General features: G+C 71.7%; 44 protein-coding genes and 7 pseudogenes (2 of these 51 cut by a window edge). 34 read left to right on the top strand and 17 right to left on the bottom strand.

All coding sequences use genetic code 11. The features are described from left to right. The 3 genes and pseudogenes from JSY13_RS02960 to JSY13_RS02950 all read left to right on the top strand — a co-directional run. On the top strand, window positions 1–2799 hold the final stretch of the coding sequence (locus tag JSY13_RS02960; protein ID WP_259607540.1) for an SdrD B-like domain-containing protein. 4665 nt of this gene lie to the left of the window's left edge; only the last 2799 of its 7464 coding nucleotides appear in the window; its start codon lies beyond the left edge, outside the window; the stop codon is at window positions 2797–2799. Window positions 2800–3231: 432 nt separating this feature from the next. Continuing rightward, window positions 3232–3735 (top strand): annotated as a pseudogene (locus JSY13_RS02955) (transposase); the annotation flags it as partial. A gap of 392 nt (window positions 3736–4127) precedes the next feature. Next, window positions 4128–4268, top strand: a pseudogene (locus JSY13_RS02950) (IS481 family transposase); the annotation flags it as partial. On the opposite strand, the pseudogene JSY13_RS02945 reads toward JSY13_RS02950, so the two are convergent. Beyond that, window positions 4259–4862 (bottom strand): annotated as a pseudogene (locus JSY13_RS02945) (LD-carboxypeptidase); the annotation flags it as partial. The pseudogenes JSY13_RS02950 and JSY13_RS02945 sit on opposite strands and share 10 nt — an antisense overlap. A 122-nt stretch (window positions 4863–4984) precedes the next feature. Between JSY13_RS02945 and JSY13_RS02940 the strand changes: the two are divergent. Next, the gene (locus tag JSY13_RS02940; protein WP_259607536.1) at window positions 4985–6862 is read left to right on the top strand and encodes an ABC transporter ATP-binding protein; all 1878 of its coding nucleotides are present in this window, start codon (window positions 4985–4987) and stop codon (window positions 6860–6862) included. A gap of 91 nt (window positions 6863–6953) precedes the next feature. Here JSY13_RS02940 and uraD read toward each other — a convergent pair whose 3' ends face one another. The 3 genes from uraD to JSY13_RS02925 all read right to left on the bottom strand — a co-directional run bounded on the left by uraD (window position 6954) and on the right by JSY13_RS02925 (window position 9871). Further along, window positions 6954–7469, bottom strand: coding sequence for a 2-oxo-4-hydroxy-4-carboxy-5-ureidoimidazoline decarboxylase (uraD, locus tag JSY13_RS02935; protein ID WP_259607534.1), 516 nt, complete (start codon window positions 7467–7469; stop codon window positions 6954–6956). Continuing rightward, a complete protein-coding gene (locus tag JSY13_RS12525) occupies window positions 7466–7777 on the bottom strand; it encodes a hypothetical protein (RefSeq protein WP_349773880.1) in 312 nt (103 codons plus the stop codon). The genes uraD and JSY13_RS12525 overlap by 4 nt, the downstream gene beginning before the upstream one ends. A 222-nt stretch (window positions 7778–7999) precedes the next feature. Further along, the gene (locus tag JSY13_RS02925; protein ID WP_432806432.1) at window positions 8000–9871 is read right to left on the bottom strand and encodes a phosphoenolpyruvate carboxykinase (GTP); all 1872 of its coding nucleotides are present in this window, start codon (window positions 9869–9871) and stop codon (window positions 8000–8002) included. Window positions 9872–9986: 115 nt separating this feature from the next. Between JSY13_RS02925 and JSY13_RS02920 the strand changes: the two genes are divergently transcribed. Further along, a complete protein-coding gene (locus JSY13_RS02920) occupies window positions 9987–11429 on the top strand; it encodes an XRE family transcriptional regulator (RefSeq protein ID WP_259607532.1) in 1443 nt (480 codons plus the stop codon). Window positions 11430–11460: 31 nt separating this feature from the next. Here the strand turns inward: JSY13_RS02920 and JSY13_RS02915 are convergent, their stop codons facing one another. Beyond that, entirely contained in the window at window positions 11461–12579 is a 1119-nt protein-coding gene (locus tag JSY13_RS02915) for a winged helix DNA-binding domain-containing protein (RefSeq protein ID WP_259607530.1), read from the bottom strand. Window positions 12580–12736: 157 nt separating this feature from the next. Between JSY13_RS02915 and JSY13_RS02910 the strand changes: the two are divergent. After that, a pseudogene (locus JSY13_RS02910) lies at window positions 12737–13327 on the top strand (HAD-IA family hydrolase); the annotation flags it as partial. A gap of 51 nt (window positions 13328–13378) precedes the next feature. On the opposite strand, the gene JSY13_RS02905 reads toward JSY13_RS02910, so the two are convergent. Next, window positions 13379–13816 (bottom strand): Lrp/AsnC family transcriptional regulator, encoded by a 438-nt coding sequence (locus tag JSY13_RS02905; protein ID WP_259607528.1) that lies wholly within the window; start codon window positions 13814–13816, stop codon window positions 13379–13381. 152 nt (window positions 13817–13968) lie between these two features. Between JSY13_RS02905 and pdhA the strand changes: the two genes are divergently transcribed. Genes pdhA through JSY13_RS02890 form a run of 3 tightly spaced genes read left to right on the top strand, consistent with a single transcriptional unit; the run spans window position 13969 to window position 17653 of the window. Next, window positions 13969–15072 carry a pyruvate dehydrogenase (acetyl-transferring) E1 component subunit alpha gene (pdhA, locus tag JSY13_RS02900; RefSeq protein ID WP_259607526.1) on the top strand — a complete coding sequence of 368 codons (1104 nt, stop codon included), beginning with the start codon at window positions 13969–13971 and terminating at the stop codon, window positions 15070–15072. Beyond that, window positions 15069–16100, top strand: a complete 1032-nt coding sequence (locus tag JSY13_RS02895) for an alpha-ketoacid dehydrogenase subunit beta (RefSeq protein ID WP_259607524.1) — start codon at window positions 15069–15071, stop codon at window positions 16098–16100. Before pdhA ends, JSY13_RS02895 begins: the two co-directional genes overlap by 4 nt. Further along, complete coding sequence (locus JSY13_RS02890) at window positions 16100–17653, top strand: dihydrolipoamide acetyltransferase family protein (protein ID WP_259607522.1); 1554 nt, start codon at window positions 16100–16102, stop codon at window positions 17651–17653. The genes JSY13_RS02895 and JSY13_RS02890 overlap by 1 nt, the downstream gene beginning before the upstream one ends. Before the next feature lie 163 nt (window positions 17654–17816). Here JSY13_RS02890 and JSY13_RS02885 read toward each other — a convergent pair whose 3' ends face one another. Further along, window positions 17817–19154, bottom strand: a complete 1338-nt coding sequence (locus JSY13_RS02885) for an MFS transporter (protein ID WP_259607521.1) — start codon at window positions 19152–19154, stop codon at window positions 17817–17819. A 203-nt stretch (window positions 19155–19357) separates the two neighbouring features. On the opposite strand from JSY13_RS02885, the gene JSY13_RS02880 reads away from it, so the two are divergent. From JSY13_RS02880 to paaK, 5 genes and pseudogenes are all read left to right on the top strand, one after another. Beyond that, complete coding sequence (locus JSY13_RS02880) at window positions 19358–20545, top strand: thiolase family protein (protein WP_259607519.1); 1188 nt, start codon at window positions 19358–19360, stop codon at window positions 20543–20545. Continuing rightward, window positions 20542–21282 (top strand): enoyl-CoA hydratase/isomerase family protein, encoded by a 741-nt coding sequence (locus tag JSY13_RS02875; RefSeq protein ID WP_259607517.1) that lies wholly within the window; start codon window positions 20542–20544, stop codon window positions 21280–21282. The genes JSY13_RS02880 and JSY13_RS02875 overlap by 4 nt, the downstream gene beginning before the upstream one ends. Beyond that, a complete protein-coding gene (locus JSY13_RS02870; RefSeq protein ID WP_259607516.1) occupies window positions 21279–22145 on the top strand; it encodes a 3-hydroxyacyl-CoA dehydrogenase family protein in 867 nt (288 codons plus the stop codon). The genes JSY13_RS02875 and JSY13_RS02870 overlap by 4 nt, the downstream gene beginning before the upstream one ends. Next, window positions 22142–24253, top strand: a complete 2112-nt coding sequence (gene paaZ / locus JSY13_RS02865; protein WP_259607514.1) for a phenylacetic acid degradation bifunctional protein PaaZ — start codon at window positions 22142–22144, stop codon at window positions 24251–24253. Before JSY13_RS02870 ends, paaZ begins: the two co-directional genes overlap by 4 nt. A gap of 51 nt (window positions 24254–24304) precedes the next feature. After that, window positions 24305–25591 (top strand): annotated as a pseudogene (gene paaK, locus JSY13_RS02860) (phenylacetate--CoA ligase PaaK); the annotation flags it as partial. 23 nt (window positions 25592–25614) lie between these two features. Here the strand turns inward: paaK and ptsP are convergent. From ptsP to dhaK, 3 genes are all read right to left on the bottom strand, one after another. After that, complete coding sequence (gene ptsP, locus JSY13_RS02855) at window positions 25615–28161, bottom strand: phosphoenolpyruvate--protein phosphotransferase (RefSeq protein WP_259607512.1); 2547 nt, start codon at window positions 28159–28161, stop codon at window positions 25615–25617. Beyond that, on the bottom strand, window positions 28158–28799 hold the full coding sequence (gene dhaL, locus JSY13_RS02850) for a dihydroxyacetone kinase subunit DhaL (protein ID WP_259607510.1): 642 nt from the start codon (window positions 28797–28799) through the stop codon (window positions 28158–28160). The genes ptsP and dhaL overlap by 4 nt, the downstream gene beginning before the upstream one ends. 64 nt (window positions 28800–28863) lie before the next feature. After that, entirely contained in the window at window positions 28864–29859 is a 996-nt protein-coding gene (dhaK, locus tag JSY13_RS02845) for a dihydroxyacetone kinase subunit DhaK (protein ID WP_259607508.1), read from the bottom strand. A gap of 125 nt (window positions 29860–29984) precedes the next feature. Between dhaK and JSY13_RS02840 the strand changes: the two genes are divergently transcribed. Next, entirely contained in the window at window positions 29985–30404 is a 420-nt protein-coding gene (locus JSY13_RS02840) for a pilus assembly protein CpaE (RefSeq protein WP_259607506.1), read from the top strand. A 33-nt stretch (window positions 30405–30437) separates the two neighbouring features. Here the strand turns inward: JSY13_RS02840 and paaI are convergent, their stop codons facing one another. After that, window positions 30438–30860: a hydroxyphenylacetyl-CoA thioesterase PaaI gene (gene paaI, locus JSY13_RS02835; protein WP_259607504.1), complete on the bottom strand. Its 423-nt coding sequence runs from the start codon at window positions 30858–30860 to the stop codon at window positions 30438–30440. Between the two features lie 142 nt (window positions 30861–31002). Here paaI and paaA point away from each other — a divergent pair, with 142 nt between their 5' ends. From paaA to JSY13_RS02795, 8 genes are all read left to right on the top strand, one after another. Beyond that, window positions 31003–31974: a 1,2-phenylacetyl-CoA epoxidase subunit PaaA gene (gene paaA / locus JSY13_RS02830; protein WP_259607503.1), complete on the top strand. Its 972-nt coding sequence runs from the start codon at window positions 31003–31005 to the stop codon at window positions 31972–31974. Next, window positions 31974–32261, top strand: a complete 288-nt coding sequence (paaB, locus tag JSY13_RS02825) for a 1,2-phenylacetyl-CoA epoxidase subunit PaaB (RefSeq protein WP_259607502.1) — start codon at window positions 31974–31976, stop codon at window positions 32259–32261. Before paaA ends, paaB begins: the two co-directional genes overlap by 1 nt. Further along, window positions 32258–33118: a 1,2-phenylacetyl-CoA epoxidase subunit PaaC gene (gene paaC, locus JSY13_RS02820; RefSeq protein WP_259607501.1), complete on the top strand. Its 861-nt coding sequence runs from the start codon at window positions 32258–32260 to the stop codon at window positions 33116–33118. The genes paaB and paaC overlap by 4 nt, the downstream gene beginning before the upstream one ends. Beyond that, window positions 33112–33636: a 1,2-phenylacetyl-CoA epoxidase subunit PaaD gene (gene paaD / locus JSY13_RS02815; RefSeq protein WP_259607499.1), complete on the top strand. Its 525-nt coding sequence runs from the start codon at window positions 33112–33114 to the stop codon at window positions 33634–33636. The genes paaC and paaD overlap by 7 nt, the downstream gene beginning before the upstream one ends. Next, window positions 33636–34805, top strand: a complete 1170-nt coding sequence (gene paaE, locus JSY13_RS02810; RefSeq protein WP_259607497.1) for a 1,2-phenylacetyl-CoA epoxidase subunit PaaE — start codon at window positions 33636–33638, stop codon at window positions 34803–34805. The genes paaD and paaE overlap by 1 nt, the downstream gene beginning before the upstream one ends. 132 nt (window positions 34806–34937) lie before the next feature. Continuing rightward, on the top strand, window positions 34938–35708 hold the full coding sequence (locus tag JSY13_RS02805; protein WP_259607495.1) for an enoyl-CoA hydratase/isomerase family protein: 771 nt from the start codon (window positions 34938–34940) through the stop codon (window positions 35706–35708). 62 nt (window positions 35709–35770) lie between these two features. Then, window positions 35771–37294 (top strand): ATP-dependent DNA ligase, encoded by a 1524-nt coding sequence (locus JSY13_RS02800; RefSeq protein ID WP_259607493.1) that lies wholly within the window; start codon window positions 35771–35773, stop codon window positions 37292–37294. Between the two features lie 56 nt (window positions 37295–37350). After that, the gene (locus JSY13_RS02795; RefSeq protein WP_259607491.1) at window positions 37351–37686 is read left to right on the top strand and encodes a VOC family protein; all 336 of its coding nucleotides are present in this window, start codon (window positions 37351–37353) and stop codon (window positions 37684–37686) included. Window positions 37687–37716: 30 nt separating this feature from the next. On the opposite strand, the gene JSY13_RS02790 is transcribed toward JSY13_RS02795, so the two are convergent. Then, complete coding sequence (locus tag JSY13_RS02790) at window positions 37717–38226, bottom strand: phosphoribosyltransferase (protein WP_259607489.1); 510 nt, start codon at window positions 38224–38226, stop codon at window positions 37717–37719. A gap of 134 nt (window positions 38227–38360) precedes the next feature. Between JSY13_RS02790 and JSY13_RS02785 the strand changes: the two genes are divergently transcribed. The 3 genes from JSY13_RS02785 (at window position 38361) to JSY13_RS02775 (ending at window position 41423) form a co-directional block, all read left to right on the top strand. Next, window positions 38361–39185 carry a class II glutamine amidotransferase gene (locus JSY13_RS02785; RefSeq protein WP_259607487.1) on the top strand — a complete coding sequence of 275 codons (825 nt, stop codon included), beginning with the start codon at window positions 38361–38363 and terminating at the stop codon, window positions 39183–39185. A gap of 124 nt (window positions 39186–39309) precedes the next feature. Continuing rightward, window positions 39310–41145 carry a thiamine pyrophosphate-binding protein gene (locus JSY13_RS02780; protein WP_259607485.1) on the top strand — a complete coding sequence of 612 codons (1836 nt, stop codon included), beginning with the start codon at window positions 39310–39312 and terminating at the stop codon, window positions 41143–41145. Between the two features lie 80 nt (window positions 41146–41225). Then, on the top strand, window positions 41226–41423 hold the full coding sequence (locus JSY13_RS02775) for a hypothetical protein (protein ID WP_259607484.1): 198 nt from the start codon (window positions 41226–41228) through the stop codon (window positions 41421–41423). Window positions 41424–41558: 135 nt separating this feature from the next. Here the strand turns inward: JSY13_RS02775 and JSY13_RS02770 are convergent. Next, a protein-coding gene (locus JSY13_RS02770) for an IS3 family transposase (protein WP_370428832.1) occupies window positions 41559–42955 on the bottom strand; the annotation gives its coding sequence in 2 pieces (ribosomal slippage) (window positions 41559–42619 and window positions 42619–42955; 1398 coding nt in all). A 527-nt stretch (window positions 42956–43482) separates the two neighbouring features. On the opposite strand from JSY13_RS02770, the gene JSY13_RS02765 reads away from it, so the two are divergent. From JSY13_RS02765 to JSY13_RS02745, 5 genes are all read left to right on the top strand, one after another. Then, the gene (locus JSY13_RS02765) at window positions 43483–45270 is read left to right on the top strand and encodes an L-lactate permease (RefSeq protein WP_259607483.1); all 1788 of its coding nucleotides are present in this window, start codon (window positions 43483–43485) and stop codon (window positions 45268–45270) included. Next, window positions 45267–46040 (top strand): (Fe-S)-binding protein, encoded by a 774-nt coding sequence (locus JSY13_RS02760; protein ID WP_259607482.1) that lies wholly within the window; start codon window positions 45267–45269, stop codon window positions 46038–46040. Before JSY13_RS02765 ends, JSY13_RS02760 begins: the two co-directional genes overlap by 4 nt. Before the next feature lie 131 nt (window positions 46041–46171). Next, window positions 46172–47593, top strand: a complete 1422-nt coding sequence (locus JSY13_RS02755; RefSeq protein ID WP_259608249.1) for a LutB/LldF family L-lactate oxidation iron-sulfur protein — start codon at window positions 46172–46174, stop codon at window positions 47591–47593. Next, window positions 47590–48252, top strand: a complete 663-nt coding sequence (locus JSY13_RS02750; protein ID WP_259607481.1) for a LutC/YkgG family protein — start codon at window positions 47590–47592, stop codon at window positions 48250–48252. Before JSY13_RS02755 ends, JSY13_RS02750 begins: the two co-directional genes overlap by 4 nt. A 403-nt stretch (window positions 48253–48655) precedes the next feature. Beyond that, entirely contained in the window at window positions 48656–49495 is an 840-nt protein-coding gene (locus JSY13_RS02745; RefSeq protein WP_259607480.1) for an IS110 family transposase, read from the top strand. Here JSY13_RS02745 and JSY13_RS02740 read toward each other — a convergent pair. Next, window positions 49485–50540 carry an IS110 family RNA-guided transposase gene (locus JSY13_RS02740; RefSeq protein WP_432806392.1) on the bottom strand — a complete coding sequence of 352 codons (1056 nt, stop codon included), beginning with the start codon at window positions 50538–50540 and terminating at the stop codon, window positions 49485–49487. The genes JSY13_RS02745 and JSY13_RS02740 overlap by 11 nt on opposite strands. A gap of 231 nt (window positions 50541–50771) precedes the next feature. Between JSY13_RS02740 and JSY13_RS02735 the strand changes: the two are divergent. Next, window positions 50772–51026: pseudogene (locus tag JSY13_RS02735) on the top strand (transposase); the annotation flags it as partial. 28 nt (window positions 51027–51054) lie between these two features. On the opposite strand, the gene JSY13_RS02730 reads toward JSY13_RS02735, so the two are convergent. Continuing rightward, window positions 51055–51213 carry an IS3 family transposase gene (locus JSY13_RS02730; RefSeq protein WP_432806459.1) on the bottom strand — a complete coding sequence of 53 codons (159 nt, stop codon included), beginning with the start codon at window positions 51211–51213 and terminating at the stop codon, window positions 51055–51057. Between the two features lie 101 nt (window positions 51214–51314). On the opposite strand from JSY13_RS02730, the gene JSY13_RS02725 reads away from it, so the two are divergent. Continuing rightward, a protein-coding gene (locus tag JSY13_RS02725) for an IS3 family transposase (protein ID WP_370428832.1) occupies window positions 51315–52711 on the top strand; the annotation gives its coding sequence in 2 pieces (ribosomal slippage) (window positions 51315–51651 and window positions 51651–52711; 1398 coding nt in all). A gap of 311 nt (window positions 52712–53022) precedes the next feature. Here JSY13_RS02725 and JSY13_RS02720 read toward each other — a convergent pair. Further along, window positions 53023–54891 carry an FAD-dependent monooxygenase gene (locus JSY13_RS02720; protein WP_259607478.1) on the bottom strand — a complete coding sequence of 623 codons (1869 nt, stop codon included), beginning with the start codon at window positions 54889–54891 and terminating at the stop codon, window positions 53023–53025. Between the two features lie 140 nt (window positions 54892–55031). Here JSY13_RS02720 and JSY13_RS02715 point away from each other — a divergent pair, with 140 nt between their 5' ends. After that, entirely contained in the window at window positions 55032–55733 is a 702-nt protein-coding gene (locus JSY13_RS02715) for an IclR family transcriptional regulator (protein WP_259607476.1), read from the top strand. A 107-nt stretch (window positions 55734–55840) separates the two neighbouring features. Here JSY13_RS02715 and JSY13_RS02710 read toward each other — a convergent pair. Further along, a pseudogene (locus tag JSY13_RS02710) lies at window positions 55841–57039 on the bottom strand (MFS transporter) (it continues 183 nt past the right edge of the window).

Genomic DNA, 57039 nt, shown 5'->3' with positions numbered 1-57039 from the left:
GGTTCGATCGGCGACACGGTGTGGTTCGATCAGAACCGCGACGGCGTGGTCGATGCAGCCGAGCCAGGCATCGCGGGGGCGACCGTGACGGTGACCTGGTACGGCGCCGACGGCGTGCCGGGTGGCGGTGACGATGTCGAGTACGTGACCGAAACCGACGCAGACGGCACGTATCTGGTCGACGGATTGCCCGCGGGCAGCTTCGGCGTCCAGGTGGCGCTTGCCGACGGCTACGAGAGCTACCAGCAGGTCAGCGGGCCGGCAGGCCCGGGCGATCCGCTCAACGGGACATCGACGCTGACGCTCGCCCCGGGTGAGGACGACCTCGACCAGGACTTCGGGTACGCCGGTTCTGGTCTCATCGGCGATCGCGTCTGGCTCGATCAGGACGGAGACGGCGTCCAGGATTCGGGCGAGTCCGGCCTTGAGGGGGTGACCGTGACGCTCGAGTACTCGGGGCCGAACGGTGAGACGGCAAGGTTCACCACGGTCACCGGACCCGACGGCTCGTACGAGTTCACCGGGCTCCCGGCAGGCACCTACACGGTGACCGTAGCGCCACCGTCCGGAGTCGAGAACTCGGGCGATCCCGACGGCGGGAACGACTCCTCGTCGGTCGTCGAACTCGGCGATGGCGAAGAGAACCGCGACCAGGACTTCGGCTATCACGCGGAGACGCTGCTCGGCGACACGGTGTGGTGGGATCGGAACGCCGACGGCGTGCAAGATCTGGGTGAGCCGGGGCTGGCAGGCATCACGGTGACGGCCACCGGCCCGAACGGTGTCGTGCTCACGACGACGACCGACGCCGACGGCAAGTACTCGTTCCCGAACCTGCAGCCGGGCGAGTGGACGGTGACGGTCTCGGGCGTCCCAGGTGGGTTCAGCCAGACGTACGACGCCGACGGCGGCGGGGATCAGACCTCGACCACCGAGTTGACCGCGGTCGATCTGCATCAGGACTTCGGGTTTGTCGGATCCGGCGTCATCGGCGACACTGTGTGGCTCGATCGTGACGGTGACGGCACGGTCGGCGCCGGGGAGCCCCCGCTCGCCGGGGTGACCGTCACGCTCACCTGGTTCGGAGCGGACGGGGTCCCGGGTGGCGGTGACGACATCGTCCTCACCACCACGACGGATGCGAACGGTCAGTACCGGTTCGACGGGCTGCCGGACGGCGCATTCTCGGTGCAGGTCGATCCCGCCACGCTCCCCGAGGGTGTGACGCCGACCTTCGACCGGGATGGCGATCTTGACCACGCGACGGCGGTGAACGTGTCACCCGAGGCGCGCGAGGCGCTGGATGCCGACTTCGGCTACCGGGGTTCGGCGTCCATCGGCGACACGATCTGGCTCGACGTGAACCACGATGGCGCGCAGGACGACGAACCCGGACTGTCGGGCGTGACCGTCGTGCTCACCTGGGCGGGACCCGACGGTGTGCTGGGCACGGCCGATGATCAGAACATGACGACGGTCACGGGGCTCGACGGGACGTACCTGTTCGACGGCCTGCCTGCGGGCGAGTACCGGGTGACGGTCGACGGGTCGACGTTGCCCGGCGGACTGCAAGCCACGTTCGACGAGGACGGCGGGCTCGATTCAACGAGCCTCGTGGAGCTCGCGACGGGCGACGAGCACCGGACCGCCGACTTCGGCTACGTCGGTGCGGGCGTGATCGGCGACACGGTATGGCTTGACCTGAATGGTGACGGCGTGCAGGACCCGACCGAGCCCGGCGTCCCGGCGCAACCCGTCACGCTCGTGTGGGCGGGTCCGGACGGCGTGATCGGAAGCGCCGACGACGTGACCTTCACGACGACGACCGACGAGCACGGTAACTACCGGTTCGACGGGCTGCCGGACGGCAACTACCAGGTGACGGTCAACGGGGGAATCGCCGACGCGGCGACGAACACGGGTGATCCCGATGGTGGCGCAGACGCCACCGGGCTCGTCTCGCTCAACCCGGACACCGGCCGTGAGCGGCTCGACCAGGACTTCGGCTTCCAGGGCCTGAACGGACTGGGAGACTTGGTGTGGTACGACCTGAACGGCGACGGAACGCCGGGAACGGACGAGCCAGGAGTCGGCGGCGTGACGATCGAGGCGACCTGGTACGGCCCGGACGGTGAGCCGGGCGGGGGCGACGATATCGTCCTCACCACGGTGACCGACGACTCGGGAGCGTACTCGTTCACCGGCCTGCCGAACGGCTCGTACTCGGTGGCCGTCGTCTCGGGTCCTCCCGCGGGCCACACGCCCAGCTACGACGCAACCGGTGTCCCGAACGGGTTGTCGACCACGACGCTGCAGAGCGTCGACGGGGTCGGGCAAATCGACGACACGCAGGACTTCGGTTACGTGCCGAATGGTTCGATCGGTGATTTCGTCTGGCACGACGCGGACCGTGACGGCGTGCAGGACTCGGGCGAGTCCGGAATCGCCGGGGTGACGATCGAATTGCTCGACGCGGATGGCGAGGTGATCGCCACGACGGTGACGGACGCAAGCGGCCACTACCTGTTCGAGGACGTCCCGCCGGGGGACTACACCGTGCGGATCGTGCTGTCGACGGTGGCCGCCGGCTACATCCTGACCGCCGGTGCCGCCGAGATCTCGGTCACGGTCGGTCCCGGTGAGGATGTGCTGACGGCGGACTTCCCGCTTGCCCCGCCACCGCCGCTGGCGACAACGGGTCAGGAGCCGCAGCTGATTGCGCTGGCGCTGGCGCTGGCGCTGCTCCTCATTCTGGGTGGTGTGCTGCTGCTGCGTCGACGTCGCGCGCACGAGTCGTAGCAGTTTGGTGCAAACGGATGCCGCTGAGATGAGGGTGTGGAGTGGGTCCGTCTCGGATGAGGGTCGAGGTCTTCCGAAGATGAAGGTGCCGAAGCCTTCCTCTTCGGAAGACCCCGACGTGCTCGACGCTCACCCACCGGCGGGCTGCGGCCGTCCTGACCTCACCGCTTGCCCTGTCTCGACAGTCTCGGTCTGGCTCTGATCTGAATCGGCTGTAAGTCTCTGAAGTGGCTGGCCTGGGGTCAGCTGGCAGGGTGGGTGCTGGTGTCTCACCCCATCCTGACGCACAGGGAACTGCTGCTGCGACACGGGATCGTCTATGACGATGGTGCCGCGTGGACGGCCAAGCACGACCGGTGGCTGCTCCAGCAGCACTTGGTCACCGCCGCGTCGCGGGCGGCGTTCGATGCGGAGTACGAGACGGTGCTGCAGATCAAGGCACGCCGGGATCGGCTCGACCGGGCGATCGAGCAGCTCGCCGCCGACAGCGAGTTCACCCCGGTCGTGCGCAGGCTCGGGTGTCTGCGTGGAGTGAGCACGCTGACGGCGTTTGCTCTGGCCGTGGAGATCGGCGACTGGGACAGGTTCACCGGCAACAGCATCGGATCGTTCGTCGGACTCGTGCCCAGTGAGTTCTCGTCCGGGCAATCCCGGGTGCAGGGACCCATCACCAAGACCGGCAACGGCCATGCCCGTCGGCTGCTCGTCGAATCCGCCTGGCATCATCGTCCGCGCTATCACGTCGGCGCTGTCATGCACGGGCGTTGGGAACAAGCCTCCGCCGTAGCTCGTGCCCGCGGTGACCTCGGGAACAGGCGCCTCCACGACCGGTGGGTCAGGTTCATCGAACGACGCAAACGACCCACGATCGCGAACGTCGCCGTCGCGAGAGAACTCGCCGGCTGGTGCTGGTCCCTGGCAGTGATGAACGACTGATCCCTCGAGCTGCTTCGCGATCTCAACGGCCGGTGGCAGCGCGAGGAGCGACCCGCGAAACACCTATGAGCAGCTCGGCATCATGCGGGCGACGCTCGTTCCTAGACACGCGGTCCCGCTCCTGCCGAAGAACCGTCCTGCGGTAACCAACCCGCGAATATCAGACTGACCGCGCGTCGCAACGACACGCTCACCCGCCAGCCCGACCACGAAGCAAGAGGCGCCGCCCGGGGCAATCCCGGACGGCGCCTCGCCATGCCCTCTTGACAACAAGGCACTACATATCAGATGTACTGCCCAGGGAGGTTGTTTGATCTGGCTTCCCTGATGTGACGAGAACCTCTCGGCAGAGTGGAGCTGCTACCGCATCCGCTCTGAACCAGGAGGTTCTCGTGTCTCACGCTAACGCGGCGCTCACCCCGCGCCAAAGGCTCCGTCTTGCACAGAAGATCGTCGACGAGGAGTGGACGGTCGCCGCGGCGGCGGACTACTTCCGTGTCTCCTGGCCCACCGCCGCGAAATGGACGCGCCGCTCTGGCCCCGCCCACACCCACGGCTCGGTGGGCTCACGCTCCCCGTACGCGGTGAGGGCGGCCGGATCCTGCCAGCGGCGGCCGAAGTCTTCCGATTCGCCCGGCTCCGTGATCTCGAGCTCGCCCCCGTCCAGCAGGGCGGCGCGCAGCGACCTGCGGTGGATCTCGTCCGCGGCCGGGCCCGCCCCCAGGTGCACCTGGGTCGACCCGCCGTGGAATCCGGCCACGCCGTGCCGCCACAGCCAGTTCAGGATGTTGGTGTTGTCGCTGTATCCGAGGAACGGCTTCGGGTCGGCCACCGCGAGCGCCGGATCGAGGTGCGGTGTGACGAGGATCTGGTCGTCGCCGCCGATGGTCGCCAGGATCGCGCGGATGTCGGGGTCGGCGAGGGCGGCGTTCACGTCCGCCGCGCGGGCCCTCCGGGGTCGCATCCAGCCGGCGCGTCGTGGGGTACTCGACCGGGAGCAGCCCCGTGATCTCGGTCAGCCGGCGCATCGCCTGCTCGTGCAGCGCGAGCGAGACGGCGGGCGCGGCGAACGCGGGCGAGAGCACCGCGACGCGGTCGCCGGAGCGGGCCTTGGCGGGAATCAGCATCCGTCCATCCCACCACGTCGGTGGGTCCGGACCGCACGCGAGTGCCGCCGGCAGACCGCGGACAGGCGGCGCATAGGCGGCTCATCGGAAGATGGAACGGTCCCCACGGAACGAGGTCCCTCATGTCGCGCACGGCGTCCCCCCGCCGCCGCGGACGCCGCGTGCAGAGCGACGGTCCGCGCGCCACCTTCCGCCAGCTGCTCCCCTTCCTGTTCGAGCACAAGCGGGTGCTCGCCCTCGTCGCGCTCCTCAGCGTGATCGGCGCGCTCGCCTCCCTCGCGCAGCCGCTGCTGGTCGGCCAGGTCATCGACCGGGTGCAGCGGGGCGAGACGCTCGGCGCGCTGGTGTGGCTGCTGGTCGGCTTCGTGATCGTGGCATCCGTCATCTCCGGCTACCAGCACTACCTGCTGCAGCGCACCGGCACGGCCGTGGTGTACTCCAGCCGGCGGCAGCTGATCCGTCGCATCCTGCATCTGCCGATCAGCGAGTTCGACGCGCGCCGCACCGGCGATCTCGTCTCGCGCGTCGGCACCGACACCACGCTGCTGTACGCGGTGCTCACGCAGGGGCTCGCGGATGCCGTCGGCAGCGCGATCCTGTTCCTCGGCGCGGTGATCGGGATGCTGCTCATCGACCCGCTGCTGCTCCTCCTCATCGCCGTCGTGATCGGCGGGTCGGTGGTCGTCGTGGTGCTGCTCAGCGGCCGCATCCGCACGGCATCCGCCGCGCAGCAGGAGAAGGTGGGCGAACTCGCGGCGGGCGTGGAGCGGGCGGTCGGGTCGATCCGAACCGTGCGCGCCGCGGGCGCGACCGAGCGGGAGACCGCGGCCGTGACCGGGCTGGCGGCGGAGGCCTACGGCCTGGGCGTGCGGATCGCGAAGATCTCGTCCATGGTGGTGCCGATCGCCGGCGTCGCACTGCAGCTGTCCCTGCTCGTCGTGCTCGGCGTCGGCGGGTTCCGGGTCGCGGCGGGTGCGATCTCGATCGCGGCGCTGGTGACCTTCATCATGTTCCTGTTCATGCTGATCCTGCCCCTGGGATCGGCCTTCGGCGCGATCACCTCGGTCAACCAGGCGCTCGGTGCGCTCGGGCGCATCCAGGAGGTCCTGGACCTTCCCGAGGAGACGGCGCGGGACGAGTCGGATGCCGCCGCGGTCGCGGCCCCCGTCGCCGGTGCCGCCGCGCTCGAGTTCCGCGAGGTGCGCTTCCAGTACCCCGACGACGTCGTCGCGGCCCGCGAGGCGGCGGCGCAGGAGGCGCGCACCCTGCTCGCCGACGCGCACCTCGACACGGATGCCGGCATCGAGCCGCCCGCGTCGCGCGAGGTGCTGCGCGGCGTGTCGTTCTCCGTGCCGCGGGGCGCGCGCGTGGCCCTGGTCGGCCCGAGCGGGGCGGGCAAGAGCACGATCCTGAGCCTGATCGAGCGGTTCTACGACCCGACCGGCGGCTCGATCCGCCTCGCCGGGCACGACCTGCGCAGCTACCCGCGCGACGAGCTGCGCGCGCATTTCGGCTACGTCGAGCAGGACGCCCCGACGCTGGCCGGCTCGCTCGCCGACAACCTGCGCCTGGCCTCCCCCGCCGCCTCGGATGCCGATTGCGAACGCGTGCTGCGGGCGGTCAACCTCGGCGACGTGCTCGAGCGCAGCCCGCTCGGGCTGCAGGCGCCCGTGGGCGAGGACGGCGTGATGCTGTCCGGCGGCGAGCGCCAGCGGCTGGCGATCGCCCGCGCCCTGCTCACCGAGGCGCCGATCCTGCTGCTGGACGAGTCGACCTCGTCGCTGGACGGCGTGAACGAGCAGCGGATGCGGGAGGCCATCGACGCGGTCTCCGCGGACCGCACCCTGCTCGTGATCGCGCACCGGCTGTCCACCGTGGTCGACAGCGATCTCATCGTCGTGCTGGAGGACGGGGTCGTCGTCGGCCAGGGCCGTCACGACGAGCTGGTGGAGCGCGTGCCGCTCTACCGGGATCTGGCCCGGCACCAGCTGCTCGCCTGAGAGATCACCTGCCCGCTTGAGGCAGGGGCGCCGCCCTGCTCAGGCGGCCGTGCTCAGGCCGCGGCCGCGGTGCTCGGGCCGCGGCCGCGAATCACACCGCGACCACGCGGTCGAGCCGGCTGCGCGAGATGAGCGCGATCTGCGCGAGCGCCTCCTGCCGCTCGGTCTCGGTGTGTCTGCCGAGGCGGCGCTCGAACTCCGCGAAGATCGACTCCTTCGTGTGCCCGCGCACCGCGATCACGAACGGGAACCCGTGCCGCGCCAGGTAGGCCGCGTTCAGCTCGGCCATCCGCGCGAACTCCTCGGGGCCGAGCGCGTCCAGACCGGCGCTGGACTGCTCCCCGACCGATTCCGGGGTCATCTCCCCCGCCCTGGCCTCCTTCCCTGCCAGGGCGGGGTGGGCGTTCAGGAAGTCGAGCACCTGCTGCCGATCGGCGTCCTCGACGACCGCGAACATCGCACGGTGCAGCTCGCTGACGTCCGCGAACGGGCGTGCGTCCCAGGCGGCGCGCGCGACCCACGGTGAGTTCTCGAACACCCGCCCCAGCGCCGCTACGAAGCGGTCGCGGTCCATGTCGTTGATCTCGTCGAGAGGGATGCCGCTCATGCCTGCACCTCTGGCCCCTTCGCCGCCGCCGGCGCCGGGGCATCCGTCGCGGGCACCGGCGCCTCAGCTACGGCATCCGTGATGCGGACGACCTCGGCCTCGGCCTCGGTCTCGGGCACGGCGATCGTGATCGTCTCCGTCTTCGGCGCCTCGCGGAACTTCGGGACGAGCAGCAGGATCAGCACGCTGACGATGCCCCAGCCCAGGGTGATCCGCATGATGGTCTTCTTCGCACCGATCTTCTGCAGCACGAGGTTGCTCGGCACCTCGAACAGGAAGTAGCCGAGGAAGAAGATGCCGGCACGCACGCGTCAAGGTTTTGGTACACCGGATTTCCTTTTGGGATACCAAAGCCGGGGATCGGACGCGGTCGGATAGCGGATGCGAAAGGCCGCCGCTCCGGAGAGCGACGGCCTTCCGTCGACGGATGCGGAGCACCGAGACCACTCAGCCATGATCGTCTCGGCGCCCCGCATCCGGGTCTGTCACCGCGCGAGGCGGCGCGATGCACCCCTGCGGGAACGCCCGCCTTACCGCGCGGCGTTCAGCCGGTAGCGCAGCGCCTCGAGCTCGCTGCGCAGCGCGGCCGGGAGCCGGTCGCCGAAGATGCCGTAGAACTCCTCGGTGAGGTCGGCCTCGCGCAACCAGGCGTCCCCGTCGATCGCGAACAGCTCGGCGAGATCCTCCTCCCGGATCTCCAGGCCGTCCAGGTTCAGGTCCTCGATGCGGGGCAGGCGCCCGATCGGGCTGTCCACGGCGTCGACCTCGCCGGAGATGCGCCGGATGATCCAGTCGATCACCCGGGCGTTGTCCCCGAAGCCCGGCCACAGGAACCGGCCATCCTCGCCCCGGCGGAACCAGTTGACCTGGAAGATCCGCGGAGCGCGGTCGAAGCGGAGCGTGCGGCCGACCTTGAGCCAGTGCGCGAAATAGTCGCCCATGTTGTACCCGCAGAACGGCAGCATCGCGAACGGGTCGCGGCGCAGCTCGCCCACGGTCCCCTCCGCCGCCGCGGTGCGCTCCGACGAGATGGTCGAGCCCAGGAAGACGCCGTGGGTCCAGTCGGTCGCCTCGACGACGAGCGGCACGTTGGACGCGCGCCGCCCGCCGAACAGGATGACATCCAGCGGCACGCCCTCGGGCGACTCCCAGTCCTCCGCGATCTGCGGGCACTGCGAGGCGGCCACGGTGAAGCGCGAGTTCGGGTGTGCGGCCGGGCGGCCGGAGTCCGGGGTCCACGGGTTGCCCTGCCAGTCGATGAGCTCGGCCGGAGGGGTGTCGGTGAGGCCCTCCCACCAGACGTCGCCGTCCGGGCGGAGCGCGACGTTGGTGAAGATCGTGTTCCCCCACAGCGTCTCGACGGCGGTCACGTTGGTGGACTCGCCGGTGCCCGGGGCGACGCCGAAGAAGCCCGCCTCCGGGTTCATCGCGTACATCCGGCCGTCCTCGCCGGGGCGGATCCAGACGATGTCGTCGCCGAGCGTCTCGACCTTCCAGCCGGGGATGGTCGGGCGCAGCATCGCGAGGTTCGTCTTGCCGCACGCGGACGGGAAGGCCGCGGCGACGTGGTAGGCCCGGCCGTTCGGGTCGGTGACGCGGATGAGCAGCATGTGCTCGGCGAGCCAGCCCTCGTCGCGGGCGATCACCGAGGCGATCCGCAGGGCGAAGCACTTCTTGGCGAGGATGGCGTTGCCGCCGTATCCGGAGCCGAAGGAGTAGACCTCGAGCGTGTCCGGGAAGTGCACGATGTACTTCTCGTCGTTGCACGGCCACTCGACGTCCTGCTGACCCGGCTCGAGCGGGGCGCCGACGGAGTGCACGGTCTTCACCCACGGCGCACCCTCGGCGATCTGCCGCGTGACGGCGTCGCCGACGCGGGTCATGATGCCGATCGAGACGACGGCGTAGGCGCTGTCGGTGACCTGGACGCCGATGTGGGACAGCTTGCCGCCCACCGGGCCCATCGAGAACGGCACGACGTACATCGTGCGTCCGCGCATGGAGCCCTCGAAGAGGCCGTTCAGCGTCGTGCGGATCTCGGCGGGGTCGGCCCAGTTGTTCGTCGGTCCGGCATCCTCCTCCTTCTCGGAGGCGATGAAGGTGCGCGCCTCGGTGCGCGCGACGTCGCTGGGGTGGGAGCGGGCGAGGTACGAACCCGGCCGCCACTCGGGGTTGAGCTTGATGAGCTTGCCCTCGTCCACGAGGCCCCGCAGGAGCGCGTCGTTCTCGGCGCGCGAGCCGTCGACCCAGTGGATGCGATCCGGCTGGGTGAGCGCCGCGATCTCGTCCACCCACGCGCGCAGCTCGGCCATGGCCGGAGTGTCGTACGCCGGTGCCGCTCCGAACTCGCGCGCAGGGGCGACGGAGGGGATGCGGGGGGCGTAGGTCTCGGCGATGGCCATAGCTGCTGCTCCTTTGGGGAAGGCGGATGCTGTACCTCTATCTTCTTCGCACTTCAGGACCACTTTCGTCCCAAATGGTCTGAAAGAAGTCGAGTTCTTTCGATATGATCAAGGAATGGCGAGCACCGGACTGGAACTGACGACCCTGGGCCACCGCATCCGGCACCACCGGACCTCCCGCGGCCTGACCCTGGACGAGCTCGGCGCGCAGGTCGGCATCGCCGGCTCGCAGCTGAGCCTCATCGAGAACGGCAAGCGCGAGCCGAAGCTCTCGCTGCTGCAGGCGATCGCGCAGGTGTGCGGCACCGAGGTGGCGGATCTCATCTCCGGGGAGCCGCCGAATCGCCGCGCCGCACTGGAGATCGAGCTGGAGCGCGCGCAGGCCAGCCCGGTGTTCCGCCAGCTGGGCATCGCGCCGGTGCGGGTCACCAAGAGCATGAGCGACGAGACCATCGAATCGATCCTCGGACTGCACCGCGAGCTGCAGCGCCGCGAGCGCGAGGCGATCGCCACGCCGGAGGAGGCCCGCCGGGCGAACACCGAGCTGCGGCTGAAGATGCGGGAGCAGAACAACTACCTTCCCGAGATCGAGAAGCTCGCCGAGAAGCAGCTCAAGGCGGCCGGCCACACCTCCGGCGCGCTCACCCACCGCACCGTGAGCATCATGGCCGAGAAGCTCGGCTTCGAGCTGCTGTACGTCGACGACCTGCCGCACTCCACCCGGTCGATCACCGACCTCGAGAACGGCCGGATCTACCTGCCGCCCGCGTCGATCCCGGGCGGGCACGGCCTGCGCTCGATGGCGCTGCAGGCGATGGCGCACCGCATCCTCGGGCATACTCGCCCCACGGACTACGCGGACTTCCTGCAGCAGCGGCTGGAGATCAACTACTTCGCCGCCTGCTGCCTGATCCCGGAGACCGCCGGGGTCGCGTTCCTGCAGCAGGCCAAGAAGGACAAGAACCTCGCAGTGGAGGACTTCCGCGACGCGTTCGGCGTCACCCACGAGGCGGCGGCGATGCGCCTGACGAACCTGATGACCCAGCATCTGGACATGCGGCTGCACTTCCTGCGCGTGGACGAGAACGGCGCGATCACGCGGGTGTACGAGAACGACGACCTGCCGCTGCCCATGGACGTGACCGGGTCGGTGGAGGGCCAGCCGGCGTGCCGCCGGTTCTCGGCACGGGCCGCGTTCGCGCAGCGCAACCGCACCACCGAGCACTACCAGTACACGGACACGCCGTCCGGGACGTACTGGTGCTCGACGCAGACCGGGTCCTCCAGCGACGGCGGCTTCTCGATCACGGTCGGGGTGCCCTTCGACGACGCCCGCTGGTGGCGCGGTCGGGAGACCGGCCACCGCGCCCAGTCCACCTGCCCGGACGAGTCGTGCTGCCGCCGCGCCCCTGAGGAGGCCAGCCGCCGCTGGGAGGGCAAGGCGTGGCCGAGTGCCCGGGTGCACACCCACATGTTCTCGCCGCTCCCCCGCGGCGCCTTCCCCGGTGTGGACGACAACGAGGTGTACGCCTTCCTCGACCGCCACGCCCAGGAGTGACGCCCGGGGCGGATGCCGGGGTCGTGGCCGGTCAGCGCGGGGCGGGCTCGCTCCCCACGAAGCTCGCGAAGCGGGCGACGGCGGATGCCGCGCCGCGGTCCGCCGCCTCGGCATCCGCATCCGCGTCGAACAGCTCCGCCCCTCCGGCCGCCGACCACGTGCCGACCACGCGCCCGCCGGCCACCAGCACCGGGCGCACCATCCCGTTCTTCCCCGGGCCGATGTCGTCGAGGCGCTCCGGCGCGCAGACGGCGGTGCGATCGGCGTACGAGATGTAGTACTCGTCGAAGGCCGGAAGGGCGAACGTCGCGGCATCCGGCAGCGAACGCCGTGGACGCGGCCGCGCGAGGAAGACGCCGTCCTCCACCTCGGTCAGGCGCGCACCGGCGCGCTCGGCGGCCTCCCGCGCCGTGCCGAGCGGGAGCCCCGACCACCACGCGAAGTCGGCGGCACCTGCGGGGCCATGCCCCCGGATGTACCGGACGAAGAGCTCCGCGAGCGGATCGTCCGGCGTGTACGGGTCCCGCACCCACTCCTCGACGAGCACGAACCGCTGATCGCGGCTCACTCCCCCGTTCCGCGCGGCCACCGGCCCCTGACAGAGCACGCCGGCGAAGGTGAGCGCGGCGAGCAGGTGCACGCCCCGCTGCGCGCGCGGATCGATGCCCGCCCGCTCCCACAGCGCGAAGATCTCGGCGCGCGCGAGTCCGCCGTCGCCGAGCGCGGGACGGATCGCGCGCTCGGCGACGGCGAGCATCGCCTCGTCGATGCCGAGCTGACGGTGCCGCGCCGCCGCCTGCCTGCGCTGCCGTTCGGCCGTCACCGACAGGATCCAGGCGAGATCGCGGGCCGGCACGATGTGCAGGGTGCCGCGCATGGTCCAGCCGCGCACGAGCTCTCCGCGCGCGAACGCGGCATCCACCGTCGCGAGGGTCGGCTCGCCGCGCGTGCGCACGCCGAGCGCCCATCGGCCGGCGAGGAAGTCCTGGCTCTGCACCGCGAGCATGTGCGCGGCGGCATCCGCCACCGTCGCCGCCGGCGTCGTCAGCCGGTGCGAGCGCAGCCGGTCCGAGCTCGTCCCGGAGGGACTCGGCGACGTGCGCGGCCGGGATGAGCGGAGGCGCTCGGCGGGAAGAGGGGCGGGCGTCATGCCCCCATCCTGCCGAGCGCCTCCGACATCCGCATCCGGCGCCGCGCTCAGGCCTGCAGCGCGACCTCGCGCTCCTCGTGCAGCGTCACCTCGCGCCGCTCGGGCAGCACGACCGGGTGCGACCCGGCCATCACCTCGAGCACGCACCCTAGTCGACTCCACGGCCGCGGTGGAGCGCCTCTGGCTGGAGTGGGCGGAGCCGCACGGGCTCGACCCGGATCGGGTGCTGGAGGTCGTGCACGGCCGGCAGGGCCATCAGAGCATGGCGATCCTGCTGCCCGACCGCGACCACCGGATCAACCTGGCCGAGAACGTGCAGATGCTCGCCCGCGAGAGCCAGGACGTGGACGGCGTCACCGAGATCGCCGGCGCCGCCGCGCTGCTGGAGGCCCTCGCCGACGTGCCGCACGCCATCGTCACCTCCGCCGATGTCGCGCTGATGACCGCCCGCATGGGGGCGGCCGGGCTCTCCCTGCCGGGCCTGACCGTCACGGCCGAGAACGTGTCGGCGTCCAAACCGGATCCGGAGGGCTTCGTCCTGGCCGCGGGGCGGCTGGGCGTGGCACCCGAGGACTGCGTCGTGTTCAAGGACTCCGAGGCGGGGATCGATGCCGCCAAGGCCGCGGGCATGACCGTCATCGGCGTGGGCGCCGGCTCGGCCGCGCACTCCCCCGACCACATGGTCGCCGATCTCACCGGCATCCGTGTCACGCACGTCGAGGACGGCGTGGTGATCGAGCTCCCCTGAGCGACGCTGAGCGGACCCGCGCGGACGGAACCCGGGGCGCGCGGACGCGGGTCAGGCCCGGGAGAAGTCCTCGAAGATGAGCGTCGTCCGGGTCGAGCGCACGGACGGGATCGCCTGGATGTCCTCCAGCACGATCCGCCTCAGGTCTCGGGCGTCGCGCGCGCGGACCAGGAGGATGACGTCGACGTCGCCGCCGACGAGGGCCATATGCTCGACCTCCGGGATCGCCCGCAGCCGGTCCTGCACGTCCTGCCAGGTCGCCTGCTCGATGGCGAGCATGACGTAGGCGGAGGCGTGGTGGCCGAGCAGCACCGGATCGGTGCGGACGGTGTAGCCGGTGATGACACCGGCATCCGTGAGCCTCTTGATACGCGCATGCGCGCCCGCGCGGGAGATGTGCACGGCGTCCGCGATCGCGGTCATCGACGACCGCGCATCCTTGCGCAGCTCCGCCAGGATCGCCTGATCCACCTCGTCGAGCTCTGCCATGCACCCTCCCGTTCCGTCAGCGAATTCTGACACTCTGGCCGGGATCGCCGCAATGCGATGGCAATCGTCCAGATTTCCCAGCCACCCTCTGGACGAGTGCGCGCCCGAGAGTCAAGCTTTCCTCATCAGGTTCGGCGAGGAGGGCGAACACGATGCGATACGAGCACCTGCTCCCGCGCGACGCGCCGGTGCGGCTCATCGACGAGACCGGCGCCGCCGTCGCCGACGACCATTACCGGATGCCGGATGACGACACCCTGCTGCGGGCGTACCGCGGCCTCGTCGAGGGACGGCGGATCAACGACCAGGCCGGCGCCCTCGTGCGCCAGGGCCGCCTGGCGGTGTACCCGTCCTCGCACGGCCAGGAGGCGTGCCAGGTGGGCGCCGCGCTGGTGCTCGGCGACCGCGACTGGCTGTTCCCCACCTACCGCGACGCCGTCGCGATCATCGGGCGCGGGGTGAGCCCGGCCGAGGCGATGACGCTGCTGAAGGGCGACTGGCACTCCGGCTACGATCCGACCGCGCACCGGGTCGCCCCGCAGACGACCCCGCTCGCGACGCAGCTCCTGCACGCGGTCGGCTTCGCGCAGGCGGCGAAGCACCGCGGCGAGGACACCGCCGTGCTGGCCCTGTGCGGCGACGGCGCCACCAGCGAGGGCGACTTCCACGAGGCGATGAACTTCGCCGCCGTGTTCCACGTGCCGGTGGTGTTCTTCGTGCAGAACAACGAGTTCGCCATCTCCGTGCCGCTGTCCCGGCAGACGGCGGCCCCCTCCCTCGCGCACAAGGCGATCGGATACGGGATGCCCGGTGAGCGCGTCGACGGCAACGACGTCGCCGCCGTGCTCGCCGTGCTCGGCGAGGCCGTCGACCGCGCCCGCACCGGAGGGGGCCCCTCCCTCGTCGAGGCGCACACGTACCGGATGCAGGCGCACACCAACGCCGACGACGACACCCGCTACCGCGATCGCACGGACGTGCAGGCCTGGACCGCCCGCGACCCGCTGCTGCGGCTGCGCGCGCATCTCGCCGGCAGACAGCTCCTCGACGACGCGGCCGAGGAGAGGATCGCCGCCGAGGCCGAAGAGGTGGCGGCCGCGCTCCGCACGGCGCTGAACACGGACGCCGATCACGACCCCGAGGACCTGTTCCGGTTCGTCACCGCGACCCGCTCGCCGCAGCTCGAGGAGCAGTGGCGGATGCTGCGCGACGAGATCGACCGGGCTTCCCTCGCCGACGCAGGAGGCCACCGATGACGCTCGCACACGACGACATCCGCCTCGACACGGCCCACGCCGAGCCGGCGGTGCAGACGATGACGATGGCGGCGGCGCTCAACCGCGCCCTCGCGGACGCCCTCGCCGAGGACCCCGACGTCGTCGTCTTCGGCGAGGACGTCGGGGCGCTCGGCGGTGTGTTCCGCATCACAGACGGGCTCACCGCGCGGTTCGGCGAGGACCGCTGCTTCGACACCCCGCTGGCCGAGTCCGGCATCGTGGGCACGGCGGTCGGCATGGCGATGAACGGCATGCGGCCCGTGGTGGAGATGCAGTTCGACGCCTTCGCCTTCCCCGCCTTCGAGCAGATCGTCAGCCACGTCGCCAAGCTCGGCAACCGCACGCGCGGGGCGATGCGGATGCCCATGGTGATCCGCATCCCGTTCGGCGGCGGCATCGGCGGCGTCGAGCACCACTGCGACTCCTCCGAGGCCTACTACGCGCACACGCCGGGCCTCACCGTGGTGTGCCCGTCCACGCCGCAGGACGCGTACTCGCTGCTGCGCGCGGCGATCGCCTCTCCCGACCCGGTGGTCTTCCTCGAGCCGAAGAAGCTCTACTGGTCCAAGGGCGAGGTGGACACCTCGCGGACGGCCGAGATCGGGACCGCGCACATCGTGCGGGACGGCACCGACGTCACCGTGATCGCCTATGGCGCCTGCGTGCCGCTCGCGCTCGAGGCCGCGGAGATCGCGGCCGGCGAGGGGCGTAGCGTGCAGGTCGTCGACGTCCGCAGCCTCACCCCGTTCGACGACGCCATGGTCACGGCCGCGGTGCGCTCCACGGGCCGGGCGGTCGTGGTCGCCGAGGCTCCCGGGTTCGCGAGCGTCGCCTCCGAGATCCAGGCGCGCGTCTTCGAGCGCTGCTTCGAGTTCCTCGAGGCGCCGGTGCGCCGCGTCACCGGGTTCGACACCCCGTACGCGCCGCCGAAGCTCGAGCACTGGTACCTGCCGGATGCCGACCGCATCCTCGACGCGATCGACTCGCTGCACTGGGAGGACGAGTGATGAGCACCCTCACGTCGCACGTGTTCCGTCTGCCCGACCTGGGCGAGGGGCTCACCGAAGCGGGCCTGGTGCAGTGGCTGGTGCAGGTGGGCGACACGATCAGGACCGATCAGGCGATCGCCGAGGTGGAGACCGCGAAGAGCGTGGTCGAACTCCCCTCCCCCTTCTCCGGCGTCGTCACCGCGCTACACGGCGAACCCGGTGACACGATCCCGGTGGGCGCTCCGGTGCTCGAGGTGGCGGATGCCGTCCCCGCCCCTTCCCCGTCGTTGAACGAGCCGGGCTCCCTTCCCCGGCCGTTGAGCGAGCGCGGCGTAGCCGAGCGAGACGAAACGCCCGCGCCTCACGCAGCTTCCGCGCAGGAGACCTACCGCACCGAGGAGCGCGCCGGCTCGGGGAACGTCCTGATCGGCTACGGCACCTCCGAGCGCACCACGAGCGGGCGCCGCCGGCGGCCCCGCGAGGCCGCACCCGCCGCGGTGTCAGGACGTCCGCAGGAATCCAGGACGATCTCGCCGGACGCATCCGCAGAACGTGCCGACGTCCAGACGTCGGATGCCGCGGCGCAGGCCGCCGCACCACGGCCCGGCGAGGCGCGCCGGCCCGTGGCCGTCCGCTCGCCGCTGGTGCGCCGGCTGGCGCGGGACCTCGGGCTGGACGTGCACACCATCACGCCGACCGGCCCGGACGGCGCCATCACGCGCGCCGACGTGCTGCGGGCGGCGGTCGATCACGCGGTGGACGGCGTCGCCGCGGCGTCCGCGGGCGCGGCCACCTCCGGGGCCCCGGCCGCCTCCGCATCCGACGCCGCATCTGCGGCATCCGGGACCGCCGCGGGCACACGCGACGCCGTCGCGGGACTGTCGGTCCGCGCCCGTGAGCGCCTCAGTCCGCTGCGCAAGGCGGCCAGCGCGACGTTCAGCCGCAGCCGCGCCGAGATCCCCGAGGCGACGGTCTGGGTCGATGTGGACGCCACGCGGCTCTGGGAGCTGCGCGCGGAGCTGGCCGCGGACGGCCGGGCGCCGTCGCTGACCGCGCTGATCGCCCGCTTCGTGCTCCTCGCCCTCGCCGACCATCCCCTGCTGGCGTCCCGGCTCAGCGAGGACGGGCAGGAGATCGTCACCTTCGACGGCGTGAACCTCGGCGTCGCCGCGGACACGCCGCGCGGCCTGATGGTGCCGGTGATCCCGCGCGCGCACGAGCTGACGGTCGACGAGCTCGACGCCGCGCTCCGCGAGCTCGCCGAGACCGCCCGAGCCGGCGGCATGCCGCCCGAGCGCCTGCGCGGCTCCACGTTCACCATCAACAACTACGGCGCCTTCGGCGTCGACGGCTCCGCGGCGATCATCAACCACCCCGAGGTGGCGATCCTCGGCGTGGGCAGGATGATCGAGCGCCCCTGGGTCGTCGACGGCGCCATCGTGCCGCGGCGGATCGCGCAGCTCTCGCTCGTGTTCGACCACCGCGTGTGCGACGGCGGGTACGCCGCCGGCTTCCTGCGCCGGGTCGTCGAGCTCATCGAGCATCCGCTGCGCGCCTACGGGCGCGTCTGACGGGCGCGCACCTTCCGCGGTCCGCGCATCCCCTGGTGCCGTTCTGTCGCTTCAGGGCCCCGGAAGCAGCAGGACGGCACAAACAGACGGGAGCGATGGGGGCGTCTGACCCCGGCCCGTGAGTGGCGGCCGGGCGGGACGAGCGCCCGCCCGGCCGCCGCGCTCAGCGCGTGCGCGTGCCCGCCGTGCGGGCGGCCTCCACGTCGACGCTGTGGGTGTCCAGCGGAACACCCTTCGTCTCCTTCACCAGCGTCACCGCCACGAGCGAGACGATCGTGATGATCAGCACGTACACCCCGATCGACCACGACGTCCCGGTGTTCTGCAGGAGCAGCTGTGCGATCAGCGGTGCGAAGGCGCCGCCGAGGATCGCGCCCAGCGCGTATCCGATCGAGACGCCCGAGTAGCGCACGTCCGCCGGGAACATCTCCGCGTACAGCGCCGACTGCGGACCGTACGAGAGACCCAGCCCGATCGTGAGGACGAAGAGCGCGATGAAGTACAGCCCGACGTTCCCGGTGTCGATGAGGAACCACATCGGGATCGCCCACACCGCGATCAGCCCGTAGCCGATCTGGAACGTCCGCACTCGGCCCAGCCGGTCGGACAGCCAGCCGCCGGTCATCGTGAAGATCAGCCATCCGAACGACGCCAGCGTCGTCATCAGCAGCGCCGTCGGCTGCGGCATCCCCACCACGGTGGAGACGTAGGTCGTGAAGAACGCGATCAGCAGGTAGCCGGCGGCGTTGTTGGCGATGAAGATCAGCGCTGTGAGCACCACCTCGCGCCCGTGGTGCCGGAACAGGGTCGCCAGCGGCGCCGAGGACTCGCGCTTGCGCTCGAGCAGCTCCTTGAAGATCGGGGATTCCTCGACGGCGCGGCGGATGATGTACCCGACGACGATCAGCACGATCGAGAACAGGAACGGCAGCCGCCAGCCCCACGCCAGGAAGGCCTCCTCGGTCATGCTGGAGCGCAGCACCCACATCGTGAACGTGGCCAGGATCATGCCGATCGGCACGCCGATCTGCGGGTAGGCGCCGAACAGGCCGCGCTTTCCGGCCGGCGCGTGCTCCACCGACATCAGGGCGGCGCCGCCCCACTCGCCGCCGGCCGAGAAGCCCTGCAGCACGCGCAGCAGCACGAGCATCACGGTGGCCAGGACGCCGATGTCCGCGTAGGTCGGCAGCACGCCGATCAGCGAGGTGGCCAGACCCATCAGGATGAGGGTCAGCACCAGCATCCGCTTGCGTCCGAGCCGGTCGCCGAGGTGACCGGCGATCACCGCGCCGAGCGGCCGGAACAGGAACGAGATGCCCAGCGACGCCCACGAGGCGATCTGCGCGCCGGTCGGCCCCAGCGGGGCGAAGAACAGCCCGCCGAAGACGAGGCCGGCGGCCTGGGCGTAGATGAAGAAGTCGTACCACTCGATGGTCGTGCCGACGAGGGTGCCCGCGAGGACGCGGCGCTCCTCGCGACGTCGGATCGCTGTATCCGCCATGTGAACTCCATTGTCCGGGTAATCCTGACCGATCGTTCAGTCAGTGTCAGCGGGGTACATCGTGCGCACCCTCGCGCGCACCGGGATGTTGCGCTCGCCACCGCGCCTTGCGACCGCTCCGCCGTCCTGTCATGATTTACTGACCGATTGGTAGGGAAAGATGCGCAGCATCGACCCGCCGTTCCACGCGATGGAGATGGAATATGACGGATGCCTTCCTCGTCGGCGGTGTGCGCACCCCGATCGGACGGTACGGCGGGGCGCTCTCGAGCGTGCGCCCCGACGATCTCGCCGCCCTCGTGGTGCGCGCCGCCATCGACGGCGCCGGGGTGCCGGACGACGCCGTGGAGGAGGTGATCCTCGGCGCCGCGAACCAAGCCGGCGAGGACAACCGCAACGTCGCCCGGATGGCCGTGCTGCTCGCCGGACTCCCCGACGAGGTGCCGGGCGTCACCGTCAACCGCCTGTGCGCCTCGGGCATGTCGGCGATCGCGATGGCGGCGCAGGCGATCCGCGCCGGCGACGCCGAGCTGATGGTCGCCGGCGGCGTGGAGTCGATGACCCGCGCCCCGTGGGTGCAGGCGAAGCCGGAGCGGTCCTGGGCGAAGCCGGGCGAGGCCTTCGACACCTCGATCGGCTGGCGGTTCGTCAACCCGCGGATCGCCGCGCGCGAGAAGGCCACGTTCTCGATGCCGGAGACCGCCGAGGAGGTCGCTCGTCGCGACCGGATCTCGCGCGCTGATGCCGACGCGTTCGCGCTGCGCAGCCACCAGCGCGCCGTCGAGGCGCGCGACGCCGGCCGCTTCGACGCCGAGATCGTGCCGGTGCCCACGCGCACCGGCGAGGTGACCGTCGACGAAGGCCCGCGCCGGGACACCAGCGCGGAGGCGCTGGCGGCGCTGCGCCCGGTGGTCGCGGGCGGCGAGGTGGTCACCGCCGGCAACTCCAGCTCGCTCAACGACGGGGCATCCGCCGTCGTCGTCGCGAGCGCGGAAGCCGTGCGCCGCTACGGCCTGACCCCGCGCGCCCGGATCGTCGCCTCCACCTCGGCCGCTCTTGCCCCCGAGATCATGGGCCTCGGGCCGGTTCCGGCCACCGAGCGGGCCCTGCGCCGGGCCGGGCTGTCGGTCTCCGACCTCGGCGCGGTGGAGCTGAACGAGGCGTTCGCCACCCAGTCGCTCTCGTCCATCCGCCGGCTCGGCCTGGACCCCGAGATCGTCAACCGCGACGGCGGGGCGATCGCGCTCGGGCATCCCCTCGGCTCGAGCGGATGCCGCATCGTCGTCACCCTGATGGGCCGGATGGAGCGCGAGGAGGCCGGTCTCGGCCTCGCCACCATGTGCGTGGGCGTCGGCCAGGGCACCGCGATGATCCTGGAGCGGGTGGCGTGACCGGCCCGCTGCTCGTGGAGCGCGGCGCGGACCGCGTGGTCGCGACCCTGAACCGGCCGGAGAAGCGCAACGCGATCGACCAGGACACCGTCGACGCGCTGCACGCGCTGTGCGCCGAGCTCGAGGAGGAGCCGCGCACCCTGATCCTCACCGGCTCCGGCGGGGTGTTCGCCTCCGGCGCCGACATCGCCCAGCTGCGGAAGCGACGGGCCGAGGACGCCCGGCGCGCGATCAACGCGACCGCCTTCATCCGCATCAGCGAGCTGCCGATGCCGGTGATCGCGGCGGTGGCCGGATACGCCCTCGGCGGGGGCGCGGAGCTGGCGTACGCGGCCGACATCCGCATCGCCGCCCCGACCCTGCGGATCGGGAATCCGGAGACCGGGCTCGGCATCATCGCCGCGGCCGGTGCGACCTGGCGGCTGCCCGAGATCGTCGGAGCGGCGCGCGCGAGCGACCTGCTGCTCACCGGCCGCATCCTCGACGCCGACGAGGCGCTCGCGTGGGGGCTGGTGTCGGCGATCCACCCGGCCGACGAGCTGCTCGCCGCGGCGCACGCGATCGCCGACCGGGTCGCCGCGAACGACCCGCTCGCCACCCGGCACACCAAGCGGGCCCTGCGCGCCCCGCGGCACGAGCATCCGGACATCGAGAAGGAGCTGCAGGCCGAGCTGTTCGAGTCCGGCGAGAAGCACCGCCGGATGACGGAGTTCCTGGAGCGGAGGAGCGGACGATGACCCTGCAGGTGCCGGACCGGGTCGGCGTCCTCGGCGGCGGCCGGATGGGCGCGGGCATCGCCCATGCGTTCCTCCTCGCCGGCGCGCGCGTGCACGTCGTGGAGCGGGACGGGCAGAGCGCGGATGCCGCGCGGGAGCGGATCCGCGACAGCATCCGCCGCTCCGTCGAGCGCGGACACGCCACCGAGACCGAGGACGTGATCGCGGACCGCCTCAGCACCGGGACGGATGCCGGCGGCTTCGCCGGGCACGCCCTCGTCGTCGAGGCCGTGCCCGAGGACCGGGGACTGAAGGAGGAGGCGCTCGCCCGGGCGGAGGCGGCTCTGGGCGGCGACGCGGTGCTCGCCACGAACACCTCGTCGATCTCGATCGACGACCTGGCCGCTTCCCGGCGGCATCCCGAGCGCTTCCTGGGGCTGCACTTCTTCAACCCGGTGCCGGCGTCGGCGCTCGTCGAGGTCGTCCGCGGGGCGGCCACGGACCCGGCCGTCGTCGAGGGGGCCCGGGGCTGGGTGACCGGTCTCGGGAAGACGGCGATCGTGGTGCGCGACTCCCCCGGGTTCGCCTCGTCGCGACTGGGCGTGATGCTCGGCCTGGAGGCGATACGGATGCTGGAGGAGGGCGTCGCCAGCGCCGAGGACATCGACGCGGCGATGACGCTCGGCTACCGGCATCCGGTCGGCCCGCTGCGCACCACCGACCTGGTCGGGCTGGACGTGCGTCTGGGGATCGCCGAGGAGCTCGCCGCGGCGCTCGGCCCGCGATTCGAGCCGCCCGCCCTGCTGCGCCGCATGGTCGCCGAGGGCAGGCTCGGCCGCAAGACCGGACACGGCTTCTACGAATGGAACGAGGACGAGAGATGACCGACTACCTCCCCAGCTACGTCCAGGGCGAGTGGTGGACCCCGGACCTCCGGCCGGACTCCGGCACCGGTGCAGAGGGACCGCACGCCACCGAGGTGCGCGACGCGTCGACCGGCGAGGTGATCGCGCGCGTCTCCACCGACGGGCTCGACATCGCCGGCGCGCTCGAGTACGCCCGCACGGTCGGGCAGGCGAGCCTGGGGGCGCTCACCTTCCACCAGCGCGCGCTGCTGCTCAAGCAGTTCGCCCTCGCCCTCACCGAGCGCAAGGACGAGCTCTACGCGCTGTCCGCGCGCACCGGGGCGACGAAGACGGACTCGTGGGTCGACATCGACGGCGGCATCGGCGTGCTGTTCTCCTATTCGGGCAAGGGCCGTCGGGAGCTGCCGAACAGCACCGTGTACGTCGACGGGCCCGTCGAGCCGCTCTCCAAGGACGGGTCTTTCCTGGGCCGTCACGTGTACACCCGGCTGCCCGGCGTCGCGGTGCAGATCAACGCGTTCAACTTCCCGGTGTGGGGGTCGCTGGAGAAGCTCGCGCCCGCGTTCCTGGCCGGCGTACCCACCGTGATCAAGCCCGCCACGCCCACCGGCTACCTCGCCGAGGCGATGGTGCGGATCCTGGTCGACGCGGGGCTGCTGCCCAGCGGGTCGGTGCAGCTCATCAGCGGGAGCGCGCCGACCCTGCTCGACCACCTGCGCCTAGGCGACCTGGTCGGCTTCACCGGCAGCGCCTCCACCGCGGAGAGCCTGCGCACGCACCCCGCGGTGCAGACCGGCGGGGTCCGCTTCACCGCGGAGACCGACTCGATCAACGCGTCCGTGCTCGGCACGGACGCCGTGCCCGGCACGCCGGAGTTCGACGCCTACGTGCGCCAGCTCGTGATCGAGATGACCAGCAAGGCCGGCCAGAAGTGCACCGCGATCCGCCGTGCCGTGGTGCCCGCGGCGACCGCGGATGCGGTCGTCGACGCGGTCCGGGCGCGGCTGGAGGAGAAGACCGTGCTCGGCGACCCGCGCGCCGAGGGGGTGACCATGGGCCCGCTCGCCTCGGCCGCCCAGCGCGACGAGGTGCTCCGTCAGGTGGAGCGGCTCACCGCCGGCGGCGGGCGGATGGTGATCGGCTCCACCGCGTCCCCCGAGGTGCGACGTGCGGACGGCAGCACCGGCCCGGCGCCGGAGGGTGCCTTCGTGGCGCCCATCCTGCTCCGCTTCGACGACGCGGAGGCCGACGTCGTGCACACCGTCGAGGCCTTCGGTCCGGTGTCCTCGCTGATCACGTACGACACGATCGCGGAGGCCGCCGACATCGTCGCCCGCGGCGGCGGGTCGCTGGTCACCAGCATGGCCACGCACGACCCCGAGCAGGCGGTGCAGCTGGCGCGCCGCATCGCCCCCTTCAACGGCCGGATGCTGCTGCTCGACCGCGACGACGCCCGCTCCTCCACCGGGCACGGCTCGCCGCTGCCCACGCTGGTGCACGGCGGACCGGGGCGCGCCGGCGGCGGCGAGGAGCTCGGCGGCATCCGCGCGGTGCTGCACCACATGCAGCGCACCGCAGTGCAGGGGTCGCCGGAGATGCTCACCGCGCTCACCGGCATCTGGCATCCGGGCGCCTCCGCGCGTTCCGAGGGCACGCATCCTTTCCGCAAGTCGCTGGCCGAGCTGCGCATCGGCGATCAGATCGTCTCCTCGTCGCGCGAGGTCACCCTCGAGGACATCGAGACCTTCGCGCACTTCACCGGCGACACGTTCTACGCGCACATGGACGAGAAAGCGGCCGCCGCGAACCCGTTCTTCCCCGGCCGGGTCGCGCACGGCTACCTGCTGGTGTCCTGGGCGGCGGGCCTGTTCGTGGACCCCGAGCCGGGGCCGGTGCTGGCCAACTACGGACTGGAGAACCTGCGCTTCCTCACCCCGGTGTCACCCGGCGACGAGATCCGGGTGGAGCTCACGGCGAAGCAGATCACCCCGCGCGAGACCGACGACTACGGCGAGGTGCGGTGGGACGCGGTGATCAAGAACCAGGACGACGAGATCGTCGCCACGTACGACGTGCTGACGCTGGTCAGCAAGGAGCGGGTGTCCGAACCCGTCCCCACCCCCTGACAGGCCGATGACCCCCTGATACCCGACCGAACCGGAGCCCCGATGTCGACGATGACCGGAACCGCCGCCGAGCTCGACCCCGCCGAGCGGCTGAGCCGCCCCGAGCTGGAGGCGCTGCAGCTGGAACGGCTGCAGTGGACCGTGCGACACGCGTACCAGAACGTCCCGCACTACCGCCGCGTGCTCGACGAGGCCGGGGTCTCCCCCGACGACATCCGCTCGCTCGCCGACGTGCGCCGCCTGCCGTTCACCACGAAGGAGGATCTGCGCCGCAGCTACCCGTTCGGCATGTTCGCCGTGCCGATGGCGCAGGTGCGCCGCATCCACGCATCCTCCGGCACGACCGGACGGCCCACCGTGGTCGGCTACACGCAGCGCGACCTGGACAACTGGGCCGATCTGATCGCCCGGTCGCTGCGCGCGTCCGGCATCCGTCCCGGCATGAAGGTTCACAACGCCTACGGGTACGGCCTGTTCACCGGCGGTCTCGGCGCCCACGCCGGCATCGAGCGGCTGGGTGCGACGGTGATCCCGGTCTCCGGCGGGCAGACGGCGCGGCAGGTGCAGCTGATCCAGGACTTCCAGCCCGACGCGATCCTGTGCACGCCCAGCTACCTGCCCACCATCGCGGACGCGATGGAGGCCGCCGGCGTCGACCCGACGTCCACCTCGCTCAAGGTCGCCGTGCTCGGCGCCGAGCCCTGGACGAACGAGATGCGCGCCGAACTGGAGCGGCGTCTGGCGATCGACGCGGTCGACATCTACGGGCTGAGCGAGGTGATGGGCCCGGGCGTGGGCAACGAGTGCGTGCAGACGAAGGACGGTCCGCACATCTGGGAGGACCACTTCCTGCCGGAGGTGATCGGCGAGGACGGGGAGCCGCTGCCGGACGGCGAGCTCGGCGAGCTGGTGTTCACCTCGCTCACCAAGGAGGCCTTCCCCGTGCTCCGCTACCGCACACGCGATCTCACCCGCCTCCTGCCCGGCACCGCGCGGCCGGCGATGCGGCGCATCGAGAAGATCACGGGACGCAACGACGACATGATCATCCTGCGCGGGGTGAACATCTTCCCGACCCAGATCGAGGAGCTGGTGCTCGGCATCGAGCAGCTCACCCCGCACTTCGTCATCGAGCTGAGCCGCGAGGGGCGGATGGATGCCATGACGGTGCGCATCGAGCGGCATCCGGCGCTGGACCGCGAGGTGTGCGAGGCGGCGGCCACCGTGCTGGCGCAGCGCATCAAGACGCACATCGGCTCGAGCGTCGCCGTCCGCGTCGAGGAGCCGGGCGCGCTGCCGCGCAGCGAGGGGAAGTACAAGCGGGTGTACGACCTGCGGCAGCAGCCGGCTCCGCGCGTCGCTCAGCGCAGGACGGCGGATGCGGCGGCGCGCGCGTCCGCCGCGGTCGCGGCCTCGAGCGCGGCGTCCGCGGCGGCCCGGCACTGCTCGGCCGTGACCGCCGCGAGCGCACGGGCGACGCGGCCGAGGGCGCGGGGCGTCATCGACAGGCTGGTGGCGCCGAGGCCGACGAGCACGGGCGCGAGCCGCGGATCGCCTCCCGCCTCCCCGCAGACGCCGACCGGGGCGCCGGCCGTCTGCCCGGCCGAGCCGATGGTCGCGATGAGGCGCAGCACGGCCGGCTGCCAGGGGTCGTTGAGCGCGCCGAGCGCGGGATGCTGCCGGTCGGCGGCCATGGCGTACTGGGCCAGGTCGTTCGTGCCGATGCTGACGAAGTCGACGACCTCGAGCAGCTCCTCCGCCATCAGCGCCGCGGCGGGCGTCTCGATCATCACCCCGACCCGTTCCAGCCCGGCGGCCCGCGCGGCGGCCGTGAAGTCCCGGGCCTCCTCGATGGTGGCGACCATGGGCGCCATCACCTCGACGTGCGCCTGCTCCTCGGCGGCGGCCAGGGCGAGCGCGCGGAGCTGGTCGTGCAGCAGGGCGGGGTTCCGCCAGGAGACGCGCAGTCCGCGCAGGCCGAGGGCCGGGTTCTCCTCGTGCTCCGGGGTCGCGAACGGCAGCGGCTTGTCGGAGCCGGCATCGAGCGTGCGGACGACGACCTTCCTGCCCGCGAACGGCGTGAGCACGCCGCGATAGGCGATCGTCTGCTCCTCGACCGTCGGCGCGGCGGCCCGGTCGAGGAAGCAGAACTCCGTGCGGAACAGCCCGATCCCCTGCGCCGCCGCCCCGGCGGCCTGCACCGCGTCGGCCGGGCCGCCGACGTTCGCCAGCAGCGGGAGCGGTGTGCCGTCGGCGAGGCGCCCGTCGCCGTCGAAGGCGCGGGCGTCCGCGGCGGCCCGTGCCGCGGCGAGCTCGTCCTCGGCCGGGTCCATGGTCACCGTTCCCGTCTCGCCGTCGACGAGCACGAGCGTGCCGTCCGGGATGCCGGCGGCTCCGGGCGCGGCGACCACCGCCGGCAGGCCGAGGGCACGGGCGATGATCGCGGTGTGCGAGGTCGGGCCGCCCTGCTCGGTCACCAGCGCGGCGCAGGCACTCCCTGCCAGCGCGGCGGTGTCGCTCGGGGCCAGGTCGGTCGCGACGAGCACGAACGGAGCCTCCCGCTCCGGCACCGAGGCCGGCTCCCGCCCGTGCAGCACGGCGACGATCCGGTTCCGGATGTCGCGCACGTCGGCGGCGCGCTCGGCCGTCCGCCCGCCCAGCCCGACGAGCGCCTCAGCCTGTGCAGACGCGGCCTCCCACACGGCACGTGCGGCGGAGAGGCCTTCCGTGCGCACCCGGGCGGCGGCATCGGCGACGAGGTCGGGGTCGGCGGCGAGGAGCCGGGTGGCGTCCAGGATCGCGCGGGTCTCGCCGGAGGCCGCCTCGGCGCGTGCCGCGAAGCCGGCGGCCACGGCGGCCGCCGCCGGGGCGATGCGGGCGGCCTCCGCCTCGCGCTCTGCGGCGAGGAGCGGATCGGCCGGCTCCGGCTCGGCGATCGCCGGGGACGGATGCGCCACGGGGGCGGCGGCGACCCCGGGGCTCACGCCGCGACCGCGCAGCACGGTTCCGGGTGGCAGGGCGGCGCCATCATCGGGCGCGGGGCTCTCTCCGGCATCCGCGTCATCGATCGGCGCGGCGGATGCCGGGATCTGCCGCGCGCGGGTGACGTCGCGATCCGGCCCGGGCCTCGCACGCGTTCCGCTGCCCTCCCCGCCGGCCCCCGCCGCGATCTCCTCGCCGAACCCGTCGGCGAACAGCGCGGCGATGCGCTCCACCGCCGCGTCGGCACCCGCCCCCGAGCCGCGCACCTGGACCTCGTCCCCGGCGCGCGCCCCGAGCGCCAGCAGGCGGGACAGGCTCGCCGCCCCCGCCTCCGGGCCCGCGGGCAGTCGTCGCAGGCGCACGTCGGCGCTGCCGGCGGCCTCGGCGATGAGCGCGGCCGGGCGGGCGTGGATGCCGAGCGCGTTGCGCACCCGGACCACCCGCACGGTCTCGGGCCCTGCCGGCGCGGCGATCGAGGCGCCCGCCGAGCCGGATGCCGCCGCGATGTCCTCCCCGAGATGGGCGGCCTTCGCCTGCAGTGCCGCCTCGGCCTCCGCGGCGACCGCCTCGAGCGGTGCGCCCGCCGACGCGGACACGGCCGCGGCGAGCATCCCCTCCACGAACGGCGCCGGCACCAGCCGCACCGGCACGTCGCTGCTGCGCAGCTCCAGGGCGAGCTCGGCGCTCATCACCGCCGACCCGAGGTCCATCAGCACCAGCACGCCGTCGCACCGCGCCGCCAGCTCGTCGATCGCAGCGGCGACGAGCACGGCGTCCGTGCCCAGGATCGGGCGGCCGTCGGCATCCGTCCCCGCCCCCGCCGCCACCCGCAGCGGGGCACCGTCGCCGGGGACCATCTGCAGGGCGAGCTCGCGCGCCGCCTCCGCGAGCCCCGCGCTGTGCGAGACGGCGACGATGCCGATCATCGCGCGGCGGCGGCGTCGGCGAGCGTCCGGAACAGCAGCGCGGTGGACGCCGCGCCGGGGTCGAGGTGACCGACGCTGCGGTCCCCGAGGTAGCTGGCGCGGCCCTTCCGCGCCACCAGCGGCTCGGTCGCATCCCGTCCGGATGCCGCGGCATCGGCCGCCGCGAGCGCCGCCTCCTTCAGGCCGGCGCCCTCGCCGATCGCGGCGTCGAGCGCGTCCAGGGCGGGCGCCATGGCGTCGACCATCGTCTTGTCGCCCGGCTCGGCCTTGCCGCGGGCGATGACGCCGTCCAAGCCGGCCCGCAGCGCGACCGCGAGCGCGGCGGCGTCCAGCTCGCCCACGCCGCCCGCAGTCGTTCCCGCGCGCAGGAAGAACGTGCCGTACAGCGGTCCGCTCGCGCCGCCGACCGAGCTCACCAGGGTCATCCCGACGGTCTTCAGCAGCTCGTCGATGGCCCCCGGCGTTCCGGCGTCGAGCTTCTCGGCGGCCGCGGCCATGCCCCTGGCCAGGTTCGCGCCGTGGTCGGCGTCGCCGATCGCGGAGTCCAGCTCGGTGAGCCAGTCCCGCTTCTCGGTGACGGTGTCGCGGAAGCGGCGGATCCAGTCGGCGAGCGCGGCGGTGTCGAGGGTGTCGGTCATGTCGGTGCTCCTTCTCGGCGGGTCGTCTCAGCGGATGGGTCGGAGAGATGCCGCGCGGGCCAGGTCACAGGCCCCAGCGCAGGCCCGGCGTGCGCACCGGCGCGTCCCACAGCCTCAGCAGCTCGTCGTCCGCCTTGAGCACGGTGAGCGAGCAGCCGGCCATGTCGAGCGAGGTGATGTAGTTCCCCACCAGGTTCCGGGCGATCCGCACCCCGGCGTTCTCGAGCAGCGCGGCCACCTCGCCGTACATCAGGTACAGCTCGATCAGCGGCGAGCCGCCCATGCCGTTCAGCATCACGATCGCAGGAGCTCCGGCGGCGTCCAGGTCGCCGAGGATCGGGTCGACGAGCTTCTGCGCGATCTCGTGCGCCGGGGCGAGCGGCTCGCGGTGACGTCCGGGTTCGCCGTGGATGCCGATGCCGATCTCCATCTGATCCTCGGGCAGGTCGAAGGTCGGCTTGCCGGCGGCGGGGACGGTGCAGCTGGTCAGGGCCATGCCCATCGAGCGGCCCTGCCCGTTGATGCGCTTCGCGAGTTCGACGACGGATGCCAGGTCGCGGCCCTCCTCCGCGGCGGCGCCGACGAGCTTCTCCAGCAGCACGGTGAGCCCGACGCCGCGACGGCCTGCGGTGTACAGCGAATCCTGCACGGCGACATCGTCGTCCACGACCACCGTGCCCACCTCGATGCCGTCCATCGCGGCGAGCTCGGCGGCCATCTCGAAGTTCATCACGTCGCCGGTGTAGTTCTTGACGATGTGCAGCACACCCGCGCCGCGGTCGACGGCCTTGGTGGCCGCCTGGACGCGGTCGGGCGTCGGCGAGGTGAACACCTGGCCGGCCACGGCGGCATCGAGCATCCCGTACCCGACGTAGCCGCCGTGCAGCGGCTCGTGCCCGGAGCCGCCGCCCGAGACCACGGCGACCTTGCCCTCGTCCTTCGGCGTGGCGCGGGTGATCACGTGCGTCTCGAGGTCGACGGACAGCTCGGGATGCGCCAGGCTCACCCCGCGCAGCGACTCTACGAGCACGTCCTCGGGGGCGTTGATGAGCTTCTTCATGGGTCGATCTCCTTCGATGACAGGGCGACGGACCGTCCCCCTGTCGAACATGGTCCGCGCCGCGGACGATGTCAACAGGGACCGCGATCCGCCCGCCGCGGCCCGCCGCGCTCTACCGTGGAAGGATGATCACACGCGAGCTCGCCCTCCAGCTGCGGGATGCCGGCCTCGTGTGGCATCCCGCCCCCGGCGACCGGTTCCAGCTCGACCTGCCGGACGAGGTCGAGCTGGAGGTGGAGGCCGACGTCTTCACAGTCAGCGAGATGACGATCGAGGCCCGCCGGACCCCGACCGGCACCATCCTCGCCTTCAACGGCACGACGGAGTGGGCCCTGGACTCGGTCACGCTGGCCGACGCGGTGTGGCTGCCTCAGGAGGAGCAGCTGCGCCGGCTGCTGGGCGGCACGTTCCGGGCGCTGCGCAGGCTCCGCGACTCCTTCGTCGTCGAGATCGAGGTCCTGGGCGACGACCTCCGCTTCGAGCATCCGGACCCCGCCGAGGCGTACGGCCTCGCCCTGCTCGCTCTGCTCCGCCGCGCGCAGTGACCCGCGGCCGGACCCGCGGACGGGCGCGGCGTCTCAGCGGTCGGTGGTGAAGGAGCGGCCGCGCACCTCGGCCACGATCTGCCCGGTCTCGTCGACCACGCGGATGTCGTAGAGCCCGGTCCGGCCCCGCCGCATCCGCCGCTCCGCCGTGGCCGTCAGCCGCTGCCCGGCCGTCGTCGAGGCGAGGAAGGCGATGTCCGCGCCCTGCGCCACGGTGATGCGGTCGTCCTCGTTGCAGGCGATCGCGAAGGCGGTGTCGGCGAGGGTGAAGACGAGACCGCCGTGCGTGATCCCGAAGCCGTTCAGCATGTCCTCGCGGACGGTCATCGACACCACGGCGCGGCCGGGCTCGTCCAGCTCCACGACCATGCCGAGCGCGGCGGATGCCCGGTCGGCGCGCAGCATGGGCCGCAGCTCCGGCGCCTCCGTCCCGATATCGGCGGAACGACCGTCCATCGGCACACCTCCCGTGCGTCTCCCGTGCGTCGAGCCGAGCGCCGCATCGCCCCGTGTGTGATGCTCGTGCGTCCTCGGCGGATGTGTGCAAGAATAACCTAACGATCGGTTAGTAAAGAAGTCCCGATTCGAGGAGTCGACGATGACGAGCCCCGCAGACCTCACGCTCGTGGCCGATGAGCCGGACGCCCAGGCTCGTTTCGACGAGCTCATCGCGCACGAGCAGCGCATCGAGCCGCGCGACTGGATGCCCGACGCGTACCGCAAGACGCTGATCCGGCAGATCTCCCAGCACGCGCATTCCGAGATCATCGGGATGCAGCCGGAGGGCAACTGGATCACCCGCGCTCCCAGCCTGAAGCGCAAGGCGATCCTGATGGCGAAGGTTCAGGACGAGGCCGGCCACGGGCTGTACCTCTATTCCGCCGCCCAGACGCTCGGCATCAGCCGCGAGGAGATGATGCAGCAGCTCCTCGCCGGCAAGGCGAAGTACTCCTCGATCTTCAACTACCCCACCCCGACCTGGGCGGACATGGGCGCGATCGGCTGGCTCGTGGACGGCGCCGCGATCTGCAACCAGGTGCCGCTCTGCCGCGCCTCGTACGGTCCGTACGGGCGTGCGATGGTGCGCATCTGCAAGGAGGAGTCGTTCCATCAGCGGCAGGGCTTCGAGATCCTGCTCACGCTGATGCAGGGCACCGACGAGCAGCGCGAGATGGCGCAGGACGCCGTGAACCGGTGGTACTGGCCGAGCCTGGCGATGTTCGGCCCGCCGGACGACCAGTCCCCCAACTCCGCCCAGTCCATGGCGTGGAAGATCAAGCGGTTCTCGAACGACGAGCTGCGTCAGCGCTTCGTCGGGATGCTGGTGCCGCAGGCGGAGATCCTCGGGGTCACGCTGCCGGACCCGGAGCTGCGCTGGGACGAGGAGGCCGGCCGCTGGCACATGGGCGAGATCGACTGGGACGAGTTCTACGAGGTGCTGCGCGGCAATGGCCCGTGCAACGCGGAGCGGCTGGAGCGCCGGCGCAGCGCGCACGAGGAGGGCGCCTGGGTGCGTGAGGCCGCCGCCGAGTACGCGCGGAAGCAGTCGCTGCGCGCGGAGGTGGCGTGATGCTCGAGGACACCTGGCCGCTGTGGGAGGTCTTCGTCCGCGCGAACCGCGGGCTCAGCCACGTGCACGTCGGTTCGCTGCACGCCCCGGATGCCGCGATGGCGGTGCGCAACGCCCGCGACCTGTACACCCGGCGCGGCGAGGGCGTCTCGATCTGGGTGGTGCCGGCGGATGCCATCACGACGAGCGATCCGGATGCCAAGGACGCGTTCTTCGAGAGCCCGGCGGGCAAGAACTACCGGCACGCCGTGTACTACACCGCGTCCGAGGGGGTGCCGCACCTGTGAGCACGCCCCGCCGCACCCCGGACGCCGAGCCTGTCGAAGCGTCCCCGCACGACGTCCACGTCTCCGTCGACGAGCTCCGGCTCGCCGAGGAGCTCGCCGGCGCCGGCGGCCGCGCCCCCTCGGCGGACGTCGCCGAGTACGCGCTCTGGCTCGGCGACGACGCGCTCATCCTGTCGCAGCAGCTCGGCGCCTGGATCTCCCGGGCCCCCGAGCTCGAGGAGGACGTCGCGCTCGCCAACATCGCCCTCGACCTGCTCGGGCACGCCCGCTCCCTGCTGCGCTACGCCGGCTCCTGGGACGGGCGCAGCGAGGACGACCTGGCCTACTTCCGCGACGAGCCGGAGTTCCGCAGCAGCTGGCTGGTCGAACAGCCCAACGGCGACTTCGCGCAGACCATCGCGCGGCAGTTCGCGGCATCCGCGTACATGTACGAGCTGTACTCCTCGCTGCGCTCCTCCACCGATGCGACCTTCGCCGCCATCGCCGCGAAGGCGGTGAAGGAGGTCGACTACCATCGCGACCACGCCGTGCAGTGGGTGCTCCGCCTCGCCGGCGGCACCGACGAGTCCCGGCGCCGGATCATCCGCGCCCTCGGCGACGTGTGGCCCTACGTGGACGAGCTGTTCCGCGACGAGCCGCTCATCGACCGGCTGGAGGGCGTCGCGGTGCGACCCTCCTCGCTGCGCTCCGGCTTCGACGCCGTCGTGGAGACCGTGTTCGCCGAGGCGGGCCTGGAGGCTCCCGCCGGCCCGGCGTCCTCGGCCGGCGGCCGGCGCGGGTCGCACGCCACCCCGTTCGGGCATCTGCTCGCCGAGATGCAGGTGCTCGCCCGACGGCATCCGGGGGCGACATGGTGACGCAGCACGCTCCCCACCGGACCGCGCGGGCGCAGGAGGCGCGCCGCATCGCGGCATCCGTCCTCGACCCCGAAGTGCCGGTCCTCACCATCGAGGATCTCGGCGTCCTCCGCGAGGTCGAGGTCACCGAGCGCGAGGGCCGAGAGCACGTGCGGGTCGACATCACGCCGACGTACAGCGGATGCCCGGCGATGGACGCGATCCGCGACGACATCGTGCTGGCGCTCACCGCTGCCGGGTTCGGCGACGTCGAGGTGCGGCTCGTGCTGTCCCCCGCCTGGACCACCGACTGGATGAGCGAGGAGGGCAGGCGCAAGCTCACCGAGTACGGCATCGCGCCGCCGACCGGGCGGGCCGCGCACCGGCAGGGCCCGATCCGCCTGGCGCTGAGCGTGCGCTGCCCGCGCTGCGGGTCGCTGGACACGCGGGAGGTGTCCCGCTTCGGCTCCACCTCGTGCAAGGCGCTCTACGAGTGCCGGGCGTGCCTGGAGCCGTTCGACCACTTCAAGGTGATCTGATGACGACGCTGTTCCGCGTGCCCGCCTCGGCGCCGGCGCGGCCGCCCCGTCTGCCGGCGCGCGAGGAGCGCCATCGCGCCCGCTTCCACACCCTCACCGTCTCGGACGTGCGCCGCCTGACCGACGACGCCATCGAGGTGACGTTCACGGTGCCGCCGGAGCTCGTGGACGAGTACCACTACCTGCCCGGCCAGTACGTCGCGCTGCGCGTGCACCTGGAGGGGGCGGAGGTGCGCCGGTCGTACTCGCTGTGCCGCCCGCCCGCCCCGGCGGCCGAGGGCGAGAGCACCACGCTCAGCGTCGCCGTCAAGCGCGACGAGGGCGGGCTGTTCTCGACCTGGGCGCAGACCGAGCTGACCCCGGGGTTCCGGATCGACGTGATGAGCCCGCAGGGGACGTTCACCTCCGGCCTGCAGGAGCTCGACGGCGCGCACGTGGCCGGCATCGCGGCCGGGTCCGGCATCACGCCGCTGATGTCGCTGGCGCACGACCTGCTCGCGGCATCCGACACCACCCGGTTCACGCTGCTGTACACGAACCGGTCGACCAGCGACGTGATGTTCCTGGAGGACCTCGCCGAGCTCAAGGACCGGTATCCGACGCGGCTCGTGCTGCACCACGTGCTGTCCCGCGAGCAGCGCACGGCGCCGGTGCTGTCGGGACGGATCGACGATGAGAAGCTACGCACGATCCTGCGCACCCTGATCCTGCCGTCGACCGTGGACGAGTGGTTCCTGTGCGGGCCGTTCGCGCTCGTCGACCTGTGCCGGGAGGTGCTGGCCGACTTCGGGGTACCGCGGGAGCACATCCGCTTCGAGCTGTTCACCACCGGCGACGCCCCGGCCGAGCGCGGTCCGCGCCCGGTGCAGGTGCGCCAGGGCGAGAAGACGCACCGCATCGAGATCCGCCTGGACGGTGTCTCCTCCACCGTGGAGAGCCCGGTCGATGCGCACGAGTCGGTGCTGAACGCCGCGCTGCGGGTGCGGCCGGATGCCCCGTTCGCCTGCTCGGGCGGGGTATGCGGCACGTGCCGTGCGCGCGTGCTGGAGGGCAGCGTGACGATGACCGAGAACTACGCCCTCGAGCCCGACGAGATCGAGCGCGGGTACGTGCTCACCTGCCAATCGCACCCCACCACCGACCGCCTCGTGGTGGACTACGACGTGTGACACGAGGGCTCGGGCCCTGGCGAGCCCGTCGAAGGGTCCCTGAGCCCGTCGAAGGGTCCCTGAGCCCGTCGAAGGGTCCCTGAGCCCGTCGAAGGGTCCCTGAGCCCGTCGAAGGGCACGGAAGGAGCATCCATGATCGATCTCGACATCGCGGACGACGTCGCGCACGTGACGCTGAACGCGCCTGCCAGGCTGAACGCCCTCGACGAGCAGGCGCTGCACGACCTCGGCCGCGCCTACGAGGCCGCAGCGGATGCCGGAGTGCGCGCGCTCGTGCTGCGCGGCGAGGGCCGGGCGTTCTGCGCGGGCCGCGACATATCGCAGGTCGACCCGCGTGACGACGACGTCATCGGCTACCTGGGCGGAGTGGTGACGCCGCTGCTGAAGCGGATGTCCGCCTTCCCCGCGCCGACCTTCGCCGTCGCGCACGGCGCCTGCCTCGGTGTCGGTCTCGGCCTGCTGATCGCGACCGACGTGGTGTACGTGGCCGAGTCGGCGAAGATCGGGTCGCCGTTCGCGGCGCTCGGGGCCACGCTCGACTCCGGCGGGCACGCGCTGTTCGTCGACCGGCTGGGCGCGCACCGCACGCTCGACCTCATCTACAGCGGCCGCCTGATGTCGGGCGCGGAGGCGGTGGCCGCCGGGCTCTTCTCCCGGTCCTTCCCGGACGACGAGGTGGGGCAGGCGACCGAGGAGGCCGCGCAGGCCGCCGCCCGGGGCGCGACCCGGGCGTTCCTGGCGAGCAAGGAGCTCGTCGCCCGCATCCGCGACGAGCGGCTCGCCCTCTGGGACGCCATCGACATCGAGAACGCCGCCCAGGCCGCGCTGTGCGACACGGACGACTACCGCGAGGGCTTCGCCGCCTTCCAGGAGAAGCGGCGGCCCCGGTTCCGCGGCCGCTGAGCCCGCACCCGGGTCCGATGGAGGGTCGGCCCGGTGTCGGCGGTGGGTGCGAGAATGCGGGGATGAAGCTCTCCGAGCTGGTCGCCACCGCCGACGAGGTCGCGGCGACGTCGTCGCGGCTGGCGAAGATCGACGCGCTCGCGCGGCTGCTCGCCCGTGCGGAACCCGGCGAGATCGCCGCGCTCACCGGGCTCCTCCTCGCCGCCCCGCGGCAGGGGCGGCTCGGCGTCGGCTGGCGCGGACTCACGGCCCTCGAGGCCGAGCATGCGGATGCCCCGTCGCTGACGATCGACGACGTGGACGGCGCTCTCGACCGCCTCGCGACGGCATCCGGGACCGGCTCCGCGGCCACGCGCACCGCGGTGCTGCGCGATCTCGCCTCGCGCGCGACGGCACCCGAGCGGGACTTCCTCGCCCGGGCGATGCTCGGCGAGATGCGCACCGGCGCCCTGTCCGGAGTGCTGCTCGACGCGATCGCGCGCGCCTCGGGGCACCCGGCGGCGACGGTCCGGCGCGCGGCCATGCTGTCGGGCGACCTCGGCGAGACGGCCGTCGTGGCGCTCACCGGCGCCGCCGGCGAGCTCGAGGAGGTCGGGCTCCGGGTCGGCCGCCCGGTGCTGCCGATGCTCGCCGCGACGGCGGCCACGCCGACCGCGGCGCTGGAGATCACCGGCCGGGCATCCGTGGAGTACAAGCTCGACGGCGCCCGCATCCAGGTGCACCGGCGCGGCGACGAGGTCGGCGTCTACACGCGCAGCCTCGCCGACATCACACACCGGGTCCCGGAGATCGTCGAGATCGTGCGCGGACTGCCCGCCCGCGAGCTGATCCTCGACGGCGAGACCCTGTCGCTGGACGAGGACGGCGGACCGCGTCCGTTCCAGGAGACCATGTCACGCTTCGGCGCCGAGGTGTCCCGTGAGCTGCTGCTGCGGCCGTGGTTCTTCGACGTGCTGCACGTCGACGGCCGCGACCTCATCGACGAGCCGCTCTCCGTCCGCCTCGCCGAGCTCGAACGCATCGCCGGCGAGTGGCGGATGCCCGGCGTCGTCACCGCCGATCCGGATGCCGCGGAGGAGCTGTCCCGCCGGGCCCTGGCCGCCGGGCACGAGGGCGTCGTCGTCAAGGCGCTCGACTCCCCCTACACCGCGGGACGGCGCGGCAAGTCCTGGGTGAAGGTGAAGCCCGTGCTCACCTACGACCTCATCGTGTTGGCCGCAGAGTGGGGGTCCGGCCGGCGGCGCGGGATGCTCTCCAACCTCCACCTCGGCGCGCGCGACCCGGACGGCGAGTTCGGCGAACCCGGCGGCTTCGTGATGGTCGGCAAGACGTTCAAGGGGCTCACCGATCAGCTGCTGCGCTGGCAGACCGAGACGTTCCCGCAGGCGGAGACGCATCGCACCGGCTACGCCGTGCACGTGCGCCCGGAGTTCGTGGTCGAGATCGCGGTCGACGGGGTGCAGCGGTCCCCGCGCTACCCGGGCGGGATCGCGCTGCGGTTCGCGCGCGTCAAGCGGTACCGGCCCGACAAGCAGCCCGCCGACGCCGACACCATCCAGACTCTGCGCGCCCTGCTGCGCGGGTGAGGGGCGCCGCCGGCGACTCCACCGGCGGCCCGAGGCGCACTGGGTACCATGCGCCCATGGCAGCCATGACGCACCTGTACAGCGTGATCCCGGCATCCGACCTGCGCGTCTCGGTCCCCTGGTACCGCGACCTGTTCCAGCGCGAGCCCGACGACGCGACCGGCGACGAGATCCTCTGGCACATCACCGACAGCGCCTGGATCGCCCTCGCCGAGCAGCGGCAGGCCGGCGGCGCGCAGCTGACGATCGCCGTCGACGGGTTCGGCGTGCTGCTCGCGCGTCTGCAGCGGCTGGGCGTCGAGCACGAGCCCGTGGAGCAGTACGGCAACGGCGTGCGGCACGTCGTGCTGATCGATCCGGACGGCAACCGCATCGCCCTCGCCGGCATGTGAGCCGCACGTGAGCGCGGCTCGGAAGTGCCGTCAGGCGGACGGCGCCAGGCCGAGATCCTCTTCGCGCACCGTGCCCTTGTACGACCACGGGAAGTTGATCCACAGGTCGGTGGCCTTCCAGGCGTAGTCCGGCTCGATGATCGTGGTGGGCTTGGTGTAGATCGTCACCGAGCGCACGTCGGCGCCCTTCTCCTTCAGCAGCTGCACCGCGAGCGCGAGGGTGCGCCCGGAGTCGGCGACGTCGTCGACGAGCAGCACGCGGCGGCCGTCCAGGTAGGCCATGTCCAGCTCGGGCGGGAGCACCTCGGGCGCGTCCAGCACCGTGCCGATGCCGGTGTAGAACTCGACGTTGATCGCGCCGCAGTTCTTGGCGCCGAGTCCGTACGCGATGGCTCCGGCGGGCAGCAGCCCCCCGCGCGCGATCGCGACGACCACCTCCGGCACGAAGCCGCTGTCCAGGATCGTGCGCGCCAGCTCCCGCGTCGCCTCTCCGAAGCCGTCCCAGGTGAGCGTCTCGCGCTCGATCGGTGCATCCGTCATCCGTTCATTCTCCCGCATCCGGATGTCCGTCGATGACGAGAGCGGCCCCGATCCGCCCGCAGGTGCGGTAGAAACGAAGGAGGGCGTCGCCCTCCCGATGCGCGATGCCCGTGACAGTGCTCTCCGAGGTCCTCATGTGCCGACTCTTCGCCTTCGTCTCCCCCGACCGCTCCACCGCCGAGCGGGAACTCGGGGAGACCGGGATGGAGAGCCTCCGCTCGCTGGCGCGCCTGCACGGCGACGGCTGGGGCTGGGCGGGCGTCGAGCGCACCGGCACCGCACCCGAGGTGCGCACGTCGCCGCGCTCGGCATCCGCCGACCCGGCCTTCGCGGATGCCATGGCGGAGGACGTGCACGCGGCCGTGGTGCACCTGCGCTGGGCGACGTCGGGCCTGCCGATCACCGCGGCGAACACCCACCCGTTCCGCATCGGCGACGTCGCCTTCGCCCACAACGGCACGCTGAAGCCGATCGGCCGGGCGCGGGAGCTGCTCGCGCCGGCATCCCTCGCCGCGATGGTCGGCGACACCGACAGCGAGATGTACTTCCGGCTCATCCGCGAGCAGCTCGACGCCGGCGTGCCGCTGTTCGAGGCGACCCTCACCGTCGTCCGGCGGCTGCGCGAGGCGTTCCCGCTGGCCAGCCTGAACGCGCTGGTGATGGACGCCGAGCAGCTGGTGGTGGTGCACGCGAGCGCACTGAGCATCCTCTCCGACGACGACCTGGGCGCGATCGCCCGGCTCGACCGGCTGCCCGACGAGCACAACGAGGACTACTACGCGCTGCGCTGGACGCAGGATCCGGACGGCACCGTGCGGATCGGCTCCACCGGCGTCGCGCGTCCCGAGTGGCCGGCGATGCCTGCCGAGTCGGTCACCGCCATCCGGCTGGACGACCGCACCAGCGTCACCGTGCAGCTCGCGGGCGCCGAGGCCCCGTTCGCGACCTCCCGACGCTAGAATCGACTCGTCCGGACCCCGGTCCGGTGCCCGAAAAAGGGGCACGAAGCGCTCCGCGACGACGCGCGAGGCGAGACATATACGGAAGCGCATCATTCTCCGTCCCGTCTCGAAAGGCTCCGTCATGCCCAGCGTCTCCGCCCACGTCGCCCTCACCCTCGCCCGCCACGTCGACCACGTCTTCGGCGTGATGGGCAACGGCAACGCCTACTTCCTCGACGCCCTCGAGAAGCAGACGGATGCCGCGTTCACCGCGGTCCGTCATGAGCAGGGCGCCGTGGTCGCCGCCGACGCCCACTACCGGGCATCCGGCCGGATCGCGGCCGCCACGTCCACGTACGGCGCCGGCTTCACGAACACCATCACCGCCCTCGCCGAGGCGGTGCAGGCGCGGGTGCCGCTGGTGCTCGTGGTCGGCGACGAGCCGACCTCGGGTCCGCGGCCCTGGGACGTCGACCAGATCGCGCTCGCCTCCGCCGTCGGCGCCCGCACGTACACCACCGGCCGCGCGGATGCCGCCGCGACCACCGTGATCGCGGTCGAGCATGCGCTCACCTACCGGGTGCCGGTGGTGCTCGCGATCCCCTACGACGTGGCCGCGCTCGACGCCGGCCCGGTGCCGGAGGCGCCGCAACCGCGGATCCCGGAACCGGTCGCCCCCAAGGGCGAGTTCGCCGAGGGGATGCTGGACGAGCTCGCGGAGGCCTTGCGCACCGCCGAGCGTCCCTTCCTGCTCGCGGGGCGGGGCGCCTGGCTCGCCGGCGCCGGTCAGGCGCTGGGGGCGCTCGCGGATGCCACCGGCGCACTCACCGCTTCGACGGCCCTCGGCCGGGGCGTGTTCCCGGACACTCGGTACGACCTCGGCGTGACCGGCGGATTCGGCGCGGACGGGGCGATGGCCCTGATCCGCGAGGCCGACGTCGCCGTGGTGTTCGGCGCGTCCCTGAACCAGTTCACGATGCGGTTCGGCGAGCTGTTCGCCCCCGGAACCCGCGTGTTCCAGGTCGACGTGGCTCCCGCGGCCACCCATGCGCACATCGGCGGATACGTCCGCGCCGACGCCCGGCTCGCCGCCGAGGCCCTGGTCGCCCGGCTCACCGCCCCCGCCGCATCCGACTCCCCCGCCACGGCATCCGTCTCCCCCGCCGGATCCGCCCCCGCCGCCGCAGCATCCGACTCCGCCCCGGCCGCATCCGACTCCCCCGCCGCGGCATCCGTCGCGCGGGAAAGTGCGCTTCCCGCGGACGAATCCGCCGCAAACGGCCGCGCGAACCGCACATCTCCGCGTGAAGCGCAGCGCCGCCCCTGGCGCGAGACCGTCGACGTCGCCGCGGCACGCGCGTACGAGCAGGGCGACGAGCTCGCCCCGGACGGTCGCCTCGACCCGCGCTCGGCGGCGCGCCGCATCGGCGAGCTGCTGCCCGAGGACCGCGTGGTGGTGTCGGACGGGGGCCACTTCATCGGCTGGGCGAACATGTACTGGCCGGTGGCCTCGCCGGACCGGATGATGATGGTCGGCACGGCGTTCCAGTCCATCGGTCAGGGCTGGCCGAGCGTGGTCGGCGCTGTGCGCGCCCGCCCGGAGACCACCGTGGTGCTGACCTCGGGAGACGGCGGCGGCCTGATGGCGATCGCCGACCTGGAGTCCGCGGTGCGCGCCGCCGGCGGCCACGGCATGGCCGTGATCTGGAACGACGCGGCCTACGGCACCGAGGTCAACCTGTACGGCCTGAAGGGACTGGCCGAGGAGCCGATGCGGATCCCCGAGGTCGACTTCGCCGCGCTGGCGCAGGCCGTCGGCGCCGAAGGCGTGGTCGCGCGCACCCTCGCCGACCTCGACCGGCTGGCCTCATGGACGGCCGAGGACCCAGCATCCCGCCGCTTCCTCGTGCTCGACCTGCGCATCTCCGGCGCCGTGATCGCCCCGTACCAGCGCGAGATCATCCGCGTGAACTCCTGACCTTGGCCGGACAAAGGGGGAATGCAGGCTTATGTCGGAGGTACCCTTCAGAATGAATGCAGCATGGAGAGGGGGCAAGCATGACCATCATCGAGACGACGACGCGTGAAGAAGCGACCGCCGAGCGGGATCGCATTCTAAGGACCCTAGCGGAGCGATACGGCACGGAGGATCGCACAGTCCTGCGTGAGATCAGCGTTTCCGGCGAGATGCCCCTCGACGACGTCGGCGCAGTCGACGAGCTCATCGGGTTCGATTTCCTCCTCAAGCGGGCGTGACAGCACCCGAGGACGTGCTGCACAACGCAGTCCGTCAGTTTGCCGAAGACATTACGGCGACCGTGCAGGCTGTACTCCAAGACGTTACGTTGCATGCGACGACGGAAAGTGTCAAGGCGGGTGAGACAGATTCCGTCAGGCGGTCTGTATGAGGGCCTCCTGTGAGGGCTGGTTGATCCAGGCGGCCTCGGGCAGCTTGGGCGCCTGGGGTCGGCGGTGGCCGAAGCGCTCGGGACGGGCGGCGTAGGCCGCGTCCAGGGTGGCCTGGCGCTGGGCGCGGACCTGCCCGGCGGTGCCGAAGTGGACGCTGGCGGGGGTGTGCAGCCCGATCCCGCAGTGGCGGTGCTCGTGGTTGTAGTAGGCGAAGAACTGCTCGGCGAACGCGCCGGCGTCGGCCAGGGACCCGAAGCGCTCGGGGAAGACCGGGGCGTACTTCAGCGTCTTGAACGCCGCCTCGCTGTAAGGGTTGTCGTTCGACACGTGCGGGCGGGAGTGCGACCTGGCCACCCCGAGGTCGACGAGCAGCTGAGCGACCGGTTTGGAGGTCATCGAGGTCCCGCGGTCGGCGTGGATCGCCTCCGGCACGCCATGGATGCCCATGGCGTGCTCGAGCAGGTTCTTGGCGATCTCGGCGTCCTCGCGGGCCGCGATGGTCCAGCCCACGACGAACCTGGAGAAGATGTCGAGCACGACGTACAGGTCGTAGTACACGCCCCGCTCCGGCCCCTTGAGCTTTGTGATGTCCCAACTCCACACCTGCCCCGGCGCCGTCGCGACGAGCTCGGGCCGGGTCCGGGGCGGGTGGCTCGCCTGCCGGCGCCGTTCCCCGGCCATGTCGTGCTCGCGCAGGATCCGGTGCATCGTGGACATCGAGCACAGGTAGGTGCCCTCGTCCAGCAGCGTGGCCCAGACCTGGGCGACCGACTTGTCCGCGAACCGCTGGCTGGTCAACACGGCCAGCACGTGGGCCCGCTCGGCGGCGGACAGCTTGTTCGCCGGTGCCGGCCGCGGTGTCCGTGGACGTGGCGGTGGCGGGTTCTTGGCCCGGTAGTGACTGGCGCGGGAGCGACCCAGCAGCGCGCACGCAGCCGCGGTGCCGACGTGCTCGGCCAGCCCGTCGACGGCCGGGTTGATCACCGCGGCGACCGCGGCGGCTTGTCCGCGCTCTCGGAGAGCGTCTCCAAGAGCGCGTGTGCTTTTCCCATCAGGTCCAGCGCCGCCCTGGTCTTGGCCAGCTCGGCCTCGGCCTTCTCCGCCCGGGCCCGTAGCGCCTGCAGCTCCCGCTCGCGCCGGTCCCGCGGCTTGCTGCCCAGCCCGGACAGCGAGCCGGCGGCCGCGGCCTTGCGCCACTCGATGATGTGGGAGGTGTACAGGCCCTCCCGGCGCAGGATCTCCCCACGCCCAGAGCGGTCCGCGGCGTCGTACTCGGCCAGGATCGCCGCTTTGAACTCGGCGGTGAACGTCCGCCTCTTGGGCCGGTCAGCACGAGGAGCCATAGCCCCATCATCGGTGCCGACGTCAGCAACCGTCATCGTCATCTCAGTATTGGTCCGTTCTCGCCCCGTGCAGTGCGAAGGTCAGCAGTGCTGGTGTCTCACCCCATCCTGACGCACGGGGCCCACCCGGCCGGACAGATCCTGGGAAAGGCACCCCGCCGAAGCGGGAGGCCAGGCGATTCAAGAGTCACGACCAGACGGAGCACCAGCACCCACCCTGCCAGCCGACCCCAGGCCAGCCACTTCAGAGACTTACAGCCGATTCAGATGAACTGTCCGCCACCAGGCAGATCAAGTGTCTGCGCGCCGAGCTGGACGTCGTCCGCACCGAGCACAATGGCTCACGACTGCACTCGGGCATCGGCTACGTCACCCCACTGGACGAACACGAGGGCCGCGGTGAAACCATCCGCCGCGCACGCCGCGAAGGCCTCGCCCGAGCCGCCGTCCAGCGCCTTGCCTACCATCAAGCACAGTGGAAGAATCAACCCAAACTAGGAGACCCCGATGTTGTTTGATCCCACGGCCTAAACCGGACAAAGACGCTGACACAGGACACTCCCATGACCCCATCCCACGCCATGGCCGGCGCGTTCCAACCGGACCTGCATCCGGTCGCCGACAGCCTCACCCTCTCCGCCTTGGTGGCGGCGCTACCCCTGCTGACCGTGTTCGTCACCCTCGGCCTCCTGCGCTGGAAGGCGCACTGGGCGGGGCTCACCGCGCTGGCAGTCGCGATCCTGGTGGCCACGGCTGCGTTCAAGATGCCGGTCGGCCTCGCGGCACTCGCAGCCACCCAGGGAGCGGCCTTCGGCCTCTTCCCCATCATGTGGATCGTCTTCACCGCGATCGTGCTCTACCAGGTGACCGTCGCCTCCGGGCGGTTCGAGGACCTCCGTGCCACGTTCCACCTCATCTCGGACGACCCGCGCATCCAGGCGATCATCATCGCCTTCTGCTTCGGCGGCCTCCTCGAGGCCCTCGCCGGCTTCGGGGCACCTGTCGCGATCACTGGTGTCATGCTCATGGCGGTCGGCTTCTCGCCCCTGCGCGCCGCGACCGTCGTGCTCCTGGCCAACACCGCTCCGGTGGCCTTCGGCGCGATCGGCACTCCCATCATCACCGCCGGTGCACTCACGAACATCCCCTACACCGAGATCGGCGCCTACGTGGGCCACCAGACGCCGCTTATCGCCGTCTTCGTGCCCCTCCTGCTCGTGCTGATGGCGGGCGGTCGACGCGGGGTCCAGGAAACCTGGCCCATCGCGATGGTCGTCGGCGTGACCTTCGCGGTCTTCCAGTGGCTCTCGGCCACCTACATCTCGGTCGAGCTCACCGACATCATCGCGTCCCTGGCCAGCCTCGCGGCCGCCGTCCTCTTCCTGCGGGTGTGGAAGCCGACCGGGCGCCAGGCGGCGCTGTCGACCCTGGCGAGGGAGCGCGAACAGGAACTGGCCACGGTCGGCGAGTCCGGTGCGGCCAGCCGCATCACCGGCAGTGAGGATGTCACGTCCGCCGCACGACCCGCCTCCGCGACCGGCCGGGGCGGGCGCGACGCCCACGAGGTGTCCCTAGCCGAGCTCGACGCGCGCGCCCGCTCGCTCACCGCCGGCCGGATCAGCATGGCTCTCCTCCCCTATGTGCTCGTCATCGTCGTCTTCGCCCTCGCCAAGCTCGTGCCCGCAGTGAAGGACTGGCTGGCCGGCACAGACGTCAAGATCCCGTGGCCCGGCCTCGCGGACCAGGTGCTGACGCATGGGGGCACCCCGAACGCGTCCGCCGTCTACACGCTGTCGTGGCTGAGCTCACCCGGGACGATGCTCCTCATCTGCGCCCTGGTCGTGTCCCTCATCTACGGCATCGGCCTCAAGGGACTGGGACGCGAGCTGGTCGGCACTGCTCACAAGATGCGATGGGCCTTCCTCACCGTGGCGTCGGTCCTGGCTCTCGCCTACGTCATGAACCTCTCAGGTCAGACCATCACGATCGGCACCTGGATCGCTGGCGCCGGCGCGGCCTTCGCCTTCCTCTCGCCTCTGCTCGGCTGGATCGGGACGGCGGTGACCGGCTCGGACACCAGCGCCAACGCCCTCTTCGCCACCCTCCAGCAGACCGCCGCCACCGAGGCCGGCATCGACCCGACCCTGCTGGTCGCCAGCAACACCTCCGGCGGCGTGGTGGGCAAGATGATCAGCCCGCAGAACCTCACCATCGCGGCCACGGCCGTCGGCTTGCTCGGCCGCGAAGCCGACATCCTGCGCAAGGTCCTGCCCTGGAGCATCGGCCTCATCACGGCCGTCTGTCTCCTCGTCGGGCTCCAGTCCACCGTTCTTGCTTGGATGCTCCCATGACAACGACGTCACGCCCGGCGGCTGCGGACCTCAAGGTCGCCCTGTTCGCCACGTGCTTCAACGACACGATGTGGCCCGAGACGCCGAAGGCCACGGTCCGCCTGCTGAAGCGGCTCGGCTGCCGGGTGGAGTTCCCGATGGAGCAGACGTGCTGCGGGCAGATGCTGACCAACACCGGGTATGCCGCGGACGCCGTCCCGCTGGTGCGCCGGTTCGCCGACGTGTTCGAGGACTACGACGCCGTCGTGGCGCCGTCCGGGTCGTGCGTCGGCTCGGTGCGTGAGCAGCACCCGATGATCGCCCGCGGGTGCGGGGACGCCGCTCTGCTCGGCCGGGTGCAGGAGGTGGGGCCCAAGGTCTACGAGCTGTCGGAGTTCCTCGTCGACGTCCTCGGTGTCACCGATGTCGGCGCCTACTTCCCGCACCGTGTCACCTACCACCCGACGTGCCACTCGCTGCGCATGCTGCGGGTGGGCGACCGCCCGCTTCAGTTGCTGCGGGCGGTGCGCGGCATCGACCTCGTCGATCTGCCCGGCGCGGAGGAGTGCTGCGGCTTCGGCGGCACCTTCGCGGTGAAGAACGCCGACGTGTCCATCGCCATGGGCGCGGACAAGGCGCGGCACGTCGTCGAGACCGGCGCCGAGGTCCTCGTGGCCGGCGACAACTCGTGCCTGGCCCACATCGGCGGCATCCTCGGCCGGCAGCGCTCCGGCGTGCGGCGCATGCACCTCGCCGAGATCCTGGCGTCGACCGAGGAGGACCCGGCATGAGCAGCGCGACCCCGGGGGCCGCCACCGACCCACCCACGGGCGACGTGGGGCTGGGCCCCGCGGCATACCCGGACCGCACCCGTGGTGCCGTGGGGGCACCGGTGCAGACGACGTCGCCGACGTTCGTGGGAATGCCGAAGTTCCCCAAGGCCGCCCGGACCGCCCTGGCCAACACCCAGCAGCGCCGCAACCTGCAGCACGCCACCCACACCATCCGCGCGAAGCGGGCCGCGGTCGTCGGCGAGCTCCCCCACTGGGAGGCGCTGCGCGCCGCCGGTGCGCAGGCCAAGGACGAGGCGCTCACCCACCTCGGCGACTACCTCGAGCAGCTGGAGGCGAACCTGACGGCGCGCGGAGCCGTGGTGCACTGGGCCCGCGACGCCGCCGAGGCGAACAGGATCGTGCGCGACATCGTGACCAGCAAGGACACCGACGAGGTCGTCAAGGTCAAGTCGATGGCCACACAGGAGATCGAGCTCAACGAGGCGCTGGAGGAGGCCGGCATCCACGCCTGGGAGACCGACCTCGCGGAGCTCATCGTGCAGCTCGGCCACGACCGGCCCAGCCACATCCTGGTCCCCGCCATCCACCGCAACCGCAGCGAGATCCGCGAGATCTTCCGGCGCGAGATGGCCAAGGTCGGCCGTCCGGCACCCGACGACCTCACCGCCGAGCCCGCCCGGCTCGCGGAGGCCGCCCGGCTGCACCTGCGCGAGAAGTTCCTGCGGGCCAAGGTCGCCGTCTCGGGCGCCAACTTCGCCATCGCCGACACGGGGACGCTCGTCGTCGTCGAGTCCGAGGGCAACGGCCGGATGTGTCTGACCCTGCCCGAGACGCTCATCTCGGTCGTGGGCATCGAGAAGGTGCTCCCGACGTGGGACGACCTCGGCCCGATGCTGCAGCTGCTCCCCCGGTCGAGCACCGGTGAGCGGATGAACCCCTACACGACGATGTGGACGGGCGTCCACGACGGCGACGGCCCCCGGGAGGTGCACGTCGTCCTCCTCGACAACGGGCGCAGCCACGTGCTCGAGGACGAGCTCGGGCGCCAGGCCCTGCGGTGCATCCGGTGCTCGGCGTGCCTCAACGTCTGCCCGGTCTACGAGCGCACCGGCGGCCACGCCTACGGCTCCGTCTACCCCGGGCCCATCGGCGCCGTGCTCAACCCGCAGCTGCGCGGCACCGCGAGCGACGTCGACAAGTCGCTGCCGTACGCCTCCAGCCTGTGCGGCGCCTGCTTCGACGCCTGCCCGGTGCGCATCAACATCCCCGAGCTCCTCGTCGAGCTGCGCGGCAAGGTCGTCGAGGAGGCCGGCCCCACACCGGAGGCCGCGGCCATGAAGGCGACCGCCTGGCTGCTGTCCGACCCGAAGCGCCTGACGCTCGCGCAGAAGGCGGCGACCGCGGCGGGTCGGGTGCTGGGCAAGCGGACGATCCGTTCCGTGCCGGGGCTCGGGGCCTGGACCAACGCCCGGGACGTGCCGACGCCACCGACGGAGACCTTCCGGCAGTGGTGGGCACGCGAGCACGAGAGCGAAGGGGGCGAGCGGTGAGCGCGCGCGAGGAGATCCTGGCCCGGGTCCGCGGGGCCGTGGCGGACGTGACCACCCCAGCGGGTGCGCGTGGGCCCGCTCCCACGGTCGAGACCACCGCGGTGGGCCCTGCCGAGACGCTGGCGCTCTTCGCGGAGAACGTCGCCGACTACCGGGCGACGGTCGTGCGCGTGGAGCCGCAGGACGTCGCTGCCGAGATCGCGGCCGCGTTGCGTGCCAACGGGTGCCGCAGCGTGGTGTTACCGACCGGCGTCGAGCCGTCCTGGCGGGACGCCGTCGCGGAGGTCGCGCAGGTGCTCCCCGAGGCAGAGGCGGCGACGGCGGCCGAGCTCGACGCGATCGACGCGGTGGTGACCGGGTCCGCCGTCGGCATCGCCACGACCGGCACGATCGTCCTCGACCACACGGCCGACCAGGGCCGGCGGGCCCTGACCCTGGTGCCCGACACCCACGTGTGCGTGGTCCGCGCCGACCAGGTGGTGCACGACGTCCCCGACGCGGTGGCACGCCTGCGCCCGGCAGCCGAGGGACCGCGGCCACAGACGTGGATCAGCGGACCCAGCGCCACCAGCGACATCGAGCTCGAGCGGGTCGAGGGCGTGCACGGGCCGCGGACCCTGGTCGTCATCATCGTCAGCAACGCCGGCGACGGCGAATGAAAGGACGCCCATGAGCGCCAACGTCGTGTGGTTCAAGGACCTCGGACTCGGTGACGTCGAGTCGGTGGGAGGCAAGAACGCCTCCCTCGGCGAGATGGTCCAGCTGAAGCGCCTGTAAGTCTCTGAAGTGGCTGGCCTGGGGTCGGCTGGCAGGGTGGGTGCTGGTGCTCCGTCTGGTCGTGACTCTTGAATCGCCTGGCCTCCCGCTTCGGCGGGGTGCCTTTCCCAGGATCTGTCCGGCCGGGTGGGTGCCGGCGCCGACCCTGCCCACTCCGATGGCTTGATCAGAAGCTTGCCCGACCGTTCACGGCGGTCGTGGCCCATTACAGGCCTGCCTCGAAGTGACCATTCCCGGGTCGACGCCAGCAGTGACGTCAACCCAGTGGAGAGGATCACGGTCACCATGACCATCGTCGCAAACACGTTCGCGTATGTCATCGGCGCGGACACCCATTCCAGAACACACACTCTCGCCGTGCTCGACGCGCGCACTGGCGCCAGAGTGGACACTCGGACCTTCCCGACGACGCCGGCGGGATTATCACGCGCGGTCGCGTGGATCGCTCGGCGCACCAGCGGGCTGGCCGATGTGCTCGTAACGATCGAGGGCGTCGGCTCGTATGGCGCCCGGCTCGCGAGAGCATGCCAGGACGCCGGCTACCGGGTCGTGGAGTCGTTCCCGACAGCGGCACGTGAACGTCGCGGACGAGGCAAGAGCGACGAGATCGACGCGGAACTGATCGCCCGCTCCGTGCTCGGCGTCGATGCCGACAACCTCCGTGATCCGCGTCAGGACGCGGGAGTCCGCGCGGCGCTGCGGGTGCTGATCGGCGCCCGCGACCTCATCAACCTCGAACGCACCAGGTCGATCAACGCCTTGACCGCGCTGCTTCGAACGGTCGACCTCGGCATCGACGCCCGCGCCTCGCTCACCAAGAAGCAGCTCGCGGCGATCGAGTCCTGGCGCACGCGACAGGAGGACCTCGCGACCGCGACAGCCCGCCGGGAAGCGATCCGGCTGGCCCGACGGGTTGCCGTCTGCGATGAGGACCTCGCTGCTAACCGTGACGCGATCACCGCGCTGGTCGCCGCCAGCGACGCCGCAATCCTGCTCGACGAGCCCGGGATCGGCGCGATCAACGCGGCCGTGATCATCGCCGCCTGGTCACACCCCGGCCGGGTCCGCTCCGAAGCAGCGTTCGCCGTGCTCGCCGGCGATGCTCCTATGGATGTCAAGTGGTGAGGGCGGTGTAGATCTCGCGGGCGATGAGGCGTTTGAGGCAGCGGATGATGTCCTTCTTCGAGAGGCCCTCGGTGGTGCGTCGGGCGGCGTAAGCGCGGGTTCTGGGATCCCAGCGGAGCCGGCAGAGCACGATGCGGTAGAGCGCGGCGTTCGCGTGGCGGTCGCCGCCGCGGTTGAGGCGGTGTCGGTGGGTTTTGCCTGATGAGGCGGGGATGGGCGCGACGCCGCAGAGCATCGCGAATGCGGCTTCGGAACGGAGCCGGCCGGGGTTCTCGCCAGCGGTGACGAGCAGTTGCCCGGCGACATCGGCGCCGACCCCGTTGAGGGCGAGCAGCCGCGGGTTGATGTCCGCGACGAGAGGGTCGATGAGTGCGTCGAGTTCGGCGATCTCGGCGGTCAGCGACTGGTGGCGGCGTGCGAGAGCGCGCAGCGCGATCTTCGATGCCTGCTCGGGTTCGTCGGCGCGTGTGGTGTCGGGACGTGCAGCGGCACATACCTCGATCAGCTCCCGGTCTGACAGCCCCCGCAACCGTTCGCGGAGCGCGTCGGGTGCGGTGACGATGATCGCCTTCATCCGGCGTTGACAGTCGGCGCGCTGGGTCACGGCGCTGCGCCTGGCGATCCGCAGATTGCGGAGCGCTTCCACCTTCCCTGCTCGGTCCTTCGGGATCCCCGATCGTGTGCCTGCCAACGCTGCCCGGGCGGCAGCTTCCGCGTCCAGCGGGTCGGACTTACCGGCAAAGCGCCGCGACTTCCGGTCCGGTCGGTCCACTTCCCGCAGCTCGACACCCGCAGCGCGCAGGTGACGGGCAAGACCGGCACCGTATGCGCCGGTGCCCTCGATCCCCGCGATCACGAGCACACCGAACGCACACGCCCAACTCAGCAACGCGGCATAACCGGAACGATTCGCGGGGAACTGCGCGCTCCCGAGCAGCCGGCCGGTGGTGTCGATGACCGCCGCGGTGTGGGAATCGCCATGCGTGTCGATACCCGCCACGATCATGACCTGGTCCTGCTGCTCTTCTCGTGCGATGGTGGTCATCGCCGTCCCTTCCTCTCAACTCTCCGATCGGACGGCACGCACCATCCGAGAGCGAGCGGACAAGACAGTGATGGGTGCCTGCTGGCACAGGCTCCTATGAGGTCACAACCCTCGCACGGTGAGTGCATGGCAGCCCCGCAGCGATCGAACGACAGATCGCGTTCAAGACCCGTAGTCAGTCAGTCGCTGAGTCAGGACAACCGCTGCGGGGCTCCCACCACCATCATCACTGTCAGTCCCGTGCCCGCCTCGAGCGGAAACACCACCCGTCATCGCCTCAACCGAGGAGGCGACAGGCGTCTGAACAGAGCCTTATCGTCGATCGCGCTGACCCGAATGTCGCACCACCCGCCGACCCGCGCCTACGTCGAACGCCGACGAGCCGAAGGACGCACCACCAAGGAAATCCGCCGCTCACTCAAGCGATACATAGCCCGCCAGCTCTACCGCCGCCTCAGCGAGCAGAGCGGACTTGACAACACATAGAAGCATCCCGGGTTTCGTGGAGGCTCGGTTATCTGGAACCGGCTCCGATCGGAACCTGCTCGTGAGCGTATCGGGTCGCGTCGAGCGATGCCCAATGCGACCGCTCGAACTCGGCCGGCGGGACGTGCCCGATCTCGCCGTGCAGTCGCCGCTGGTTGAACCAGTCGACATATTCGGCGACGGCGATCTCGACATCGCGGATCCCCCGTGCGTCAGGATGGGGTGAGACACCAGCACTGCTGACCTTCGCACTGCACGGGGCGAGAACGGACCAATACTGAGATGACGATGACGGTTGCTGACGTCGGCACCGATGATGGGGCTATGGCTCCTCGTGCTGACCGGCCCAAGAGGCGGACGTTCACCGCCGAGTTCAAAGCGGCGATCCTGGCCGAGTACGACGCCGCGGACCGCTCTGGGCGTGGGGAGATCCTGCGCCGGGAGGGCCTGTACACCTCCCACATCATCGAGTGGCGCAAGGCCGCGGCCGCCGGCTCGCTGTCCGGGCTGGGCAGCAAGCCGCGGGACCGGCGCGAGCGGGAGCTGCAGGCGCTACGGGCCCGGGCGGAGAAGGCCGAGGCCGAGCTGGCCAAGACCAGGGCGGCGCTGGACCTGATGGGAAAAGCACACGCGCTCTTGGAGACGCTCTCCGAGAGCGCGGACAAGCCGCCGCGGTCGCCGCGGTGATCAACCCGGCCGTCGACGGGCTGGCCGAGCACGTCGGCACCGCGGCTGCGTGCGCGCTGCTGGGTCGCTCCCGCGCCAGTCACTACCGGGCCAAGAACCCGCCACCGCCACGTCCACGGACACCGCGGCCGGCACCGGCGAACAAGCTGTCCGCCGCCGAGCGGGCCCACGTGCTGGCCGTGTTGACCAGCCAGCGGTTCGCGGACAAGTCGGTCGCCCAGGTCTGGGCCACGCTGCTGGACGAGGGCACCTACCTGTGCTCGATGTCCACGATGCACCGGATCCTGCGCGAGCACGACATGGCCGGGGAACGGCGCCGGCAGGCGAGCCACCCGCCCCGGACCCGGCCCGAGCTCGTCGCGACGGCGCCGGGGCAGGTGTGGAGTTGGGACATCACAAAGCTCAAGGGGCCGGAGCGGGGCGTGTACTACGACCTGTACGTCGTGCTCGACATCTTCTCCAGGTTCGTCGTGGGCTGGACCATCGCGGCCCGCGAGGACGCCGAGATCGCCAAGAACCTGCTCGAGCACGCCATGGGCATCCATGGCGTGCCGGAGGCGATCCACGCCGACCGCGGGACCTCGATGACCTCCAAACCGGTCGCTCAGCTGCTCGTCGACCTCGGGGTGGCCAGGTCGCACTCCCGCCCGCACGTGTCGAACGACAACCCTTACAGCGAGGCGGCGTTCAAGACGCTGAAGTACGCCCCGGTCTTCCCCGAGCGCTTCGGGTCCCTGGCCGACGCCGGCGCGTTCGCCGAGCAGTTCTTCGCCTACTACAACCACGAGCACCGCCACTGCGGGATCGGGCTGCACACCCCCGCCAGCGTCCACTTCGGCACCGCCGGGCAGGTCCGCGCCCAGCGCCAGGCCACCCTGGACGCGGCCTACGCCGCCCGTCCCGAGCGCTTCGGCCACCGCCGACCCCAGGCGCCCAAGCTGCCCGAGGCCGCCTGGATCAACCAGCCCTCACAGGAGGCCCTCATACAGACCGCCTGACGGAATCTGTCTCACCCGCCTTGACACTTTCCGGGACTTCCTCATCCTTGCGGGATGCGGCAGAAACAGACTGACAGTCTCAATACTGAGCTCCGGCGCCGTGATCGCCCCGTACCAGCGCGAGATCATCCGCGTGAACTCCTGACCTTGGCATCCGTCCCCCACCCTCCTACCCGTGTTTGGGGCGGATTCTCGCGTTCGGGGCGGTCCAGTGCCGCCCCAAGTGCGAGAATCCGCCCCGAACCCGAGGGGGGTGTGAGCATCCCGCCCGAGCGGAAGACGCGGAAGCCCGGACGTCCAGGAGGCGGGGGTCAGGAGGCGGGGAGGAACGCGCCGGCAAGGAAGTCGGCGAGCTCGTCGACCGCGTCCAGCGGCAGGATCGCGGCGACGTACTGGTCCGGCCGCACCACGACCACGACGCCGTCGCGGGAGAGCTCGCGCTCGTCGAAGACGTCGGCCTTCGCCCAGATGGTGGGGCCGGCCGCGTACACCTTCTCCCAGTCGGTGAGCCCGAGCGGGCCGCTCTTGGGCAGGAACAGCTCCGGCGCCGCGGTGATCTCGAGCTCGTCGTAGCGCTGCTGGTAGATCGCCTTCACATCGAACACGGCGTCGGGGTCGGCATCCGCGGGCGTGAACCGCGCGAACACCGGCGCCGCCTTCTGCGCCCAGGATGCCAGCGCCGTCGCGTCCCGGTCGGCGAAGGCGTACACCCGCCAGCGCCCGTCCGCCTTGGCGTGATGGCCGAGGTGCACCGCGTTGCCGTCGCCGACGCGGGTGACCTCCACCGACTTGAAGCGCTTGCCGAGCGGGAAGCCGGGCGCGAGATCCTGGTGCGTGTCTGATCCGACGATCATCGACGGGCCGTACTGGGTCATGAACCCGGAGGGGAACTCGGCGGTGGCGAGGTAGTAGGTGGCGAGGTCCTGCGGGTCGGTGATCTCGTGCGGCTTGCGGGCCATCAGGCTCGACCACTCCCGGTCGAAGTCGATGAGCTGCTGTGCGACCGGCCGGCGCTCGGCGGCGTACGTCTCCAGGATCGTCTCCGGGCTGCGGCCGGTGAGCACGGCGCCCAGCTTCCAGCCCAGGTTGAAGCCGTCCTGCATCGACACGTTCATGCCCTGCCCGGCCTTGGCGCTGTGCGTGTGGCACGCGTCGCCGGTGAGGAACACCCGCGGCGAGCGGTCGGTGCCCCACGCGTCGTCGAAGCCGTCGGTGACGCGGTGGCCGACCTCGTAGACGCTGTGCCAGGCGACCTGCTTCACGTCCAGCGAGTACGGATGCAGGATCGCGTTCGCCCGGCGGATGATCTCCTCGATCGGCGTCTGCCGCACCCGGTGGTGGTCGTCCTCGGAGACCTCGCCGAGGTCGATGTACATCCGGCTGAGGTATCCGCCCTCCCGCGGGATGTGCAGGATGTTGCCCGCCTCGGAGTTGATGGCGCACTTGATCCGCCAGTCCGGGAAGTCGGTGTTCACCAGCACGTCCATGACGCCCCAGGCGTGCAGGGCCTGCTTGCCCACGTGCTGGCGTCCGATCGCCTGGCGCACCCCGCTGCGGGCGCCGTCGCAGCCGGCGACGTACTTCGCGCGCACGGTGCGCTCCTCGCCGGCCCGCTCCCCCGCGGAGTAGCGCACGCGCACCTCGACCGGGTACTCGCCGTCCTCGTGCACGGTGAGCCCGACGAACTCGACGCCGTAGTCCGGCGTGATGCGGCCGGGGCCGTGCGCGGCGGCCCCGGCGAAGTAGTCCAGCACGCGGGCCTGGTTCACGATCAGGTGCGGGAACTCGCTGATCTTCAGCGCGTAGTCCTCGGTGCGCGAGATCCGGGTGATGTTGCGCGGGTTCTCCGGGTCCGGTCCCCAGAAGTTCATCCAGCCGATGTTGTAGGCCTCCGCGACGATGCGCTCGGCGAAGCCGAAGGCCTGGAAGGTCTCCACGCTGCGCGGCTGTATGCCGTCGGCCTGGCCGAGCACCAGCCGACCCTCGCGCTTCTCGATGATCCGGGTGGACACGGTCGGGAACTGCGACATCTGGGCCGCGAGCAGCATGCCGGCCGGGCCGGATCCGACGATGAGCACGTCCATCTCATCCGGGAGCTCTGCGGGGCGGTCGACGCCCAAGCCGCTCGCCGGCAGCACGCGCGGGTCGCCGGAGACATAACCGTGGTGGTGGAACTGCATCGTCGTCGATCCCTTCCGGACCTCGTTGTTCGGGTTGCCCTCGTCCAGACCAGTGTTCTATATTCGAACGGAACGTTCTACTATTGAACACGCTACGAGTGATCGTACGCGTGCTCCCCGATCGAGCGCAAGGGCGGACCATGGCCGGCACGGACGCACCCGCATCGCAGACCCTCAGCCGCGGCATCCGCATCCTCGAGGTGCTCGCGGATGCCCGGATCGCGCTCACCATCGACGAGATCGCGACCCGCCTGGGCGTGCACCGCTCGATCGCCTACCGGCTGCTGCGCACGCTCGAGGACCACGGCCTCGTCGGCCGGGACGCCTCCGGGGCGGTGAGCCTCGGCCCGCGGATGGCGTCCCTCGCCGCCGGCGTCGCGCACGATCTGCAGGCCGAGGCGCTGCCCGAGCTCACCGCGGTCGCCAACGATCTCGGCATGACCTGCTTCCTCGCGGTGCTGGACGGCGAGGAGTGCATCACGCTGGCGAGCGTCGAGCCGCGGCATGCGGTCGCCAGCGTCGCGCAGCGGCCCGGGGCGCGGCATCCGGTCACCCGCGGCGCGCCCGGCAAGGCGATCCTCGCCCAGCTGACGGATGCCGAGTGGCCGGCCGCCCCGCCGGAGCTGCACGCGGAGGTCGCCGAGGTCGCCGCCCGCGGTCATGCCACCAGTCACGACGAGGTGATCCCCACCGTGCAGTCGGTCGCCGTCCCGCTGCCGCTGCGCGGCCAGCGTCCCGCGGCGATCGCCGTGGTGCACGTCGCCACGCGCTTCACCGACGAGGAGATCGCCGCCCGGCTGCGCCGCTCCGCGGACACCATCCGCGAGGCGCTCGGCGGCTGACACGCGACGGGGCGCTCGGCGGCTGACACACGACGGGGCGCTCGGCGGCTGACACGCGACGAGGCGCGCCACCCCCGCGGGCGGCGCGCCTCGTCGTCCACAGCAGGTCAGGCCTTGGCGAGCCCGTGGATCGGGCTGCGCGCCTGCTCCGCCTCGTGCTCGGGCCCGAGCGGGATGCCGCTGCGGTCGCGCAGCAGCGCGCTGGCGAGGAGCCCGAGCAGCGTCATCCCGGCGAGGTACCAGGTCACGCCTCCGGTCGAGCCGGTCGCCGACACGATCGCGGTGGCGATGGTGGGGGCGAAGGCACCGCCGAGGATCGCGCCGATCGCATAGGAGATGGAGACGCCGGAGAAGCGGATGGATGCCGGGAACAGCTCGGCGTACAGCGCCGCCTGCGGCCCGTAGGTGAACCCGAGGCCGACCGTGAGGATCGCCAGGCCCAGGAACAGCAGGCCGATGTTCCCGGTGTTCACCAGGGGAACAGGGCGAACACGCCGATCAGCTGCAGGATCCAGCCCAGGATGTAGGTGGTGCGGCGGCCCAGCCGATCGGACAGGAAGCCCGCCGCCAGCGTGGACAGCAGCCAGGTCACCGCGGATCCGGTGACCGCCCAGAGCACGGCGCCGCGGTCGAGCGCCAGCGGACCCTCCGGGTTCGTGGCGTAGCCCTGGATGTACCCGCCGGTGGTCATGTAGCCCACCGCGTTGTTGCCCGCGAAGACGAAGGCGGCGATCAGCACCAGCAGGGCGTGCTCGCGGAACAGCTGGATGATCGGCATCCGCGCCTTCTCCTTGCGCTCGGCGAGCTCGGTGAAGACGGGGCTCTCCTCCACCCGGCGCCGCACGTAGTAGCCGACGAGGATCAGCACCACGCTGAGCAGGAACGGGATGCGCCAGCCCCAGGCCAGGAACTGCTCCCCGGGGGCGATCACGGTCATCAGCGCCATCACGCCGGATGCCAGGAGCAGACCGAGCGGCACGCCGATCTGCGGGGACGCGCCGAACGCGCCGCGCCGGCTCTTCGGGGCGTGCTCGACGGCCATCAGCACCGCGCCGCCCCACTCGCCGCCCGCCGAGATGCCCTGCAGGATGCGGAGCAGGACGAGCATCACCGGAGCGGCGATCCCGATCATCGGATAGGTGGGCAGCACGCCGATCAGCGCGGTGGCCGCGCCCATCAGGATGAGCGTCCACATCAGCACCGTCTTGCGGCCGAGCTTGTCGCCGAAGTGGCCGGCGAGGAAGGCGCCCAGGGGGCGGAACAGGAAGCTCACGCCCACGGTGGCGAACGCGATCAGCGCGCTGTT

Origin of the sequence: Microbacterium neungamense (assembly GCF_024971095.1) — a bacterium.
In the GTDB taxonomy this organism is placed as follows: domain Bacteria; phylum Actinomycetota; class Actinomycetes; order Actinomycetales; family Microbacteriaceae; genus Microbacterium; species Microbacterium neungamense.
This window is presented reverse-complemented; position numbering and strand designations above follow the sequence as displayed.

Coding starts and splice junctions, on each gene's coding strand:
- JSY13_RS02940 (WP_259607536.1), top strand. CDS start 4,985: ATGTCGCGCACGGCGTCCCCCCGCCGCCGCGGACGCCGCGTGCAGAGC.
- uraD (WP_259607534.1), bottom strand. CDS start 7,469: ATGAGCGGCATCCCTCTCGACGAGATCAACGACATGGACCGCGACCGC.
- JSY13_RS02925 (WP_432806432.1), bottom strand. CDS start 9,871: ATGGCCATCGCCGAGACCTACGCCCCCCGCATCCCCTCCGTCGCCCCT.
- JSY13_RS02920 (WP_259607532.1), top strand. CDS start 9,987: ATGGCGAGCACCGGACTGGAACTGACGACCCTGGGCCACCGCATCCGG.
- JSY13_RS02915 (WP_259607530.1), bottom strand. CDS start 12,579: ATGACGCCCGCCCCTCTTCCCGCCGAGCGCCTCCGCTCATCCCGGCCG.
- JSY13_RS02905 (WP_259607528.1), bottom strand. CDS start 13,816: ATGGCAGAGCTCGACGAGGTGGATCAGGCGATCCTGGCGGAGCTGCGC.
- pdhA (WP_259607526.1), top strand. CDS start 13,969: ATGCGATACGAGCACCTGCTCCCGCGCGACGCGCCGGTGCGGCTCATC.
- JSY13_RS02895 (WP_259607524.1), top strand. CDS start 15,069: ATGACGCTCGCACACGACGACATCCGCCTCGACACGGCCCACGCCGAG.
- JSY13_RS02890 (WP_259607522.1), top strand. CDS start 16,100: ATGAGCACCCTCACGTCGCACGTGTTCCGTCTGCCCGACCTGGGCGAG.
- JSY13_RS02885 (WP_259607521.1), bottom strand. CDS start 19,154: ATGGCGGATACAGCGATCCGACGTCGCGAGGAGCGCCGCGTCCTCGCG.
- JSY13_RS02880 (WP_259607519.1), top strand. CDS start 19,358: ATGACGGATGCCTTCCTCGTCGGCGGTGTGCGCACCCCGATCGGACGG.
- JSY13_RS02870 (WP_259607516.1), top strand. CDS start 21,279: ATGACCCTGCAGGTGCCGGACCGGGTCGGCGTCCTCGGCGGCGGCCGG.
- paaZ (WP_259607514.1), top strand. CDS start 22,142: ATGACCGACTACCTCCCCAGCTACGTCCAGGGCGAGTGGTGGACCCCG.
- ptsP (WP_259607512.1), bottom strand. CDS start 28,161: ATGATCGGCATCGTCGCCGTCTCGCACAGCGCGGGGCTCGCGGAGGCG.
- dhaL (WP_259607510.1), bottom strand. CDS start 28,799: ATGACCGACACCCTCGACACCGCCGCGCTCGCCGACTGGATCCGCCGC.
- dhaK (WP_259607508.1), bottom strand. CDS start 29,859: ATGAAGAAGCTCATCAACGCCCCCGAGGACGTGCTCGTAGAGTCGCTG.
- JSY13_RS02840 (WP_259607506.1), top strand. CDS start 29,985: ATGATCACACGCGAGCTCGCCCTCCAGCTGCGGGATGCCGGCCTCGTG.
- paaI (WP_259607504.1), bottom strand. CDS start 30,860: ATGGACGGTCGTTCCGCCGATATCGGGACGGAGGCGCCGGAGCTGCGG.
- paaA (WP_259607503.1), top strand. CDS start 31,003: ATGACGAGCCCCGCAGACCTCACGCTCGTGGCCGATGAGCCGGACGCC.
- paaB (WP_259607502.1), top strand. CDS start 31,974: ATGCTCGAGGACACCTGGCCGCTGTGGGAGGTCTTCGTCCGCGCGAAC.
- paaD (WP_259607499.1), top strand. CDS start 33,112: ATGGTGACGCAGCACGCTCCCCACCGGACCGCGCGGGCGCAGGAGGCG.
- paaE (WP_259607497.1), top strand. CDS start 33,636: ATGACGACGCTGTTCCGCGTGCCCGCCTCGGCGCCGGCGCGGCCGCCC.
- JSY13_RS02805 (WP_259607495.1), top strand. CDS start 34,938: ATGATCGATCTCGACATCGCGGACGACGTCGCGCACGTGACGCTGAAC.
- JSY13_RS02800 (WP_259607493.1), top strand. CDS start 35,771: ATGAAGCTCTCCGAGCTGGTCGCCACCGCCGACGAGGTCGCGGCGACG.
- JSY13_RS02795 (WP_259607491.1), top strand. CDS start 37,351: ATGGCAGCCATGACGCACCTGTACAGCGTGATCCCGGCATCCGACCTG.
- JSY13_RS02790 (WP_259607489.1), bottom strand. CDS start 38,226: ATGACGGATGCACCGATCGAGCGCGAGACGCTCACCTGGGACGGCTTC.
- JSY13_RS02785 (WP_259607487.1), top strand. CDS start 38,361: ATGTGCCGACTCTTCGCCTTCGTCTCCCCCGACCGCTCCACCGCCGAG.
- JSY13_RS02780 (WP_259607485.1), top strand. CDS start 39,310: ATGCCCAGCGTCTCCGCCCACGTCGCCCTCACCCTCGCCCGCCACGTC.
- JSY13_RS02775 (WP_259607484.1), top strand. CDS start 41,226: ATGACCATCATCGAGACGACGACGCGTGAAGAAGCGACCGCCGAGCGG.
- JSY13_RS02765 (WP_259607483.1), top strand. CDS start 43,483: ATGACCCCATCCCACGCCATGGCCGGCGCGTTCCAACCGGACCTGCAT.
- JSY13_RS02760 (WP_259607482.1), top strand. CDS start 45,267: ATGACAACGACGTCACGCCCGGCGGCTGCGGACCTCAAGGTCGCCCTG.
- JSY13_RS02755 (WP_259608249.1), top strand. CDS start 46,172: ATGCCGAAGTTCCCCAAGGCCGCCCGGACCGCCCTGGCCAACACCCAG.
- JSY13_RS02745 (WP_259607480.1), top strand. CDS start 48,656: ATGACCATCGTCGCAAACACGTTCGCGTATGTCATCGGCGCGGACACC.
- JSY13_RS02740 (WP_432806392.1), bottom strand. CDS start 50,540: ATGACCACCATCGCACGAGAAGAGCAGCAGGACCAGGTCATGATCGTG.
- JSY13_RS02720 (WP_259607478.1), bottom strand. CDS start 54,891: ATGCAGTTCCACCACCACGGTTATGTCTCCGGCGACCCGCGCGTGCTG.
- JSY13_RS02715 (WP_259607476.1), top strand. CDS start 55,032: ATGGCCGGCACGGACGCACCCGCATCGCAGACCCTCAGCCGCGGCATC.